The organism is Pseudomonas sp. DF11, from assembly GCF_058148565.1.
In genome coordinates this window covers 1-57,671 of the sequence record NZ_JBYVYN010000005.1, presented here as the reverse complement: position 1 = coordinate 57,671, position 57,671 = coordinate 1, and the positions used below count along the sequence as shown (strand labels likewise).

At 61.3% G+C, this 57,671-nt stretch carries 52 protein-coding genes (1 of these 52 running past the window's edge); 12 read left to right on the top strand and 40 right to left on the bottom strand.

What is annotated here, in order from left to right:
* From fliP to AC30D9_RS16185, 32 genes are all read right to left on the bottom strand, one after another.
* Positions 1-700, bottom strand: the 5' portion of a protein-coding gene (gene fliP / locus AC30D9_RS16340; protein ID WP_060738641.1) for a flagellar type III secretion system pore protein FliP. The gene continues 50 nt to the left of window position 1, outside the view; only the first 700 of its 750 coding nucleotides appear in the window; the start codon lies at positions 698-700; the stop codon falls past the left edge of the window.
* Positions 700-1,137 carry a flagellar biosynthetic protein FliO gene (gene fliO, locus AC30D9_RS16335; RefSeq protein WP_134923303.1) on the bottom strand — a complete coding sequence of 146 codons (438 nt, stop codon included), beginning with the start codon at positions 1,135-1,137 and terminating at the stop codon, positions 700-702. Before fliO ends, fliP begins: the two co-directional genes overlap by 1 nt.
* A complete protein-coding gene (fliN, locus tag AC30D9_RS16330) occupies positions 1,138-1,596 on the bottom strand; it encodes a flagellar motor switch protein FliN (protein WP_134923302.1) in 459 nt (152 codons plus the stop codon).
* A gap of 70 nt (positions 1,597-1,666) precedes the next feature.
* Positions 1,667-2,635 (bottom strand): flagellar motor switch protein FliM, encoded by a 969-nt coding sequence (gene fliM / locus AC30D9_RS16325; RefSeq protein WP_003184019.1) that lies wholly within the window; start codon positions 2,633-2,635, stop codon positions 1,667-1,669.
* A gap of 9 nt (positions 2,636-2,644) precedes the next feature.
* Positions 2,645-3,148, bottom strand: a complete 504-nt coding sequence (gene fliL, locus AC30D9_RS16320) for a flagellar basal body-associated protein FliL (protein WP_134923301.1) — start codon at positions 3,146-3,148, stop codon at positions 2,645-2,647.
* A 224-nt stretch (positions 3,149-3,372) separates the two neighbouring features.
* Complete coding sequence (locus tag AC30D9_RS16315; protein WP_490144406.1) at positions 3,373-4,755, bottom strand: flagellar hook-length control protein FliK; 1,383 nt, start codon at positions 4,753-4,755, stop codon at positions 3,373-3,375.
* An 88-nt stretch (positions 4,756-4,843) separates the two neighbouring features.
* Positions 4,844-5,188, bottom strand: a complete 345-nt coding sequence (locus tag AC30D9_RS16310) for an Hpt domain-containing protein (RefSeq protein WP_014337166.1) — start codon at positions 5,186-5,188, stop codon at positions 4,844-4,846.
* Positions 5,189-5,219: 31 nt separating this feature from the next.
* Positions 5,220-6,926: an ATP-binding SpoIIE family protein phosphatase gene (locus tag AC30D9_RS16305; RefSeq protein WP_307571523.1), complete on the bottom strand. Its 1,707-nt coding sequence runs from the start codon at positions 6,924-6,926 to the stop codon at positions 5,220-5,222.
* Between the two features lie 5 nt (positions 6,927-6,931).
* Positions 6,932-7,237 carry an STAS domain-containing protein gene (locus AC30D9_RS16300; RefSeq protein WP_014337164.1) on the bottom strand — a complete coding sequence of 102 codons (306 nt, stop codon included), beginning with the start codon at positions 7,235-7,237 and terminating at the stop codon, positions 6,932-6,934.
* Positions 7,238-7,339: 102 nt separating this feature from the next.
* Positions 7,340-7,789, bottom strand: a complete 450-nt coding sequence (gene fliJ / locus AC30D9_RS16295) for a flagellar export protein FliJ (RefSeq protein ID WP_003199091.1) — start codon at positions 7,787-7,789, stop codon at positions 7,340-7,342.
* A gap of 6 nt (positions 7,790-7,795) precedes the next feature.
* Entirely contained in the window at positions 7,796-9,154 is a 1,359-nt protein-coding gene (fliI, locus tag AC30D9_RS16290) for a flagellar protein export ATPase FliI (protein WP_134923297.1), read from the bottom strand.
* Positions 9,144-9,995 carry a flagellar assembly protein FliH gene (fliH, locus tag AC30D9_RS16285; protein WP_134923296.1) on the bottom strand — a complete coding sequence of 284 codons (852 nt, stop codon included), beginning with the start codon at positions 9,993-9,995 and terminating at the stop codon, positions 9,144-9,146. The genes fliI and fliH overlap by 11 nt, the downstream gene beginning before the upstream one ends.
* 7 nt (positions 9,996-10,002) lie before the next feature.
* Positions 10,003-11,022 (bottom strand): flagellar motor switch protein FliG, encoded by a 1,020-nt coding sequence (gene fliG / locus AC30D9_RS16280; protein ID WP_003199086.1) that lies wholly within the window; start codon positions 11,020-11,022, stop codon positions 10,003-10,005.
* Positions 11,015-12,799 (bottom strand): flagellar basal-body MS-ring/collar protein FliF, encoded by a 1,785-nt coding sequence (gene fliF, locus AC30D9_RS16275; protein WP_307571524.1) that lies wholly within the window; start codon positions 12,797-12,799, stop codon positions 11,015-11,017. Before fliF ends, fliG begins: the two co-directional genes overlap by 8 nt.
* 15 nt (positions 12,800-12,814) lie before the next feature.
* Positions 12,815-13,141 (bottom strand): flagellar hook-basal body complex protein FliE, encoded by a 327-nt coding sequence (gene fliE, locus AC30D9_RS16270; RefSeq protein WP_003199082.1) that lies wholly within the window; start codon positions 13,139-13,141, stop codon positions 12,815-12,817.
* Positions 13,142-13,356: 215 nt separating this feature from the next.
* Positions 13,357-14,751: a sigma-54-dependent transcriptional regulator gene (locus tag AC30D9_RS16265; RefSeq protein WP_490144405.1), complete on the bottom strand. Its 1,395-nt coding sequence runs from the start codon at positions 14,749-14,751 to the stop codon at positions 13,357-13,359.
* 5 nt (positions 14,752-14,756) lie between these two features.
* On the bottom strand, positions 14,757-15,965 hold the full coding sequence (locus AC30D9_RS16260; RefSeq protein ID WP_134923293.1) for a sensor histidine kinase: 1,209 nt from the start codon (positions 15,963-15,965) through the stop codon (positions 14,757-14,759).
* 111 nt (positions 15,966-16,076) lie between these two features.
* Positions 16,077-17,552 (bottom strand): sigma-54 dependent transcriptional regulator, encoded by a 1,476-nt coding sequence (locus tag AC30D9_RS16255; RefSeq protein ID WP_003199076.1) that lies wholly within the window; start codon positions 17,550-17,552, stop codon positions 16,077-16,079.
* 167 nt (positions 17,553-17,719) lie between these two features.
* Positions 17,720-18,016, bottom strand: coding sequence for a flagellar protein FliT (fliT, locus tag AC30D9_RS16250; RefSeq protein ID WP_490144404.1), 297 nt, complete (start codon positions 18,014-18,016; stop codon positions 17,720-17,722).
* A 24-nt stretch (positions 18,017-18,040) separates the two neighbouring features.
* Complete coding sequence (fliS, locus tag AC30D9_RS16245) at positions 18,041-18,445, bottom strand: flagellar export chaperone FliS (RefSeq protein WP_134923291.1); 405 nt, start codon at positions 18,443-18,445, stop codon at positions 18,041-18,043.
* A 152-nt stretch (positions 18,446-18,597) separates the two neighbouring features.
* Positions 18,598-19,983: a flagellar filament capping protein FliD gene (gene fliD / locus AC30D9_RS16240; protein ID WP_490144403.1), complete on the bottom strand. Its 1,386-nt coding sequence runs from the start codon at positions 19,981-19,983 to the stop codon at positions 18,598-18,600.
* An 81-nt stretch (positions 19,984-20,064) separates the two neighbouring features.
* Positions 20,065-20,421, bottom strand: coding sequence for a flagellar protein FlaG (locus AC30D9_RS16235; protein WP_307571528.1), 357 nt, complete (start codon positions 20,419-20,421; stop codon positions 20,065-20,067).
* Between the two features lie 74 nt (positions 20,422-20,495).
* Positions 20,496-21,941, bottom strand: a complete 1,446-nt coding sequence (locus AC30D9_RS16230) for a flagellin N-terminal helical domain-containing protein (protein ID WP_134923288.1) — start codon at positions 21,939-21,941, stop codon at positions 20,496-20,498.
* 251 nt (positions 21,942-22,192) lie between these two features.
* Entirely contained in the window at positions 22,193-23,122 is a 930-nt protein-coding gene (locus AC30D9_RS16225; RefSeq protein WP_307571529.1) for a ketoacyl-ACP synthase III, read from the bottom strand.
* Between the two features lie 297 nt (positions 23,123-23,419).
* The gene (locus tag AC30D9_RS16220) at positions 23,420-25,006 is read right to left on the bottom strand and encodes a flagellar hook-associated protein 3 (RefSeq protein ID WP_307571530.1); all 1,587 of its coding nucleotides are present in this window, start codon (positions 25,004-25,006) and stop codon (positions 23,420-23,422) included.
* Positions 25,007-25,019: 13 nt separating this feature from the next.
* Positions 25,020-27,035 (bottom strand): flagellar hook-associated protein FlgK, encoded by a 2,016-nt coding sequence (gene flgK / locus AC30D9_RS16215; protein ID WP_134923285.1) that lies wholly within the window; start codon positions 27,033-27,035, stop codon positions 25,020-25,022.
* 10 nt (positions 27,036-27,045) lie between these two features.
* Positions 27,046-28,350, bottom strand: coding sequence for a flagellar assembly peptidoglycan hydrolase FlgJ (flgJ, locus tag AC30D9_RS16210; protein WP_134923284.1), 1,305 nt, complete (start codon positions 28,348-28,350; stop codon positions 27,046-27,048).
* A 10-nt stretch (positions 28,351-28,360) separates the two neighbouring features.
* Positions 28,361-29,431, bottom strand: coding sequence for a flagellar basal body P-ring protein FlgI (locus tag AC30D9_RS16205; protein WP_162488974.1), 1,071 nt, complete (start codon positions 29,429-29,431; stop codon positions 28,361-28,363).
* 45 nt (positions 29,432-29,476) lie between these two features.
* On the bottom strand, positions 29,477-30,172 hold the full coding sequence (gene flgH / locus AC30D9_RS16200) for a flagellar basal body L-ring protein FlgH (RefSeq protein ID WP_134923283.1): 696 nt from the start codon (positions 30,170-30,172) through the stop codon (positions 29,477-29,479).
* 72 nt (positions 30,173-30,244) lie between these two features.
* On the bottom strand, positions 30,245-31,030 hold the full coding sequence (gene flgG, locus AC30D9_RS16195) for a flagellar basal-body rod protein FlgG (RefSeq protein WP_053146447.1): 786 nt from the start codon (positions 31,028-31,030) through the stop codon (positions 30,245-30,247).
* A 49-nt stretch (positions 31,031-31,079) separates the two neighbouring features.
* Positions 31,080-31,817, bottom strand: a complete 738-nt coding sequence (locus AC30D9_RS16190; RefSeq protein WP_003199043.1) for a flagellar basal body rod protein FlgF — start codon at positions 31,815-31,817, stop codon at positions 31,080-31,082.
* Between the two features lie 337 nt (positions 31,818-32,154).
* Positions 32,155-33,714, bottom strand: coding sequence for a sigma-54-dependent transcriptional regulator (locus tag AC30D9_RS16185; RefSeq protein WP_490144402.1), 1,560 nt, complete (start codon positions 33,712-33,714; stop codon positions 32,155-32,157).
* Here AC30D9_RS16185 and AC30D9_RS16180 point away from each other — a divergent pair.
* From AC30D9_RS16180 to AC30D9_RS16165, 4 genes are all read left to right on the top strand, one after another.
* Complete coding sequence (locus AC30D9_RS16180; RefSeq protein ID WP_490144401.1) at positions 33,713-33,901, top strand: hypothetical protein; 189 nt, start codon at positions 33,713-33,715, stop codon at positions 33,899-33,901. The two genes, AC30D9_RS16185 and AC30D9_RS16180, sit on opposite strands and share 2 nt — an antisense overlap.
* 146 nt (positions 33,902-34,047) lie before the next feature.
* Positions 34,048-34,833: a phenylalanine 4-monooxygenase gene (phhA, locus tag AC30D9_RS16175; protein ID WP_134923281.1), complete on the top strand. Its 786-nt coding sequence runs from the start codon at positions 34,048-34,050 to the stop codon at positions 34,831-34,833.
* 99 nt (positions 34,834-34,932) lie between these two features.
* A complete protein-coding gene (locus tag AC30D9_RS16170) occupies positions 34,933-35,289 on the top strand; it encodes a 4a-hydroxytetrahydrobiopterin dehydratase (protein ID WP_003184087.1) in 357 nt (118 codons plus the stop codon).
* Positions 35,289-36,482: an amino acid aminotransferase gene (locus AC30D9_RS16165; protein ID WP_490144400.1), complete on the top strand. Its 1,194-nt coding sequence runs from the start codon at positions 35,289-35,291 to the stop codon at positions 36,480-36,482. The genes AC30D9_RS16170 and AC30D9_RS16165 overlap by 1 nt, the downstream gene beginning before the upstream one ends.
* An 85-nt stretch (positions 36,483-36,567) precedes the next feature.
* Here the strand turns inward: AC30D9_RS16165 and AC30D9_RS16160 are convergent, their stop codons facing one another.
* Positions 36,568-37,137 (bottom strand): NAD(P)H nitroreductase, encoded by a 570-nt coding sequence (locus tag AC30D9_RS16160; protein WP_307571534.1) that lies wholly within the window; start codon positions 37,135-37,137, stop codon positions 36,568-36,570.
* Between the two features lie 161 nt (positions 37,138-37,298).
* Between AC30D9_RS16160 and AC30D9_RS16155 the strand changes: the two genes are divergently transcribed.
* Positions 37,299-38,753, top strand: a complete 1,455-nt coding sequence (locus AC30D9_RS16155; RefSeq protein WP_134923278.1) for a TrkH family potassium uptake protein — start codon at positions 37,299-37,301, stop codon at positions 38,751-38,753.
* On the opposite strand, the gene AC30D9_RS16150 is transcribed toward AC30D9_RS16155, so the two are convergent.
* Positions 38,710-39,771, bottom strand: a complete 1,062-nt coding sequence (locus AC30D9_RS16150) for an AraC family transcriptional regulator (RefSeq protein WP_490144399.1) — start codon at positions 39,769-39,771, stop codon at positions 38,710-38,712. The genes AC30D9_RS16155 and AC30D9_RS16150 overlap by 44 nt on opposite strands.
* Positions 39,772-39,956: 185 nt before the next feature.
* Here AC30D9_RS16150 and AC30D9_RS16145 point away from each other — a divergent pair, with 185 nt between their 5' ends.
* Both AC30D9_RS16145 and AC30D9_RS16140 read left to right on the top strand, forming a co-directional pair.
* On the top strand, positions 39,957-40,268 hold the full coding sequence (locus tag AC30D9_RS16145) for an Mpo1-like protein (RefSeq protein WP_307571640.1): 312 nt from the start codon (positions 39,957-39,959) through the stop codon (positions 40,266-40,268).
* 32 nt (positions 40,269-40,300) lie between these two features.
* Positions 40,301-40,891 (top strand): HD domain-containing protein, encoded by a 591-nt coding sequence (locus AC30D9_RS16140; protein WP_490144398.1) that lies wholly within the window; start codon positions 40,301-40,303, stop codon positions 40,889-40,891.
* A gap of 157 nt (positions 40,892-41,048) precedes the next feature.
* Here the strand turns inward: AC30D9_RS16140 and AC30D9_RS16135 are convergent, their stop codons facing one another.
* Positions 41,049-41,864 carry a UDP-2,3-diacylglucosamine diphosphatase gene (locus AC30D9_RS16135; protein ID WP_057448539.1) on the bottom strand — a complete coding sequence of 272 codons (816 nt, stop codon included), beginning with the start codon at positions 41,862-41,864 and terminating at the stop codon, positions 41,049-41,051.
* 135 nt (positions 41,865-41,999) lie between these two features.
* Between AC30D9_RS16135 and AC30D9_RS16130 the strand changes: the two genes are divergently transcribed.
* Both AC30D9_RS16130 and AC30D9_RS16125 read left to right on the top strand, forming a co-directional pair.
* Positions 42,000-42,752 (top strand): helix-turn-helix transcriptional regulator, encoded by a 753-nt coding sequence (locus tag AC30D9_RS16130; protein WP_490144397.1) that lies wholly within the window; start codon positions 42,000-42,002, stop codon positions 42,750-42,752.
* A 92-nt stretch (positions 42,753-42,844) separates the two neighbouring features.
* On the top strand, positions 42,845-43,735 hold the full coding sequence (locus AC30D9_RS16125; RefSeq protein WP_163854887.1) for a DMT family transporter: 891 nt from the start codon (positions 42,845-42,847) through the stop codon (positions 43,733-43,735).
* On the opposite strand, the gene AC30D9_RS16120 is transcribed toward AC30D9_RS16125, so the two are convergent.
* On the bottom strand, positions 43,729-44,016 hold the full coding sequence (locus AC30D9_RS16120; protein WP_109751316.1) for an Rdx family protein: 288 nt from the start codon (positions 44,014-44,016) through the stop codon (positions 43,729-43,731). The two genes, AC30D9_RS16125 and AC30D9_RS16120, sit on opposite strands and share 7 nt — an antisense overlap.
* Before the next feature lie 72 nt (positions 44,017-44,088).
* On the opposite strand from AC30D9_RS16120, the gene AC30D9_RS16115 reads away from it, so the two are divergent.
* The gene (locus AC30D9_RS16115; RefSeq protein WP_307571540.1) at positions 44,089-46,290 is read left to right on the top strand and encodes a patatin-like phospholipase family protein; all 2,202 of its coding nucleotides are present in this window, start codon (positions 44,089-44,091) and stop codon (positions 46,288-46,290) included.
* Between the two features lie 172 nt (positions 46,291-46,462).
* Here the strand turns inward: AC30D9_RS16115 and AC30D9_RS16110 are convergent, their stop codons facing one another.
* The 3 genes from AC30D9_RS16110 to recQ all read right to left on the bottom strand — a co-directional run bounded on the left by AC30D9_RS16110 (position 46,463) and on the right by recQ (position 51,213).
* Positions 46,463-48,415, bottom strand: coding sequence for a FimV/HubP family polar landmark protein (locus tag AC30D9_RS16110; RefSeq protein WP_490144396.1), 1,953 nt, complete (start codon positions 48,413-48,415; stop codon positions 46,463-46,465).
* A 119-nt stretch (positions 48,416-48,534) separates the two neighbouring features.
* On the bottom strand, positions 48,535-48,969 hold the full coding sequence (locus AC30D9_RS16105; protein WP_003199001.1) for a MarR family transcriptional regulator: 435 nt from the start codon (positions 48,967-48,969) through the stop codon (positions 48,535-48,537).
* 117 nt (positions 48,970-49,086) lie between these two features.
* Positions 49,087-51,213, bottom strand: coding sequence for a DNA helicase RecQ (gene recQ / locus AC30D9_RS16100; protein WP_307571542.1), 2,127 nt, complete (start codon positions 51,211-51,213; stop codon positions 49,087-49,089).
* Positions 51,214-51,689: 476 nt separating this feature from the next.
* Between recQ and AC30D9_RS16095 the strand changes: the two genes are divergently transcribed.
* Together AC30D9_RS16095 and AC30D9_RS16090 are read left to right on the top strand one after the other, a co-directional pair.
* Complete coding sequence (locus AC30D9_RS16095; RefSeq protein WP_109751312.1) at positions 51,690-52,277, top strand: UPF0149 family protein; 588 nt, start codon at positions 51,690-51,692, stop codon at positions 52,275-52,277.
* Positions 52,278-52,285: 8 nt separating this feature from the next.
* Positions 52,286-52,681, top strand: a complete 396-nt coding sequence (locus AC30D9_RS16090) for a YbaN family protein (protein ID WP_307571543.1) — start codon at positions 52,286-52,288, stop codon at positions 52,679-52,681.
* Positions 52,682-52,842: 161 nt separating this feature from the next.
* On the opposite strand, the gene AC30D9_RS16085 is transcribed toward AC30D9_RS16090, so the two are convergent.
* Positions 52,843-57,671, bottom strand: a 4,829-nt coding sequence (locus tag AC30D9_RS16085; RefSeq protein WP_490144395.1) for a beta strand repeat-containing protein, incomplete at its 5' end; no start/stop codon positions are given.

The following is a 57,671-nucleotide window of genomic DNA, read 5'->3' as shown; positions in this document are numbered from 1 at the left end:
CATCCACCAGCACAAACAGCATGATCTTGAACGGCAGGGAAATGATCAGCGGCGAGAGCATCATCATACCCATGGCCATCAGTACACTGGCGACCACCAGGTCAATGATCAGGAACGGGATGAAAATCATGAAGCCGATCTGGAAAGCGGTCTTGAGCTCGGACGTCACGAACGCCGGCACCAGGATGGTCAATGGCGCCTGATCGGCACTGGGGATATCGGTGCGCTTGGACAGGCGCATGAACAGCTCCAGGTCGCTGCTGCGAGTCTGAGCCAGCATGAAATCCTTGATCGGCACTTGCGCCTTGGCCACGGCATCCTGGGCGGTGATTTTCTCTGCCAGGTAAGGTTGCAATGCATCCTGGTTCACCCGGTCGAACACCGGCGCCATGATGAACATCGTCAGGAACAGCGCCATGCCGGTGAGGATCTGGTTCGAGGGTGTCTGCTGCAGGCCCAGGGCCTGGCGCAGGATCGAAAAGACAATGATGATCCGGGTGAAACTGGTCATCAGCATGACGAACGCCGGGATGAAACTCAGCGCGGTCATGATCAGCAGGATCTGCAGGCTGACCGAGTATTCCTGGGCCCCTTCGGCGTTGGTTCCGAGGGTGATCGCCGGAATCGACAGTGGATCGGCGGCGAACGCCAACGGTGCGGCCAGCATCAGGGCCAATGCCAACAGAATGCGCAACGGCATTACTTTTTATCCTTCTGGTCTTTACCCAACAGTTCCATCAGGCGCTGGGCAAACTCGGGGCTGGCCTGCTCGGTGGAAGGCACCTGCACCGGTTCCTTGAGGACGTGCAAGGCGGTAATGGTGCCCGGGCTCAGGCCCAGCAGGATCTGCTCATTGCCGACCTGCACCAGCACCAGCCGGTCCCGCGGACCGAGCGCGCGGGAACCGATGATGTCGATGACCTGTCCCTTGCCGGCTGGCCCGGCCTGCTGCACCCGGCGCAGCATCCAGGCGAGGAAGAAGATCAAGCCCAGCACCAGCAGCAAACCAAGCACCAGTTGCGCCAATTGCCCGGCCACGCCGCTGCCGGCAGCCGGCGCAGCGGCGGCCGTGGCAACCGGTTCGGCCGCCAGCACACTCAATGGCAGCATCGCGGCTGCCGCGAAGAAACCTTTCACTCAGCGCAGCTTCTTGATGCGTTCGCTCGGGCTGATCACGTCCGTCAGGCGAATGCCGAACTTCTCGTTGACCACCACCACTTCGCCATGGGCGATCAGCGTGCCGTTGACCAGCACGTCGAGTGGCTCGCCGGCCAGGCGGTCCAGCTCGATCACCGACCCCTGGTTGAGCTGCAGCAAGTTGCGGATGTTGATATCGGTGCTGCCCACTTCCATGGAAATCGACACCGGGATATCAAGAATCACGTCCAGGTTCGGACCATCCAGCGTGACCGGCTCATGGCTCTTGGGCACGCTGCCGAACTCTTCCATTGGCAGGCGGCTGGAGGTGTGAGCGCCGGTATCAGCGGCCAGCAAGGCGTCGATGTCAGCCTGCCCGGCGTCACCGGTTTCCTCCAGTGCTGCGGCCCATTCGTCGGCCAGCGCCTGGTCATCCTGGGTATTCATATCGTTAGCCATCATGTGTCCTCGGCGGGCAAATCAGTTAAAAACTTAAAAACCGTTACAAACTTAAGGCGTTCGACACCGCTCAGCGGCGTTCGATCGGCTCGATCACCTGCAACGCCAGGTTGCCTTTGTGAGAGCCCATCTTGACCTTGAAGGCCGGTACGCCATTGGCGCGCATGATCATGTCTTCCGGCATCTCGACGGGGATGATGTCCCCCGGTTGCATGTGCAGGATGTCCCGCAGACGCAGTTGGCGCCGGGCAACCGTCGCGCCGATTGGCACGTCGACATCCAGCACGTCCTGGCGCAGCGCGTTGATCCAGCGCTCGTCCTGATCGTCGAGGTCCGACTGGAAACCGGCGTCGAGCATTTCGCGCACCGGCTCGATCATCGAGTACGGCATGGTCACGTGCAGGTCGCCGCCACCACCATCGAGTTCGATGTGGAAGGTCGAGACCACGATGGCCTCGCTCGGGCCGACGATGTTGGCCATGGCCGGGTTCACTTCCGAGTTGATGTACTCGAAGTTCACTTCCATGATCGCCTGCCAGGCTTCCTTCAAATCGACGAAGGCCTGCTCCAGCACCATGCGCACGACCCGCAGCTCGGTCGGAGTGAATTCACGACCTTCGATCTTGGCGTGACGACCGTCGCCACCGAAGAAGTTGTCCACCAGCTTGAACACCAGCTTGGCGTCAAGGATGAACAACGCGGTACCGCGCAACGGCTTGATCTTCACCAGGTTAAGGCTGGTAGGCACGTACAGCGAGTGCACGTACTCACCGAATTTCATCACCTGCACACCACCAACGGCCACATCGGCCGAGCGGCGCAGCATGTTGAACATGCTGATGCGGGTATAGCGGGCGAAACGCTCGTTGATCATTTCCAGGGTCGGCATGCGTCCGCGAACGATGCGATCCTGGCTGGTCAGGTCGTAGCTTTTGACGCTGCCCGGTTCAGCAGCGTTTTCGGTTTGCACCAGGCCATCGTCGACACCATGTAGCAGCGCGTCGATTTCGTCCTGGGACAACAGGTCCTGCACGGCCATGTCGTGTTCCTACTGCAATACGAAGTTAGTGAAAAGCAACTGTTCGATCACCACTTTGCCGAGCTCTTTCTGAGCCACTTCCTGCACGCTGGCCGTCGCTTTCTGACGCAGCATTTCCTGGCCAACCGGGGTGGCCAGGGTGTCGAAATTCTGTCCGGAAAACAGCATCACCAGGTTATTGCGGATCAGTGGCATGTGCACCCGCAGTGCTTCCAGGTCAGCCTGGTTGCGACCCAGCAGGGTGATGCTGACCTGCATGTAGCGTTGACGACCATTCTGGGTGTAGTTGGCCACGAAGGCTGGCGCCATCGGCTCGAAAATCGCCGGTTGCTTGCCCACAGGCGCGGCTTCGACCGCCGCTGCCGGCTTGCTCTGAGCGCTGTGCATGAAATACCAGGTCGCCCCCACGGATACGCCGATCGCCAGGAGCAAACCCACCACGATCATGATGATCAGCTTGAGTTTGCCTTTGGTTGCAGGGTCTTTTACAGCTGCTGCTTCACTCTTCGCCATGCCAATAATCCGTCACTAATCGGGGTTTTCACTGTTGCACGGCAAGGCTGGAGCAAGTGTTATGCCAGAAGTGTCGGAGGGAAAGAGACGGCGATTGATCGGACTAACGCCAATCAATGTGGGAGCGGGCTTGCTCGCGAATACGGTCTGACAGCCAACACAAGTGTTGAATGTTAAATCGCATTCGCGAGCAAGCCCGCTCCCACAGGATTTGCAGCGCCTGATCAGGCGTAGTAGTCGACCGCACTGGAGCCGATGACGCTGGTCGTGCTGGCGGCCACTTCAGCAATGCTGGCCGTGCCAGCGTCGTCCGCTGAATCCACTCGCCCACCGGACGACGTGGTGCGCCCGGCCTGGGCTTGCTGTTGGGCCTGCTGCCCCTGATTCTGCGAGCCACGGGATTGGTCCGATACGCTGACGTCGACCTGGCCCATGCCCTGCTGGGCAAAACTGTCCCGCAGGCGATGCAACTGGCCTTCGAGGGCTTCGCGAACACCGGTGTGGGCGCTCATGAACGTGACCTGGGTCTGCTGGTCCGGAACCATGTTCACCCGGATATCCAGGCGCCCGAGCTCGGCGGGCTGCAATTGGATATCGGCCGCCTTGAGATTGACGCTGGACAGGTACATCACCCGGTTGACCACCTCTTCGGTCCAACCGTTCTGATTCATTGCGATAGGCTGGTTGACCGGCACCGCATTGGCGGTTTTGGGCGTAGCGGCCTGGGTCAGCGCGGCCAAGCGGTTGGCGAAATCGTCCACGCGAGTGTCACTGGAAGCGGCACCCAGGTCCTTGAGGCCTTCGCTGATCAAGCCACCGAATGCCTTGTCGCCCCCCTGGCTGCCGGACTCGGTACTGTTCTGGTCGGCTTGCACAGTAAGCATGCTTGCCATGCCGGCGGCAAAGGTCTGTGCCGAAGTCGGCTCAGCGTCGAGCGATGCCGGAGCCGCGCTCTTGGGTTGGGCCTGGCTGGTGGCGGAAACATGACCACTCTGCTCCATCGCCAAGCGCAAGGCTGGCAACGCGTCGAGTGGGTCGGCTTCAGGATCGAACGCAGGGTCATCCACCGGGACCGCCGCCTGGGTCACCTGGACCGGCGCGGCCAAGGGGGCAACCGGCGCCGCAACGGCCGTGCCCAGCTGGGTGTCATTCGCGACTACCACAGGTGCAGGTTCCACCGTGGCTGTCGCCACCGGCACCGTCATATCCGGCAGCAGCCCTGGATCAAGGCTCGGATCGACAGGCGCAGCATCCGCTACCGGCGTTTGCGCCGAGTCGGCGTTGTCATCACTGGCGGCCTTATCGTCGGCGTTAACAGGTTTTTCCGTGGGCAAGGGTTTGCCGCTATCGGCAACCGTCGGCTCCGGGGCGGCAGGGGTTTCGTTGCCAGTGTCTTTTTTGACGGTGTTGTCGGCAGCCTTGTCGCGTACCGATTTCACCGATGGCTCAGGGGCCGCTGCCGATTTGGCAGGCGCCTGCTTGGCGAAGACTTGAGCGAAGCTGGAGGCTCTATCCCCGAGTTCCGGGGCCGCTGCCGGTGAATTGACGGCGACCTGGGGCTTGGCCTGGACAGAGGCCTGAAGCAGTGTGTTGGGGGTAACGGGCATAAAAAGGTCTCCGCTGCACTGGAATCATAGGTACAGTCGAGACTAGGCAATGCAAGGCACGGGCCAACGTTTGCCCGGACGTCGAATCTCAGCAGTGAAAGCCTTCACGCTCTTCCCTGCAAAGCTTGCGGACATGAGCAAATTCACTGTCGATTTCGCTGACCAGCTTTTCGATACCGCCCAATGACGGTTGCTTGGCACGCTGTTCCAGTTCGCCGCACAGCTCGGCCAGGCGGATGGCGCCCATGTTGCTGCTGCTGCCCTTGAAGCTGTGGGCCGTGGCGCTCAGCTTTTCGGCATCCCGTGCTTCATGCAGCACCCGCAGGCGAGCCTCGGAGTCGTTGAGAAACGTATCCAGCAACTCCAGATACCCCTCCTCCATGACTTCCTTCAACGTGCTGAGCACGTCGCGGTCCAGATGAATCTCGTTCACTTGTTCGCTCCCTGATCAAGAATGGCCCCGATTATGCCAGAGCCTCCCAGAAAAACTCCACGCGCGCATTACGACCATCGTCTGACCAACTGGCCTGGTGGCTCAACTGACGTACCAGGCTCACACCGCGCCCCGACAACCGATCACTGTCCACGGGCCGCGCCAGCACCCTGGCAACATCGAAACCCTCGCCACTGTCTTCGACTTCGATGGCCAGGCGACCACCCTCGCCATCAGGCGTGACATGCAAGTGCACCCGCACGTAACCGTCGCTCAGTTCATCCAGGCGTGTATTGCGCTCCCGGTAGTAGCGGGCAAAACCCGCCGCGTCGCGCTTGAGGCTCGAGTCGAGCCCCAGTACCCCATGATCCAGGGCATTGGAATAGAGCTCTGACATGACGCTGTAAAGGGCGCCACTCTGCGCCCTGAGCCCATGAACCTCGAGCAACAACTGCAACAGGTAAGGCATCGGGTTGAAGCGCTTGAGCGTCTGCGCCCGGAACTCGAAGCTCACCGACCAATCCAGTGGGCTGGACTGGCCGCTATCGGAATAGACCGGCGGCGGCGGATTGAGTTGCGTCGGTGCGACCAGCCGTACCTCGACCATACTGAAGTCGTCCCGGGCCTCGCCGCGAAAGTCCCGCAGGGCCTGCTGGATATCTTCGAAAAGAAGATCGGGATCACGGTTGGCAGCAAACACCTGCTGCAACCCCTCCACGCCAAACGGCCGGTCATGGTCGTCACTGGTTTCGATTACGCCGTCAGACAACAGGAACACCCGGTCCCCCAGCGACATGGCGTGCACTTCGGTGCGGTCATCGAATAGCTGGGGCGAGAGCACACCCAACGGCAGGTGCCGCGCCGGCAATGGCGTGCGCACGCCGCTGAGGCTGTCATGCAGGTAACCCTCGGGCATGCCGCCATTCCAGACTTCCACCGTGCACCGCTGGAAGCTCAGGCAGAGCAACGTCGCGCAACAGAACATGTCTACTGGCAGGATGCGTTTAAGCTTGGCATTCATCTCCCGCAGGATCTGCGCCAGGCCGTAGCCCTTGGCGGTCATCCCGTAGAACACTTCCGCCAGCGGCATCGCACCGACCGCCGCCGGCAAACCGTGCCCGGTGAAATCCCCCAACAGGACGTGCATGTCGCCGGCCGGATTGAACGCCGCCAGCAGCAGGTCACCATTGAACAGGGCATAAGGCGATTGCAAGTAGCGGATGTTCGGCGCGCTCAGGCAGCCGGAGTGGGCGATCTTGTCGAATACAGCCTTGGCGACCCGTTGTTCGTTGAGCAGGTAGTCATGGTGCCTGGCGATCTGGTCGCGCTGCTCCACCACCGTGGCCTGCAACCGACGCAAGCGGTCCATGGCCTTGATCTTGGCCGCCAGGATCACCTGGTTGTAGGGTTTGGCCAGGAAATCGTCGCCACCCGCTTCCAGGCAACGGGCCAGGGCTTCGCTCTCGGTCAACGAGGTGAGGAAAATGATCGGAACCAACTGGTCCCCGGCCAACTGCTTGATTTTCTGCGCGGCTTCGAAGCCGTCCATCACCGGCATCATCGCATCCATCAGCACCAGGTGCGGACGTTGCTCCAGATAGACATCGACCGCTTCGGCGCCATCGGCCGCAGTGAGCACGTGATGCCCCTGGCGGCGGACAATGGTCGACAACAGCAGTCGATCAGCGGCACTGTCTTCGGCAATCAGGACCGTCAGCGGCTCCGACGACGATTGCATGGCGGTCAACTGATGTCGAACAGCTTGTCGAAATTGGAGATCGCGAGGATTTTCTTGACGTCATTGCTGCTGTTGACGACACGGATATCCGACTGGTCGCCACCGGCATGATCGCGCAACAACAAAAGCATGCCCAAGGCGGAACTGTCGAGATAAGTGGCTTCTTTCAAATCCACCACGATGGAGTCAGGTTTCTGATTGAGCCGTTCATAGGACTCACGAAACTCCTGATGCCGCCCGAAATCGAATCGACCTTTGATCGAGATCGTCAGCTTGTGCCCATCGGGGGATACTTCGGTAACGACTGACATGATCGGCTTCCTTGTCATGGACATACGTGTACAAGGTGTAGCATCTGGTAAAGGTCTGAGCAAGGTTTTGTCAGAATCTGCCGACAAAATCCCGGTTTCGCATCAATAGGGATTCTGCCGCGGCAGGCGCTGGGACAACTCATCGAGCAGCTTCTGTTCGCGCTTGTCTTCCAGTTGCCGGGCCTCATCGATATAGCGCTGCACCAGCTTGCGCAACCCTTCGACCCGGGCAAACGCCTCTTGCCAGCTCTGGCGAGCCTTCTCCAGATTGTTCTGATGCCAGACCAGGCTCTGGCGCTGCTGGTCGATAGCGGTGCCCAACTGCGCAAGAAAGCCTTGGTAACCCAACAACCACTGCCCGGAAACCCCGTGGGCACCACGGGCGATCCACTGCTCCTGATATTCGAGTCGAAAGTTTTCGAGGTCTGCCAGCTTGCTTTCGGCGACTTTGACCTGGCCCTGGAAATACGCCAGTCGCTGGACGGCAGTCTTCTCGGCCTTTTCCGCCATGTCCACCACGGGCGCCAGGCGCGCAGCACGACTCGTGGCCATGGCCGGTTACGTGCCTGAGACCGGAGCGAAAATGGTCTGCAAGTGTGCCTCGCTGGCGCCCATGCCGATGTTGTCGTTGAGGCCCTGACGCAGGTAAACGGCCATTGACGGGTACAGGCTGATCGCGGTGTCGGTCTCACGGTCACCGCCAGGCACATAGGCACCGACGCTGATCAAGTCACGGCTTTGCTGGTAGCGCGACCAGTACTGCTTGAACTGCTGGGCCCGCTTCATGTGTTCGGCACTGATGACCGACGGCATGACCCGGCTGATGGAAGCCTCGATATCGATGGCCGGGTAATGCCCTTCTTCGGCCAGGCGCCTGGACAGCACGATGTGGCCGTCGAGTACGCCCCGGGCCGAGTCGGCGATAGGGTCTTGCTGGTCATCGCCTTCGGACAGCACGGTATAGAACGCGGTGATCGAACCACCGCCCTTTTCCGCATTGCCGGCACGTTCCACCAGTTTCGGCAGCTTGGCGAATACCGAAGGCGGATAGCCCTTGGTGGCTGGCGGCTCGCCGATGGCCAGGGCGATTTCCCGCTGGGCCTGGGCGAAACGAGTCAGCGAGTCCATCAAAAGCAGGACGTTCTTGCCCTTGTCGCGGAAATACTCGGCGATGCGCGTGCAATACATGGCCGCCCGCAAGCGCATCAACGGCGCATCATCCGCTGGTGAAGCCACCACCACCGAACGCTTGAGCCCTTCCTCGCCAAGGATGTGCTCGATGAATTCCTTCACCTCACGACCCCGCTCGCCGATCAGCCCCACCACGATGATGTCGGCTTCGGTGAAACGGGTCATCATGCCCAGCAGCACACTCTTGCCCACCCCGGTACCGGCGAACAGGCCCAGGCGCTGGCCGCGTCCGACCGTCAATAAACCGTTGATGCAGCGAATGCCCACGTCCAGCGGTACGCTGATGGGGTCGCGCTTGAGCGGGTTGATCGTCGGGCCGTCCATCGGCACCCAGTCTTCAGCCTTCATGCCGCCCTTGCCGTCCAGGGCCCGTCCGGCCCCGTCCAGCACGCGCCCGAGCATGCTCATGCCCATGGGCAGGCGACCGTTGTCGGCCAGGGGCACCACGCGCGCGCCGGGGGCGATGCCGGCTACGCTGCCCACCGGCATCAAGAAGACCTTGCTGCCAGAGAAACCCATGACTTCGGCTTCGACCTGCACCGGGTGATAACTGTCGTCGTTGATCACCATGCAGCGGCTGCCCATGGCGGCACGCAGGCCTTCGGCTTCGAGGGTCAGGCCGACCATGCGCAGCAGGCGTCCTTCCAGGATCGGTTGGCCGGCCAGTTCGCTGGCCTCGGCGTAGCTGCCCAGGCGCTTGCCGAAGCTGGTCCGCTCAAGGCGCATCGCGGCTGTCCAGTGCAGAAGCGTCCAATTCAGGCACTTCCAACCCGGCGTCGGCCGGCGCGGCATCAGCACTGACCGAGGGCTCGTCCGGCAACTCCAGGCTCAGGTCGGCAGCGGCCGGGTGCAGGGCCTGTTCGTGCAACTGGTCGAACAGCTTGGCCATGATCTGGCTGATACGGGTTTCAATGGTGGCGTCGATGCGGCTGTGTTCGGTTTCCACACGGCAACCGCCCGGCAGCAGCGCCGCGTCCTCGACGATGCGCCAGGTTTCTTCATGGCGCTCGCGCAGGGCCTTGACCAGTTCGAAGTCCTGGGGATTGATGTACAGCCGCACGTTGCCCACGCCCAATGGCAACAACTTGAGCGCTTCACGCATGACGTGTTCGATCTGGCTCGAATCGATGGCCAGCTCGCGCTGGATCACTTGTTTGGCGATGTGTTGCACCAGCCCCACCAGGGCTTTCTCGATCTGGGTGTCCTGCTCGGCGATGGGGTCGAACAGGTTGAGCATCAGCGATTCCAGCGCGCGAAGCTTGGCTGTCAGCGCCACGTCGGCTTCCTGGCGGACCTTGAGCGTGGTGCTGTGGAAGCCTTCCTTCTCACCCACGGCAAAGCCTTCGTTGTAGGCTTCCTGGCGAATACTCTCGACTTCCTCGAGGGTCAGTGGCTGGACTTCTTCCAGCGGCACTTCCTCCATTTCTGGCAGCTCTTCCTCCGGTTCCGGTTCCGGCTCAGGCTCGGGCACGTGGGGATCGAAGCTGGGCAGCGACCAGACGTCGAAACCACCGACATCACGGGCGCGGATCAGGTCGCTGGGTGCTTCATCACTCTTGGCAGACATAACGACCTTAGATCATCTCTTCGCCGCCCTTGCCACCGAGAACGATCTCCCCGGCTTCGGCCATGCGGCGGGCGATGGTGAGGATTTCCTTCTGTGCGGTTTCCACGTCGCTGACGCGCACCGGGCCCTTGGCCTCGAGGTCGTCGCGCAACAGTTCGGCCGCCCGTTTGGACATGTTCTTGAAGATCTTTTCCTTGACGCCTTCGTCCGAGCCCTTGAGGGCCAGTACCAGCACGTCGGACGACACTTCGCGCAACAGGGCCTGGATGCCACGATCGTCGACATCGGACAGGTTGTTGAACACGAACATGAGGTCTTCGATCTGACCGGACAGGTCTTCGTCGAACTCGCGGATCGAGTCCATCAACTGACCTTCGATCGAACTGTCGAGGAAGTTCATGATATCCGCCGCACGCTTGATACCACCCAAGGTGGTGCGCGAGGCATTGGAGTTGCCCGAGAACTGCTTCTCGAGAATCTGGTTCAATTCCTTCAGGGCCGCCGGCTGCACGGTGTTGAGCGAAGACACCCGCAGGATGATGTCCAGCCGCACTTTATGGTCGAAGTTGCCCAGCACTTCACCGGCCTGGTCCGGGTCGAGGTAAGCCACCACGATCGCCTGGATCTGCGGGTGCTCGTAACGGATCACGTCGGCAACGGCGCGCGGCTCCATCCACTTGAGGCTGTCCAGGCCACTGGTATTGCCACCCAGCAGGATACGGTCGATAAGGCCGTTGGCCTTGTCCTCGCCCAGCGCCTGGGTGAGCATCTTGCGCACGTAGTCGTCGGAACCGACGCCGAGGCTGGTCTGATCGCCGACGATGTCGACGAACTCGCTCATCACCTGCTCGACCTGTTCGCGGTGCACATTACCCATCTGGGCCATGGCCACGCCCACGCGCTGGACCTCCTTGGGCCCCATGTGGCGCAGCACTTGGGCAGCATCGGTGGACCCCAGGGACAGCAGCAGGATCGCGGCTTTGTCGACCCGGGACAATTTGGCAACAGCGGCTCGATTATCACTCATCTGCGTTAATCCACTCTTTCACGACCTGGGCCACACGACCCGGATCTTCTGCCACTAGACTCTTGATGGCGTTCAACTGAGCGTCATAGCCTTCGCTCGGGCTTGGCAGCAGGATGCTCTGCGGCCCGCCGAGGCTGACACGATCATTGGCCAATTCGCCATCCAGGCCGCCCATGCCGCCCAGCTCGACATCACCCAAACCTGCCAATTGCTTGTTCTTGCCACCACCGGTGATGTTGTTGAGCACCGGACGCAGCACGCCAAACACCAGTACCAGGATGAACAGCACACCCAATACTTGCTTGACCACATCCCAGAACCAGGGTTGCGAATAAAACGGAATATCGGCGATCACTTCACCACGCTCCGAGGAGAATGGCACGTTGATCACACTGACGCTGTCGCCGCGGCTGGCGTCGAAACCGACGGCGTCCTGCACCAGGCGAGTGAAGCGCGCCAACTCGTCGGCGCTCCACGGCGCACGGCTGGTTTCGCCATTGGCCGGGTTGACCTTGACCTGATCGTCCACCACCACGGCGACCGACAGGCGATTCAGACGCCCCTGTTGTTGCTTGGTGTGACTGATGGAACGGTCGAGCTCGAAGTTCTTGGTCGACTGCTGGCGCTTGTCGGCCGGGTACGGCGCCAGCATCGGCTGGCCGGTGGCCGGGTCCATGATCTGCTGGCCATTGGCATCGATCAGCGGCTGGCCTGGCTGCACCATGCCAGCGGCTGCGGTGGCGCCCCCGGTGGTCTGCGGCGCGCTGGCCGGCGACGGCGGCTGGTTGCTCAGGGCTCCCGGTACGCCTTGCGGGCCATTGCTGGCGGTGCGTTGTTCATTGACCGATTGCTCGCTGCGCAACGCCGGTTGATCCGGGTTGAACTGCTCGGAGGTCGACTCGACGGCACTGAAGTCGACATCGGCCGACACTTCGGCTTTATAGCGATCATTGCCCAGGATCGGTTGCAGGATATTGTGCACCCGCTGGGTCAGCATGCCTTCCATGCGACGGCTGTAATCGAATTGCTTGCCGGCCATGGTCAGTTCGGAGTTTTCCGCCTGATCGGACAGCAGGTTGCCTTTCTGGTCGACCACGGTGATCTGCGATTTGCTCAGTTCAGGTACGCTGGTCGCCACCAGATTGACGATGGCGACGACCTGGCCTGGCTCCAGGGAGCGGCCCGAATACAGCTCGACCAGTACCGAAGCACTGGGCTTGCGCTCATCGCGCACGAACACCGAGCTTTTCGGAATCGCCAGGTGCACGCGGGCACCCTTGACGTTGTTCAGGCTGGAAATGGTCCGCGCCAGCTCACCTTCCAGGCCACGACGATAACGGGTCGCTTCCATGAATTGGCTGGTGCCCAGGCCCTGGTCCTTGTCGAGGATCTCGAAACCGATGTTGCCATCGGTAGGCGTCACGCCGGCCGCAGCGAGTTTGAGACGCGCACGGGCGACGTCATCAGCCTTGACCAGCAAGGCGCCGGAATTGGGTTCGACGGTATAAGGAATGTCGGCGGAAGCCAGGGTTTCCATCACTTGCTTGGCGTCCATGCCCGCCAGGCTGCCATACAGCGGACGGTAGTCCGGCTGCTGGGACCACAGTACCACGGCAAAACCAATCGCCACGCTGGCAGCCAGGCCGACCAACAGGCCTACCTGACGCAGCATGGTCATCTCGGAGAGATTTTCCAGGAAGGACAGACCGAACAGCGGCGGCTTGCCGTCTACCGGAGTGGCCTTGGCTGGAACGTTATCAACGGCTGCTTCTGCCATGACTCAATAATTTCCTTAGACCGGCATCTGCATGATGTCTTGGTAGGCTTGAACCAGTTTGTTGCGAACCTGGGTCAACGCCTGAAACGAGACACTGGCTTTCTGCGAGGAGATCATTACATCCGTCAGGTCGACGCCACTTTTGCCAATCTCGAAAGCACTGGCCAACTGATTCGATGCCTGCTGGGTATCGTTCACTTTATTGACGGCCTGACCGAGCATGTCGGAAAAGCTGCTGCCACCCACTTGGGGGACCGCGACCGATTTAGGCTGGGCCATGGCGTCCATCTGCATGGCCCGCATGTCCAACATCAACCGATTAAATTCAATACCTTGGCTCATGGTCTACTCTCTCTGGCGGCCCGCATTTTTTTGACACTTACTCAGCGGGTATTCAGGTATTAGCAACAAGGGTGCCAGCTCCATGGCTGCAAAAAACAAATGCGTGTGGGAGCGGGCTTGCTCGCGAAAGCGGTGGTTCAGTCAATGCAACGGTGACTGGTAAATCGCTTTCGCGAGCAGGCTCGCTCCCACAAGGGGTATTCGGTGCACATCACTCAACTGGCGAACAGATAGGCCTCGACATCCATTCCGGCGTCGCGCATCTGCGCCAACTTGTAGCGCAGGGTGCGCGGACTGATCCCCAGGCGTTCGGCCGCCTCTTTGCGACGACCGCGTTCGGCGCGCAGGGTGTCGATGATCATCTGGAACTCACGACGACGCAGGTCGTCTCCCAAGGCGCCGGCCGATTCACCCTCGACTTCCAGTGGCGGGGCGAAGGCCGCAGCGGGTACCGGCGACAATGCGGGCAATGGCGCGCAGGCCACCGGGCCGGCCAGACAGAAATCCTCCGGCTGGATCAAGCCGCCCTGCTGCAGGATCAAGGCCCGCTGAATAGCGTTATCCAGTTCTCGAACATTACCCGGCCACGGATAGGCGATCAGGCAGGCCCGGGCCTCAGCCGAAAACCGTGCAGCCGCATGCTTCATTTTATTGACGTGCTTGTTCAGCAGACGCTCGGCCAGCGGCAGGATATCGGCGGTGCGCTCGCGCAGCGGACGCCAGGCCAGCGGAAAGACCGACAGACGGTAATAGAGGTCCTCACGGAAACGCCCCGCCGCCACTTCGCCGGCCAGGTCGCGGTTGGTGGTTGCCACCACGCGGATATCCAGGCTGATGGGCTTGCGTGCACCGACCCGCTCCACTTCCCGCTCCTGCAATACGCGCAACAGCTTGGCCTGCAGGCCCAGCGGCATTTCGGAAATCTCATCGAGCAGAATCGTGCCGCCGTCGGCCTGCTCGAACTTGCCAGCCTGGGCCGCAATGGCCCCCGTAAACGAACCCTTTTCGTGGCCGAACAGCGTCGCCTCGAGCATGTTGTCGGGAATTGCCGCGCAATTGATGGCAATGAATGGTTCGTTGGCGCGCCGGGACTGTTGATGAATGTAGCGCGCCAGCACTTCCTTGCCCGTACCGGACTCGCCGGAAATCAACACGGTTGAATCGCTGCGAGCCACCCGCGCGGCCAATTCCAGCAATTGCGCACTGGCCGGTTCGATGGCCACCGGGCCTTCGCCCTCGACCGCGGGACTGCCCAGGGCATGGCGGGCGACCAGATCCAGCAGCGCCTTGGGCTCGAACGGTTTGACCAGGTAATCCGCAGCACCTTGGCGCATGGCATCCACCGCTCGCTCGACGGCGCCGTGAGCGGTCATCAGCAAGACCGGCAGTTGCGGCTGACGGGCGCGCAACAATCCGAGCAATTGATGGCCATCCATGCCCGGCATGTTGACGTCACTGACCACCAGATTGAACGCTTCGCGACCCACCGCCAGCAGCGCCTCTTCCGCCGAACCGACGGCGGCATAGTCGTGCCCGGCCAAGACCAGCGTATCGGCCAACGCCTCGCGCAGCGCCCGGTCATCCTCAACCAGCAACACCTTGATCGCCATTGCTTTCACTCCACCCCTGGCGCATTGGAAAACAGCGGCAAGCACACCGTCGCACAAGTGCCACGACCCAGCCGCGAGCGCAGTTGCAATTCTCCCTGATGGGCACGGGCCACAGCCTTGACCACGGTCAGGCCCAGGCCGGTGCCGGTGGTCTTGGTGGTAAAGAATGGCTCACCCAGGCGTGCCAACACGACCGGCGCGATACCACTGCCGCTGTCGCTGACACACAGGCGCAAAGTGTTGTCGCGGGTGTACAAGTGCACTTTCAGCCGGACGTCGCCGCCACTGGCCTGGATCGCGTTTTCGATGAGGTTCAACACCGCACCCACCAATGTGTCGCGGTTACACAATACTTCGCCGACATGGCTGTCGCACTGCCAGCGAATCGGCAGATCCCGCACATGAGTCAACGCCGCGGCCTGCAACGATTGCAGCAAGGCCTTTGGAGTGACACGGTCGGTCAACGGCAGCTCGCCACGAGCGAAGACCAGCATGTCGCGCACCTGGTGCTCCAGTTCGTGCAGACGCTCTTTCAAGCGTCCGGCGAAGCGTTGCTGGGTTTCCATCGGCAATTGCTGTTCAGTCAGGTGACTGGCATAGAGCAGCGCAGCGGAAAGCGGCGTACGAATCTGGTGGGCCAACGACGCCACCATCCGCCCCAGGGAGGACAGGCGCTCATGGCGAGCCAACTGGTCTTGCAGGTGACGGGTTTCAGTCAAGTCATTGAGCAGCACCAACTGCCCAGGTTCGGCATCCAGCGAGCGCGTCGAGATGGACAGGCGCCGACCGTCCTTGAGGGACACTTCATGGCCGTCGTCTTCACGGGGCGCAAAGCAACGGGCGATGACATGCCGCCACAGCTCCCCCTCCAACGGCAGGCCGAGCAATTCGCAAGCCGCCGGGTTGGCTTCGCGCACACGGCCGTGGGCATCGATGACGATAACGCCACCAGGCAACAGATCGAGGAGATTTTGCAGGCGATTGGCCAAGCGTTCCTTTTCCGCCAACTCCTGCATACGCTGGGCGCTGACCACGGCCAGTTCACCCTTGAGCTCGGTGACCCGGGCTTCGAGCAGGCTGTAGGAATCAGTCAGTTGGCTGGACATCTGGTTGAACAGCGAAAAAGCCTGCTCAAGTCCAAGCCGGCTTGCCTGCTCGGCGGACGGCCTGTGTTCCAGCTCGGGGACAGGAGACATCTGGGCGACTTGGGTCATTGGGCTCTCTCGCTTGGCTGACCGTCAGTTAAACGGAACGTTGCGAGGGCTATAGCAATACCCGTGCCGAAAAAAAAACCGCCTGAAAATCAGGCGGTTGGAAAACAGGCGTCAATCATCCGCCTGTTCATCTCCTTCGCGACGGCTCATGCCGTACTTGCGCATCTTCTCCACCAGGGTGGTACGACGGATGCGCAGGCGTTCTGCGGCGCGGGCCACGATACCGTTGGCATCGTCCAGCGCCTGCTGGATCAGCCCCTGCTCCAGGCCTCCCAGGTAATCCTTGAGATCCAGGCCTTCGGGCGGCAACAAGGCATTGGCGGTGAAATCCGGCGTGTGGCCGTTGATTGCCACCCGCTCCTCCAGGTCGCTGCGCAGGCTGTCGACCATTTGCTCGTCTTCGTCGTCGACGTAGCGGAATTTCTTCGGCAGCTCATTCACGCCGATCACCCCGTACGGGTGCATGATCGCCATGCGCTCCACCAGGTTGGCCAGCTCACGGACGTTGCCCGGCCAGCCGTGGCGGCACAGGGACATGATCGCCGCCGAGTTGAAGCGGATCGAACCGCGCTTTTCGTGCTCCATGCGCGAAATCAGTTCGTTCATCAGCAACGGAATGTCTTCGACGCGCTCACGCAGCGGCGCCATTTCGATCGGGAAAACGTTGAGGCGGTAGTAGAGGTCTTCGCGGAAACTGCCGACCTCGATCATGCTTTCGAGGTTCTTATGGGTGGCGGCAATGATGCGCACATCGACGCTCTGGGTCTTGTTGCTGCCCACGCGCTCGAAGGTGCGCTCCTGCAGGACCCGCAACAGCTTGACCTGCATCGGCAACGGCATGTCGCCGATTTCGTCGAGAAACAGCGTACCGCCGTTGGCCAGTTCGAAACGCCCGGCGCGGCTGGTGATCGCACCGGTAAAGGCGCCCTTCTCATGGCCAAACAGTTCGCTTTCCAGCAATTCGGCCGGAATCGCACCACAGTTGACCGGCACGAACGGCGCTTCGCGACGCTTGGAGTGGTAATGCAGGTTGCGCGCGACCACTTCCTTGCCGGTGCCCGACTCGCCCAGGATCAGCACGCTGGCGTCGGTATCGGCAACCTGCTGCATCATCTGGCGCACGTGCTGGATCGCCCGGCTGGTGCCGACAAGACTGCGGAAAAGGTTGGGTTCACGATGCCTGCCGCGTTCGCGGGCCTGGTCGTACATCTCGCGATAGACCTGGGCACGATGCAGCGAATCCAGCAGCTTGCTGTAGCTGGGTGGCATTTCGAGCGTGGAAAGTACCCGTCGGCGCTGGTCTTCAGGCAAGTCAAGGGAAGAATTTTCGCCCATTAACAAAACCGGAAGGAACTCATCCCAGGTTGAGAGTGTCTTTAGCAAGCCCAAAAGCGTTGCGGGAGCATTCACGGTCCCGATAAGGACACAAATGACTTCACGACTGGACGACAAAGAGCCGACGGCCTGCTGCCAGTCATGGCTTCCGCAGGGTAAATTTTCTTCGCCAAGAAAATTTAAGATCACCGCCAGGTCGCGGCGGCGGACGCTATCGTCATCAATCAGGAGAATTTTGGTTTCACGCCACATGCAATAGCAACTTCCCTAGTCAACCCAATGCCCAAAATTAGGGGGCAAGCTAGACGCTTGCAGACTTGTCATGCCTGTAGACGCCTTAAATCTGTAACAGCTACTAGTTAAGTCAAAAAACCGTGCACAGTCAAATTTATGGCGCAACGAGCTCGGATTAACTTAAATTAACCGAACAGATGGTAAACCTTTGCCGCACTCTGTGCTTGATTGATCTGCTGCATCTCGTCGACGATCGCCTGACGCGCCCCCGTCGCCGCCTCCAGCAATTGCCGATAGACCGCCAGCAATTCCTCAAGATTCATCCGCAACGCCGTCTCGTCCACCTGAGCCTCGCTCAAGACGTCTTCCATGCAGGAACGGCACGTCAGGTCCAACTGGCTGATCGCCTCCCAGTCACGCTCGGCCAGGGCATCGACCAAGGCATCACGGGTTTGTTCGATTCGCTGCAGTGCTTGGCTCATTACGTCATCCTCAGGCTTACCGGCCTATTGATTGGCAGTCGCATGATCGGCAATTGCATCCCACCCGCTTTTCAGCGTGCTGAGCAAACCCGAGACTTCGTCGATGATCGCGGCATCATTATTGCGGTTGGCTTCCATCAGGCGCGTCATCATGTAGGCGTACAAATTGTCGAGTTGCTGGAGCGACGCGGGATCTTCGGTCTTTTCCGGGTTCAAGCCGTCCCGCAGGCCGATGATGATGTCGACAGCCTTGCCAAGCATCAACCCCTTGAGTGCGATGTCACCACGCTCCATTGCGCCCTTGCCCTGGGCCATGCGGTCCAGCCCACCCTCCATCAACATTTGCACCAAGCGATGGGGGCTGGCTTCAGATATCTGGGCATGGGAATTGACCTTCTGATATTGGCGAAGGGCTCTCATGGGATTCATGTTTCTACCTCGTAGCAGACAACAAGTGAAAAAGGATTGCTCTAACCATTATGTCGACTGAGCGGTACATAACTTTAGCGTTTACCGCCCTCAATGAAAAAACCCAGGCGCTGTCATCACAGCCCACCTGGGTCTTTTGCAGCCATTCTGAATCAGTCGTCTTTTGACGATTTATTCAGCGCATTGAGCGTGGCCATGATGCTGTCACCCTGCGCTCGCAGCTTGGCAACCAGGGAGTCCATGGCCGTGTACTTGGCCGACAGGCTGGTTTGCAGGCTGGCCATCCGCGCATCCAGGGTGTCCTGCTGCTTTTTCAGATCGGCCAGGCTTTCACTCAGACTCGCCGAGCGTGCGGCAAAAACACCGGTCTTGCTCACCGCAAAGCTGTCAGTGGCAGACTTCATGCGCGCCAGCAAACCGTTATCGCCGGCGAAGATGCCATTGATATCGGCCGCATTGGTCAATGCCGCAGCATCAAACTGCTTGTCGTTGATCGACAGCATGCCGGTTTTCTGGTCGGTCTGAACGCCGAACTGGGAAAGCGCTTTCAACTGGCCGGTGCCCGACATTGCGTTCAGCTCAGTACGCACCGCCGACAACATCGAACGCAACGAGGCATCGCCAGTCAGCGCACCGGAGGTCACGGTACCGTCAGCACTGGTCGTGACTTGCGTCTCGGCGTTGGCCGCCTTGATCAGGGCGTTGTAGGTATCGACAAACCCCTTGACCGACGACTTCAAGGTCGCACTGCTGGCCGCGACCGTGATGGTGGTCGGCGTTGCGGTACCGCCGGACGGAACCACGGAAGCCCCCACCAGCTTGAGGGTCACACCACTCACAGCATCGGCGATGGTATTGGTCTTGGACTCCATTGCCAGCCCATCAAGTTTGTACAGGGCATTCTGCGGTGTAGCCAGGACCGAAGTCCCGGTTTCCAGGCCGGAATCCCCCGTCAAGGTCAGGTCAGAACCGACACCGGTGGTGGTCGACGTCAGCACCATACGCGAGCCATTGGCATCGGTCAGGATGTTGGCACTCAAGCCCTGGTTGGCATACTGAGAGTTGATCGAATCGCGGACCTGCTGCAACGTCGCGCCAGCAGGAACGCTGACGGCGAATGTGTTGGTGCCCTGCTTGATGTTCAGGGTGGTCGCCGAAGCACCGGCATTGACCACCGCAGAAGCGCCGCCAGCAAAGACCTTGGTCGATATCTTCGACGCGGTGGCCAACTGAGTGACCGTCAGCGCAAAACTGCCGGCTGCCGCGCCGTTCCCCGCGGTCACGGTAGCGACTTTTTCGTCAGCCGAGGAACCGCTCAAGCCGCTGAAGCTGGAGGCGGTTTTCATGTTGTCCAATGCGCCACGAAAAGCATCCAGCGCCGCCTGGATTTTGCCGATAGACGACAGCGAGGTAGTCGCTTTCAGCGTTTGGTTGTTGATCTGCGTCTGCTTCGGTGCCCTTTCAGCGGCCACCAAAGATGCCACGATCGACTGAGTATCGATGTTCGAACCAATACCGCTAACCGTTGTACCTGCCATCATCTCTCTCCTTATCCAGTGGCTGCCGCGTTCTTGACCACGAGCGCCTTAAACAGCGACAACAACAAAATTCATGCCAGCTCAGACCCTGTCGTTGAACAACAAGTTGCTGGCGTCCGACAGGCTTTGCGCCAGTTTTAGTGCAGCTTCCGAAGGGATCTGGCGAATCACGTTACCGGTTTCGGTAGCAATGACTTTTACCACGACCCGACCGCTGGAATCATCAATGGAAAAATCCAGTTTGCGCTGGGCAGCCTGGACGAACTCCTGAATATCGGTTACAGCCTTTTCCAGATCCTCGCGCTTGGGTTCGGGCTCGGGGGCCAATGACGCAACAGCTTCAGCTTTGGGCAGGTCCGGTTTGCCGGTAACCTCCGGTTTTACGCTCTGAGGCGCAACGGCCGGATAAGACAGGTTCAACTTAATGCTCATGTCCATGCTAAATCTCCTCTTCACGGAAAAGACGAAAGGGCACGTAAACGCGCCCTTCCGTCAGTCACCAAGCGCCGGGATTACTGAAGCAGCTTCAGTACAGCGTTTGGCAGCTGGTTAGCCTGGGACAGGATCGCGGTGGAAGCCTGTTGCAGGGTTTGTTGCTTGGTCAGCTGAGCGGTTTCCGACGCGAAGTCAACGTCCTGGACCACACCACGAGCAGCGGTGGAGTTGTCCGAGATGCTGCGCAGGTTAGCCACGGTGCTGTCGAAGCGGTTTTGTACAGCACCGAGGTCAGCACGCTGGGAGTCGATGTTGGCAATGGCCTGGGTGATCACGTCAACAGCGTTTTGCGCGTTGGCGGCAGTGGTCACGTCAGTGTTGCTAACCACGGTTTTGGTCGAGCTGACGGTAGTACCGGCGGCTACGAACAGACCGGTTGCACCAGCGCCGTTCATCGAATAGCTGTTGGTGGAGTTCAGGGAAACGGCACCAGTCACCTGCAGAGCAGCGGCGGTAGCAGCAACACCTGCACCGTAGGCACCTGCACCGTCTTTGGCAGCAACGGTGATACCGGCCTGAGCACTGGCGTCAGCACCGGCGAAGATGATGTTCTCACCCGTGTCGGATTTGATTTCCAGGTTGTTGGTAGTGGCGTTGAAGTTAACGCTGATGCCCAGTTTGGCGGCGTTGGACTTCAGTTGGTCAGCCAGGCCAGCAGTGTCGGTTACGCCGACGAGGTTGACCGCAGTGCCCGAACCTACCTGGATGGTGAAGTTCGCAGTGCCAGGAGCGGCACCGGTGATAGCTGCGGTGTTCACGCCGAAACGTACTTCAGTGCTGGCGGTAGCCGACAGGCCGCCGACTGCGCCGTTCAGTTGGGCAGCGGTAGTCTTGGCGGACTGACCGGCAGCGATAGCGATGTTAGCCGTCTGGCCACCGCCAGTGATAGCGATCGCACCTGCGGCAACACCGGTAGCGTTTGGCGCGATGGCCACGCTTTTCAGTTGCTGGGAGCCGATGTTGTTGGCCGACACGTCGCCCAGGCTCATGTTGATGGTTTCGTTGGCGTTGGCGCCCACTTGGAAAGCGGTAGTACCGAACGAACCGTCGAGGATCTTGCGACCACCGAAGGTAGTGGTGGTAGCGATACGGCTCAGCTCGGCAGTCAGAGCGGCGTATTCGGAGTTGTTCGACTTACGGTCTTCGGCGCTTGGCGAACCGTTCGCGGAAGCCAGAGCCAGAGTACGCATTTTTTGCAGAATGTTGGTGGATTCCTGCATCGCGCCTTCAGCAGTCTGGGCGATGGAGATACCGTCACCGGCGTTCTTGATGGCAGTTTGCAGACCGTTGATCTGGCTGGTCAGACGGTTGGAGATCTGCAGACCGGCGGCATCGTCTTTAGCGCTGTTGATACGCAGGCCGGAAGACAGACGTTGCATGGAGGTTTGCAGCGCGTCGGACGAACGAGTCAGGTTTTTCTGAACGTTCAACGATGCAATGTTGGTGTTTACTGTTAAAGCCATGACGAAATCCTCGTTGGATGGATACTGCGGCTTCCGGCCCTGACATCCGTCGGGTGTGGCCTAGAGAACCTACATACTAGTTATCGTCGTGAAGGTGCTTTGCTTGAGGGGTTTTTTGGAAATTTTTAGTGGCAGCTTGCCAGCCCTTTATTTTCAAGGCGTTAGCACTTCTTTTTGGCGCCAGAAAAACGCAAAACGCCCGGAAATTTTCGTTTCCGGGCGTTTTTTATTTTTAGGACAGCCTGTGGGACTCAGCCGCGATAGAGAATCGCCGAGCCCCAGGACAGGCCCACACCGAATCCACTGATGGCCACGCGCGTCCATTTGGAGTCGACCACGTGGTTCTGCAGCAGCAGCGGGATACTCGACGACACCGTGTTACCGGTCTCGAGCATGTCCTTGACGAACGTGGCCGAGCCACTTTCATCGAAGCGACGCGCCACGGCATCGACGATGGCCGCACTGCCCTGGTGAATGCAAAACGCATCGATATCGCCGGCCTGGAGATTCGACTCCTCCAACAGCTCGTGCAAGTGCGCCGGGACTTTCAACAAAGCGAAATTGAAGACCTGGCGGCCGTTCATGAAGAACACGCCATCGCTGACCTTGAGGTGGGGCGCGCCGGCACCGTCAGTACCGAACTTCGACTTGCCCAACTGCCAGATGGCGTTTTCGCCCATCCAGGTCGCCGTGGCGGCATCGCCAAACAGCATGGTGGTATTGCGGTCTTCCGGATCGACGATCTTGGAGTACGGGTCGGCGGTCACCAGCAGGCCATTTTTCAACCCTGTCGCTTCCATGAAGCCCTTGAGAGCATAGATGCCGTACACGTAGCCGGAACAGCCCAGGGAAATATCGAAAGCGGCGACATGGGTCGGCAAACCCAGCTTCTCCTGAACGATTGCTGCCGTGTGCGGCAAACCTTCCTCATCACCGTTCTGGGTGACAACGATCAAGCAATCAACGGATTCCCGCTTGAGCTCAGGGCTGGCGGCGAACAGCGCATTTACGGCTTCGACACACAGATCGGAAGTTTCCTGCTCTGCCCCCTTGCGCGGCAAGAACGCCGAGCCAATCTTGCCAAGGATAAAGGTTTCGTCCTTGTCGAACTTTGCACCTTGGGCGTAGTTATCAACTCCGGCCGTCGGCACGTAACTCGCTATGTTTTTTATGCCAATCATTATGGCTTCCCAAATAATAAACAGCTGAACACCGCCGCTCGCTGAATCGAGGGGCGTCTACGGTCAGGGATCGGCCCCCGGAAAAGGTAACTATTCAAGAATCGTCTTGAGCGACCCATCACCTTCACCGCCCGCGGACAGGATACAGTGAAGATGCGCGTTTTGACTGACGGGTCACTGGAGATTGGGGGTTTATTCTATTTTCAGAGAGCGAGAATGTCTCCGCCCCCTTTTGAAAAGCCCAAAAAAAAGCCAGCTCCCTATGGAGGGGGCTGGCCGCGAACGGTCAAGACCGACTCAAAGCTTGTTGAACAGGCCCAGCTGGGAAATCTTCGAGAACGCCAACTGCGCCGCTTGCAGCATGGTCTGCTGCAAGGTCAGGCGTGTCAGCACTTCTGCCGGATCGGTGTTCTTGATCCCGTTCTGGGTCGAGTCGTTGATCAGGCTGGTGCTTTGGTTCTGTTCGCTCTGCATGTCCATGACATTACCCCGGGCACCGATGGCGCCACGCGCCAGGTCGACCTGGTTCTTGGCGTTGCCCAGGTTGGCGATGGCCGAAGCGATGGTATCTTCCAGGAAGCGCTGTGCCGCCGGGTTGCCTTGGGCCGGCGTTTCCAGGGTCTGCCGCAACTGGCTGATGGTATCGAGTACGTTCCGGGTCTGGTGAGTGTTGACTGCAATGTCAAACTGGTCACCTGTCGCCGGCGCACCGCCACCAAGGGTGAAGCTGACACCGGCGGCAGTCGCCACGCCCGCCGCCACGGTGCCGGAACTGACCGGTGTACTGGAGCTGGTCAATGGCTGGGCGTACAGGTCGAACGTGGTAGGGCTGGTGAATTTCAGCACCGCCCCACCCTCAGGGAAAAAGCTCTTGTAATCCGCCGCGTTGGTGACGGCCGACTGGTTGATCACCGCCGTCGATCCGTTGCCTGGTGCGCGGTTGGCGACAAAACTGTCAGGCTTGGCTGTCAGCTGGAAACTGTGGCCGGCAATCACCGCGTCGGCACTGGCGGCATCGGCGGGGTTGTCGCCTGGCTGGAATGTGATGTCCAGCTTGAAGATCGTACCGCGGAAGCTGATGTCGGAACCACCTTCCTTCTTCGGATCGAAGACGCCGCCCTGGGTCGCTTCGGCGGTCACGTCATTGCCCAAGGCATCGGTGATGACGAATTGGGTGCTGCTGGTGAACGACAGGGTGTAAGGCTGACCGCTGCGGAAATTCGCATCGAAATGCGCGTCGGAATTGACCAGGCCCTGCGACAAGGCCACACGACCATCGTCGACGGCCGGTGCGGTCATTGTCGTCGTGCTGCGACTGGCGTTGATCGCCTGCTGGAATACATCCCACCCGGTGTCGTTGAGGCCCAGCGACATCGAGTCGCCGATCTTCAGCTGCAGTTGGGTCTGGTCACCCTGGTAGCTGTAGGTGCCATCGCTATTGCGCACAAAAGGCTCGGTGTTGTTGCTGGCACCGGAAAAAATGTACTTGCCGTTGGCATCCTTGCTGTTCATCAGGCTCAGCAACTGATCCTCGGACGCGCCGAGCTCGGCGGCAATGGATTTGCGGTCGTCGTCGTTCAATGAACCGCCACCGGCACGTACCGCCAGCTCACTGACTTTCTGCAGCACGTTGTTGATGCTGTCCAGGACGGCTTCTTCCTGGGCCTGGGCCGTGTTCAGCGCATTGATGTTGGTGGTGTACTGGCCCAACATGGCTTTTTGTTGGTCGAGCTGCAACAGGCGGGCCGCGCCGACCGGATCATCCGCCGCCGTCTCCAGCTTCACGCCACTGCTGGCCTGCTCGGACGTCTTGACCAGATTGTTGAAGTTACGCTGGTAGTTGGCCGCCGTCGTCGCATAGTACTGTGCAGTAGAAATACGCATGTTTTACGGCTCCTTAAAGGGCGCTGATCAGAGTGTTGAACGTTTCCTGCGCAGCCTTGATGATCTGCGAAGACGCCGAATAATACTGCTGGTACTTGACCAGGTTGCCGGTCTCTTCATCGAGATCGACCCCCGACATCGAGTCGCGGGAGTTGCGCGCCTGAGTCAGGATGGTGCCGGTGGCCGTGGCATCGAGCTGGCCTTGCTTGGCCTGGGAGCCGACCGACGAGACCAGGGATCCATAGGCATCGGTGAAGTTCACGCCCGGGCTGGTGGCATTGGCGCCGACCGTGGCCTTGGTTTGCAGACCGAGCAACGCCTGGGCGTTGCGGTTGTCAGTGCTGCTGGCCGCCGTCATGGAGATGTTGAAGCTGTCATCCGCGGCAGGGCTGCCACTGAGAGTCACCGCCATGTTAAATGTCTTGGCGACACCGCCGCCGTCAATATACGGCACCGAAATACTCAGGTCGTTGTTCTGGCCTGGGACGATACTACCGGTGCCGATGCTGTTGCCCTTGGCATCGAAGGCTTCATAGGCGGTCGCACTGGTCATGAGCAGGCGAACCGGCATCGAATTCTTGACTGCGGTCTGTACTTCCAGGCGCTGGACCGGATCGTAGATATCCAGGACCGTGCTCAAGGTCGGTTGGCCGATTGCGCCGGTGCCGTCGTTGCCCGAAGCCTTGGTGGACGTCAGCGGAGCGGCGGTGGCCAAGGTCTTGGCGTCGGTCATGACGACCGTCATGTCCGAGGCGGAACTGCGAGTCGGAGTAATCTTGAAACTGTCGCCGACGTTTACCGGGCCGGCATTGAGGCTCAGGCTGAAGCCATCGATGACCGGAGCCGGTGTCGCGCCCAGGGTGAAAACGCCCATGTCGGTGTTGTCCGACAAACGACGCACACTGTAGCCCGTGGCACTGGTGAAGGTGACCTGGTAGTCGCTGGCCGTCAGTTTGCTGGTATCGGTGATGGTCACGTTCAGGTTGCCAGACGCCGGATTGTTGTTGGCGCTGGCAATGCTGCGTTGACTGATGGCAGTGGCACTGTTGATGTCATTGAACAATGCCGCGCCAAAGTTACCGTTCTGGTCCAGGCCCTGGCCCAATTGCCTGTTGACCTGGTCGGTAACCACCATGGCGATGCGACCCAGGCTGTTGACCGCTGGAGTCAGCACTTCATTGCGGTAGCGCAACAAGCCACCTATCTGGCCACCACTCGTCACGGACGTGATATCGAGCGTCGAACTGCCACGCGTCATGATGATGGCGGAACGGGTCGGGTCGTTTTTGTCAGCCGCTACCTGCAAGGTATTGGCGGTATTGCCGATGACCAGCGGCTGGCCACTGCCCAGGTAGATATCCATCTTGCCGTCGGTTTCGGTGACTTGCGTGCCTACCAGCGCGGACAGTTGACGGACAGCCTCACTGCGCTGATCCAGCAAATCGTTGGGCATGCCACCGGCACCTGATCCCGTGGCCTCACTGATTTTCTGGTTGTACGCCGCAACAGTCGCCGCCAGCTTATTGACCTGTTCGGTCATCGAGCTCAACTGGTCGTTGATGTAGGTGCCCTGTTGGGTCAACTGCTGGGAAATGGCATTGAAGCGGCTGCTCAAGCCTTGGGCGTTGGTCAGCAATGCCTGGCGCGCAGCGGTGTCGTTGGAGTTGCCCGCCAGGGTCTGCAGCGACGAGAAAAATGATTGCAGCGTCTTGGTAACGCCAGTGCCGCTGTCGGACAGCAGCTTGTCCACCTGCGAGGCCTGCCCCAGGTAGATCTGCGCGTCATTGTCCAGGGACGTGGCGGTGCGCAACTGTGCATCGAGGTAGCTGCTGTACACCCGGCGCACATCGGCCAGGGTCGTGCCGGTGCCGATGAACACATTGCCGTACTGGTTCGACGCCTTGGTAGTCTGCACGGTCTGCTGACGCGAATAACCGGCGGTATCGACGTTGGCAATGTTGTTACCGGTGGTCATCAACGAGGACTGGCTTGCGGACAGACCCGACATCCCGATATTGAGCAAACTCATGGTTCAGACCTTATAAAGTCGTGGTGGCGCCTGCAGAAGCGTAGTTTTGGTAACTCGTCATCTGCCGGGCTATGTTCGAAATCTTGCTGGCGTAGTGCGGATCGGTGGCGTAACCGGCTTTCTGCAACTCGCGTACAAACTGTTCCGGGTTATCGGCCGACTTCAACACATCTTGATAGCGACTGTTGCTTTGCAACAGGTTGACCAAGTCGTGGAAGCTGTCGCGATACGAGGCGTAGGAACGGAACTCGGCCGTCTCCTTGACCATCGCGCCATTGCGGAATTCGCTGGTGATCGCCCGCGCCGAATCCCCCTTCCAATTGGCGCTAGCCTTGATGCCGAACAGGTTGTGGCTGCTGCTGCCATCGGGCTGGCGCATGACCGATTTGCCCCAACCGGTTTCCAGGGCGGCCTGGGCCACCAGGTAACGTGGGTCGACACCGATGCGGTCGGCGGCTTCCTTGGCCATTGGCAGCATGGCGTTGACGAATTCATCGGCATCGCGGAAGGCCTTGCGCGCCGGTGCCAGCGGTGGCTGGGCCACGGCGCGACCATAAACCTGCATATCGCCTTTCGGCTCGGCAGCCTTGAGCGCGGCCAGCCAGTCGCCATTGGCCAGTTCGCCAGTGGCCGGCTTGACGGCGGCGACGGCGCGATCCGGCAACAGGTTCTGTGCGGGTACATCGGCATTGGCCGACGCCGAAGGCACCAGGCCGGCGAGCAGACGATCAGCCAGTTTCGGCGGCAAGGCCAGGCGGCGCTGGTTGAGCAACTCCATGTCGTTGCGGTGGACACCTTCAGCCCCCTGCGGCGCATTCACGGCCCGCGACGCCCACAATGGACGTTGGCCGCTGGTACGCGACAACGGACCGTCAGTAGGCAAGGTTCCGGCAGCCACCGGTGTCGGCACCGGCGCCTTGGCGACCTTGTCCAGTGCCTCTTGCTGCTTGGCAGCCGACAACGTGGCCGCCTCGCCGGGCGCCAGCGGTTTGTTCTTGGACATCTGGCGCAGCAACACATCGGCCAGGCCGATACCGCCGCCTTCGCGGGACATGGAAACGGCCAACTGCTGGTCGTACATTTCCTGGTATTGCTTGGCCTCGGGCGTATTCATGGGGTTGTCCTTGCCCAGGGCCTCGGTGGCCGAACGCATGGACTTGAGCATTTCACCGAGAAACAGCGACTCGAATTCCTGTGCCACTTTACGCAGGTTGCCGTCGCTGTTCTTGTCGCCGACCTTGAGCTGGTTCAAGCGGTTCAGGTCCGAGTAGGAACCCGAATCCCCGCTGATCAAAGCGCCCTTGCGCATATCCATGGCTCGCCCCTCAGATCACGATCAGGTCGGCTTGCAACGCGCCGGCCTGTTTCAAGGCTTCGAGGATCGCCATCAAGTCGCCCGGCGCCGCGCCGACCTGGTTCACCGCCCGGACGATTTCATCCAGGGTGGTACCCGGGCCGAACTTGAACATCGGCTTGGCTTCCTGTTCGGCATTGACCCGCGAACGCGGGACCACGGCGGTCTGGCCGTTGGAAAGCGGCCCCGGCTGGCTGACGATCGGGTCTTCGGTGATGGTCACCGTCAGGCTGCCGTGGGTCACGGCAGCCGGAGACACCTTGACGTTCTGGCCGATCACGATGGTGCCGGTACGCGAGTTGATGATGACTTTCGCCACCGCCTGGCCCGGATCGACCTCGAGGTTCTCCAGGATCGACAGGTAGTCGACTCGCTGGCTCGGATCCAGCGGCGCGGTGACGCGGATCGAGCCACCGTCGATGGCCTGGGCCACGCCTGGGCCAAGCATGTCGTTGATCTTGTCGACGATGCGCTTGGCGGTGGTGAAGTCGGAACGGTTAAGGTTCAGCGTCAGGCTGTTGCCCTGGTTGAAACCGCTCGGCACCGCCCGTTCCACCGACGCACCACCGGGGATGCGACCGGCCGACGGAACGTTGACGGTGATCTTCGAACCGTCACGGCCTTCGGCATCGAAACCGCCCACCACCAGGTTGCCCTGGGCAATGGCGTAGACATTGCCGTCGATACCCTTGAGCGGCGTCAGCAGCAAGGTGCCGCCGCGCAGGCTCTTGGAGTTACCGATGGACGAGACGGTGATATCCACCTGTTGGCCAGGCTTGGCGAACGCCGGCAGATCGGCACTGACCGACACCGCCGCGACGTTCTTCAGTTGTACGTTGCCGGAGCCGGCCGGCACCTTGATGCCGAACTGCGACAACATGTTGTTGAAGGTCTGCAGGGTGAACGGGGTCTGGGTGGTCTGGTCACCGGTGCCGTTCAGGCCCACGACCAGGCCGTAGCCGATCAACTGGTTGGAACGCACGCCGGAAATGCTGGCGATGTCCTTCAAACGCTCGGCCTGAGCGGTAAAGGCCGCCGACATCACCAGGGCACCGATCAACAGCTGCTTAAGATTCAACTGGGCCACCTAGAAAGGGAACTTCGGGCTGAGGAAGAAACGGTCGAACCAACCCGGCTGACTCGCATCGGCAAAGGCACCGGTACCCGAGTAAGTGATACGGGCATCGGCCACGCGGGTCGAAGAAACGGTGTTGTCGGTGGCGATGTCGTCGGCGCGAACCATGCCGGCGATGCGCACCAGTTCGTCACCGGTGTTGAGCGTCAGCCACTTCTCGCCGCGCACGACGATGATGCCGTTGGGTAGCACATCGGCGACGGTCACGGTAATCGAGCCGGTCAGGCTGTTGCTCTGGCCGGACTTGCTGTCGCCCTTGGTAGCCCGATCAGAGTTGTACCCGGCGTTGAGGCTCAGGTCGCCGCCACCGATCGGGTTGTTGGTGGTCAGGCTGGAGCCGAACAGCGAGGTCAGGCCGACGCTGGTTTCGCTGGTCTTGTCGATCTGCGAGTTGGCGTTCTTGCTGGCCTGGGTCCGCTCGTTCAGGGTGATGGTGATGATGTCACCGACCCGGAAGGCCTTGCGGTCGCTGTACAGGTTCTGTTCGAAACCGGCCTGGTAGATCGAGCCATTGTTGGCCGCAGCCGGCAATGGCGTGCGCGGCAACACCGGGGCGTAATACGGGTCATTGGGCCTGGGTGTCGGCGCGACACAGCCCGCGAGTGCGGTGATCCCACTCAGTGCCAGAACAGATGCGAAGCGTTTCATGACCCTACCTCTTGGTGTTGCAGGCGACCCTGGGGCCGCCCTGTCTACGTAATGACGGACGTTGCGACGCGATTACAGGTTCTGCGTGACGAACGAGAGCATCTGGTCGGCGGTGGAGATCACCTTGGAGTTCATTTCGTAGGCACGCTGGGTGGTGATCATGTTGACCATCTCCTCGACGGTGCTCACGTTGGAGGTTTCCAGGGTGTTCTGCAGCGTGGTGCCGAAACCGTTCAGGCCCGGGGTGCCGACTTGCGGCGCGCCACTGGCGGCGGTTTCCAGGAACAGGTTGTTGCCCACCGCTTGCAGGCCGGCCGGGTTGATGAAGTCGGCGGTCTGCAGGTTGCCGATCACCTGGGCGGCCGGGTTGCCTGCCACGGTGATAGACACGGTGCCGTCACGGCCCACGGTAAAGGTCTGGGCATCGTTCGGGATGATGATGGCCGGCTCCAGGGCGAAACCGCTGGCGTTGACGATCTGGCCATTGGAGTCGAGGTGGAACGTACCGTCACGGGTGTAGGACGTGGTGCCGTCCGGCTGCAGGATCTGGAAGAAACCGCGACCGTCGATGGCCATGTCCAGCGGCTGCTCGGTGGTCTGCAGGCTGCCGGCGTTGAAGTTTTTCTGGGTGCCGACGATGCGCACACCGGTACCCACTTGCAGGCCAGACGGCAGTTCGCTGTCCTGGGTCGACTGGGCGCCAGGCTGGCGTTTCACCTGATACAGCAGGTCCTGGAACTCGGCGCGATCACGTTTGAAACCCGTGGTCGAGACGTTCGCCAGGTTGTTGGAAATGGTCGTCAGGTTGGTGTCCTGGGCGGACAGACCTGTTTTGGCAACCCATAGAGCCGGAAGCATTCGATTCTCCTCGTACGCCTGTTTTTCGGCGCGACGCTTTAATTAATGGTTAGATCTGCAAGACCCGAGCCATGGCCTCGTCGCCTTCTTTGGCGGTGTTCATCATCTTCACGTGAAGCTCGAACTGCTTGGCCAGGGCCAGCACCGAGGTCATTTCATCCACGGCGTTGACGTTGCTCGCCTCCTGGAAGCCCGACACCAACTGCACGTTGGCATCGATGGGTGCCGGCTGGCCGTCCTTGGTACGGATCGAACCGTCCAGGCCCTTGGTCATGTTCTTGAGGTCCGGGTTGACCAGCTTGATGCGGTCCACTTCAGCCATCACACGCGGGCCTTCGCCCATGGCGCGGATGCTGATGGTGCCGTCCTGGCCGATTTCGATTTTCTGCTCGGGCGGCACGGCGATCGGGCCGCCGTTGCCCATCACCGGCATGCCGTTGCCGGCGCGCAGCACGCCCAGGGCGTCGACGTTGAGGCTTCCTGTGCGCACGTAGCTTTCGCCACCGTCAGGGTTCTGCACAGCCATCCAGCCCGGACCGCTGACCGCCACGTCGAGGTCGCGACCGGTTTCCACCAGCGCCCCCGGCGTGAAGTCAGTGGCAGGCCGCTCGGACATGGCAAACGCCCGCGCCGGAAAGCTGTCGCCGAACACCGGCATCGAGCGGGCCTGCTCCAGGTCTTTCTGAAAACCGTTGGTGGAAATGTTCGCCAGGTTGTTGGCATGGGCCCGTTGCGCCAGTGCATTCTGGCTGGCGCCGGTCATTGCCACATAAAGGTACTTGTCCACTGTCGTTCCTCTGCATGCCGGACGTTTGCCGCCCACTGCTGTGTTGCACAGCCTTAAGCAATTTGCAGACCAACTTTTTTCTGACGCGCCGCACCCCGGCAAACAAGGGGTCCAGGGTTGTGGAAGGGATTTTTGAAATGTGTCGAAGACGAAAAACCGGCGGTGTTGTGCCGGTTGGAGGCAATGCTTGTCCTTGGGTAATGGCCACTGCCGTCATCGCGAGCAGGCTCGCTCCCACATCGGACCTCCAGTGCTCCTGGGATTTGTGAGCAATCAATAACCTTGTGGGAGCGAGCCTGCTCGCGATGAGGCCCGCATGGGCACCGGGAGCAAGCAGCTATGACTCGCTTTTACCGACCTCATACTCACGCAACTTGTTGGCGATGGTGGTATGGGAGACCCCCAGCCGCTTGCCCAGTTGCCGGCTGCTGGGATGATCGGCGTACAGGCGCTTCAGCACGGCTTTCTCAAAACGCCCGACGATCTCGTCCAACCCGCCCTCAAGGGAAAAGTCGCCAAGGGGTTGGCGCACACCGTAGTCCGGCAGGCGAATATGCTCGGCCTTCACCGTGCCGCCGTCGCACAGGGAAACGGCCTGGAACAGCACGTTTTCCAATTGCCGGACGTTGCCCGGCCAGTGGTAGTGGCTCAGACGGTCCATCGCCGCCGGGGCCAGCTTGGGCAGCGCACAGCCGATCTGGCGGCTGGCCTGGTCGAGAAAATGCTCCACCAGCGGCGCCAGGCCATCGAGGCATTCGCGCAGCGGCGGGATGTGCAAGGAAAGGACATTCAAGCGGTGGTACAAGTCCTGACGGAATTCACCCCGGGCACAGAGTTCGGACAAGTCCACTTGGGTGGCGCAGATCACCCGGACGTCCAGGTACACCTCTTCATCGCTGCCGACACGCCGGAAGCAACCGTCCTGCAGAAAGCGCAGCAGTTTCACTTGCAGGCGCGGGCTCATCTCCCCTACCCCGTCGAGGAACAGCGTGCCCCCGGCGGTCAGTTCCAGCAGGCCGAGCTTGCCTTCGGCCCGGGCACCTTCGAAGGCGCCGGGGCCGTAGCCGAACAGTTCGGTCTCGGCCATGGACTCTGGCAGCCCGGCACAGTTGAGCGCCATCAGCGGCGATTGCCCGCGCGGACTGGCCAGGTGACAGGCGCGGGCCAGCAATTCCTTACCGGTGCCCGTTTCGCCTTCTATCAAGAGCGGCGCGTCCAGCGGCGCCATGCGCCGGGCCTCACGCACCACCGCCGCCATCACTTTGGAACTCTGGAAGATGCTGTCGAAACCGCGCAGCTCCTGTTTGCGCACGTTATAGATACGCTCGCCGACCCGGTCGGCCCGATGCAACGTCAGTACCGCGCCGGCCATGGCCTCGCTGTCGTCGTGCTCCGATTGCAACGGGGCGATGTCGGCCAGGAACACATCGCCCTTGACCTTGACCCGCAGCCCGTTGATCCGCGACTGGTTGGCGCGCACCAGTTCAGGCAAATCGAAATCCTCGGCGTAGCGGGACAGTGGAATCCCGGGCACCTCATCCACCCGCACCCCGAGCAACTGCGCCGCTGCCCGGTTGGCCGCGACGATGGAGCCACCCATGTCGATGGACAGCACTGGAAATTCCAAGGCGCCGAGCAAGGCATTGAGCTCCATGTGCCGACGCTCACTGGGCATCAGCCCTACGCGCTTGACGCCAAATACCCCGGCGATGCCTTCGAATTTCGGACGCAGCGCCTGAAACTGGATGTTGATCAGGTTCGGGCAGTGCAGATAAATCGCATTGCCATGTTCGCCACCGACCTCCCCCCGGGCGACGTTGATGCCGTACTCCACCAACAGGTTGAGAATGTCCCGCAGGATGCCGATGCGATTCTGGCAATGGACTTTGATGCGCATGAAAAGGCCCGATATCGATGTGTATGCAAGCATGGGAGTGGAGGCTGCTGCGCGGCCAGCGGGAGCAAGCTTGCTCACCACAGGTTTTCTGCATGGCAGCGCAAATAAACGTCAAGATTATGTGACAGCTGTAGGTCATTTCCCAGCCAAAAATCTCGGCAGCATCGGAGTAACGCTCAATCCGTAACGAAAACTTTACGAATTCACACCCTTATCGCACTTCATCCCTTCGTCTGCCTACTGCACACCTCCCTGCTTCGAGTTATCTCTAATGCATCGCTGGACATAAAAACAAACAGCCTTCCCCCTGAGGGAAATCAGCAGGAGAGCAGCATGAAGCAGACGCAGTACGTGGCCCGCGAGCCCGATGCGCAAGGTTTTATCCACTACCCCGCCGAAGAACATGCGGTGTGGAACACGCTGATCACCCGCCAGCTGAAAGTCATCGAAGGCCGTGCGTGCCAGGAATACCTGGACGGCATCGACAAGCTTGGCCTGCCCCACGACCGTATCCCGCAACTGGGCGAAATCAACAAAGTGCTGGGCGAGACCACGGGCTGGCAAGTCGCCCGGGTGCCGGCGTTGATCCCCTTCCAGACCTTCTTCGAATTGCTCGCCAGCAAGCAGTTTCCGGTGGCGACCTTTATTCGTACCCGCGAAGAACTGGACTACCTGCAAGAACCGGACATTTTCCACGAGATCTTCGGGCACTGTCCGCTGCTGACCAACCCCTGGTTTGCCGAATTCACCCACACCTACGGCAAGCTCGGCCTCCAGGCCTCCAAGGAAGAACGCGTCTATCTGGCGCGCCTGTATTGGATGACCATCGAGTTCGGCCTGGTGGAGACCCCGCAGGGCCGGCGCATCTACGGTGGCGGCATCCTGTCTTCGCCCAAGGAAACCGTTTACTGCCTGTCGGACGAGCCGGAACATCAAGCCTTCGATCCGTTGGAAGCGATGCGCACGCCATACCGCATCGACATCCTGCAGCCGGTGTATTTCGTGCTGCCCGAGCTCAAGCGCCTGTTCGACCTGGCCCACGAAGACATCATGGGCATGGTCAGGCGCGGTCGGGAACTGGGCTTGCACGCCCCGAAATTCCCACCCAAGGCGGCGTGAACCGCGTCTTTTAATCTCAATTGAGTCTGTTGCACAGCGCGGCTTTGCTTTAGCGTGGGTGCATCGACGTTTTTCAAATATTCGATCCAGGAACACACCATGAACACTCTGAACCAAGCCCATTGCGAAGCCTGCCGCGCCGATGCCCCGCAAGTCAGCGACGAAGAACTGCCGGTACTGATCAAGCAGATCCCCGACTGGAACATCGAAGTGCGCGACGGCGTGATGCAGCTGGAAAAAGTTTTCCTGTTCAAGAACTTCAAGCACGCCCTGGCCTTCACCAACGCCGTCGGTGAAATCTCCGAGGCCGAAGGCCACCACCCAGGCCTGCTCACCGAATGGGGCAAAGTCACCGTGACCTGGTGGAGCCACTCCATCAAGGGCCTGCACCGCAACGACTTCATCATGGCCGCCCGCACCGATGACGTGGCCAAGACTGCAGAGGGCCGCAAGTAATGCATTTCGATGCCATCGGCCGGGTACCCGGCGACCCGATCCTCGGCCTGATGGAGGCCTACGGCGCGGACAGCAATCCGAGCAAGTTCGACCTGGGCGTGGGTGTCTATAAAGATGCCCAGGGCCTGACACCGATTCTGCAGTCCGTGAAGCAGGCCGAGCAACGGCTGGTTGATCGCCAGACCACCAAGACCTACATCGGCGGCCACGGCGACGCTGCATTCGGCCAGTTGCTCAATGAACTGGTACTGGGCGCCGACTCGCCACTGATCAGCGCAAAACGCGCTGGCGCCACCCAGACCCCGGGCGGCACCGGCGCCCTGCGCTTGAGCGCCGATTTCATCGCTCAATGCCTGCCGGGCCGTGGCGTCTGGCTGAGCAATCCGACCTGGCCGATTCACGAAACCATCTTCGCCGCGGCCGGAGTCAAGGCCAGTCATTACCCTTATGTGGGTGCCGACAACCGCCTGGATTTCGAGGCGATGCTGGCGACCCTGAACCAGGCGCCCAAAGGCGATGTGGTGTTGCTGCACGCCTGCTGCCACAACCCCACCGGCTTCGACCTATCCCATGAGCAATGGCGCCAGCTGTTGGAAGTGGTACGCAGCCGCGACCTGCTGCCGCTGATCGACTTCGCTTACCAGGGCTTCGGCGATGGGTTGGAGCAGGACGCCTGGGCGGTTCGGCTGTTTGCCGAGGCGCTGCCGGAGGTGCTGGTCACCAGTTCCTGTTCGAAGAACTTCGGCCTGTACCGCGACCGCACCGGTGCGTTGATCGTCTGCGCCCGGGACGGTGAAAAACTGCTGGACGTGCGCAGCCAACTGGCCAACATCGCCCGTAACCTGTGGTCGACGCCGCCGGACCATGGAGCGGCCGTGGTGGCAACCATCCTCGGTAATCCGGAGCTCAAAAGCCTGTGGGCCGACGAAGTCCAGGCCATGCGCCTGCGTATCGCGCAATTGCGCAGCGGTTTGCTGGAAGCCCTCGAACCCCATGGCCTGCGCGAGCGCTTCGCCCACATCGGCGTGCAACGCGGGATGTTCTCCTACACCGGCCTGACGCCGGAACAGGTCAAGCACCTGCGCGAACGCCACAGCGTCTATATGGTCGGCACCGGCCGGGCCAACGTCGCCGGCATCGACGCCACGCGTTTGGACCTGCTGGCCGAGGCGATTGCTGATGCGTGTAAATAACCCGCCTTTTAATAGCTGAACAACCACTTGTAGTCAGGGGATTAGCCACAGTAGGTCTTCTTCACTACAGAAGCTGCGCCAGACGTCAGACCTGCGGGCCCGTCCACTCGCGGACAAACTGCCCGACATCTTCCTGCGGCGCCGTACGCGCTTCTTTCTGTGGTGTGCCGAGGTAGAGGAAACCAATGACCTCTTCCCCGTCTTCAAGGCCAAGCCCCCTGGCTACATGCGGCGAGTACGCCAGCTCACCGGTACGCCACACGCCACCAATCCCTTGGGCATAAGCCGCCAGCAGGATGCCATGGGCCGCACAACCGGCCGCCAGCAATTGCTCGGATTTGGGGATCTTGAAATGGTCCTGCAGACGGGCAATCACCACCACGACCAGAGGCGCGCGCAGTGGGCCGTTGAGGGCCTTTTCCACGACGGCTTCGGGTACCAGCGGGTCATTGAACCGCGCCGCTTCGGCCAGCAGTTCGCCCATGCGATGCCGCGCCTGCCCTTCGACCGTCAGAAAACGCCATGGGCGCAACTGGCCATGATCCGGCGCCCGCATGGCCGCGGCGAACATGAATTCGCGCTGTTCGGACGTGGGGGCCGGGTCTACCAGGCGCGGGACGGAAACACGGTTGAGCAAAGCGTCGAGAGCCTGCATCGGCCACCTCCTGAAAAAATGTCTGGCTATTCTAGTGGCTGTGGGGCGAGGCCGTTAGCTCAAATTCCGCGACCAGGCGCCCAGGCCCCGCCGGCTGCCGGTTTACATGCCGCTTGTCGCGGGTAGAATGGCGCCCTTCCCTTTCAGCCTGAGCGGACTTCATGGCGTTGCCGACCCTACGGATCATTGGTTTCATCATCGGCATCTTCCTGATCACCCTGGCGATCTTCATGGTCGTGCCCATGGCCACCCTGGTGGTCTTCGAGCGCACCCGCGAGCTGCCGTCGTTCCTCTGGTCGAGCATGATCACCTTCGTCGCCGGCCTGGCCCTGGTGCTCCCCGGCCGCCCGGAACACATCCACCTGCGCCCGCGCGACATGTACCTGCTGACCGTCAGCAGTTGGCTGGTGGTGTGTATCTTCGCCGCGCTGCCGTTCCTGCTGACCCAACACATCAGCTATACCGATTCGTTTTTCGAAAGCATGTCCGGCATCACCGCCACCGGCGCCACTGTCCTCAGTGGCCTGGACAACATGTCCCCGGGCATCCTGATGTGGCGCTCGCTGCTGCACTGGCTCGGCGGTATCGGCTTCATCGGCATGGCGGTAGCGATCCTGCCCCTGCTGCGTATCGGTGGCATGCGCCTGTTCCAGACCGAATCGTCGGACCGCTCGGAAAAAGTCATGCCCCGTTCCCACATGGTGGCCCGGCTGATCGTGGCGTCCTACGTGGGCATCACCATTCTTGGCACCCTGGCGCTCTGGTGGGCCGGGATGAGCCTGTTCGACGCCATCAACCATTCGATGTCGGCGATCTCCACCGGCGGTTTCTCCACTTCGGACCTGTCCCTGGCCAAATGGACCCAGCCGGCGGTGCACTGGGTCGCCATCGTCATCATGATTCTCGGCAGCCTGCCGTTTGCCCTGTACGTCTCGACGCTGCGGGGCAACCGCCGGGCGCTGATCAAGGACCAGCAGGTCCAGGGGCTTATCGGCGTGTTGCTGGTGACCTGGCTGGTGCTCGGCACCTGGTATTGGGCAACCACCGACCTGCATTGGCTCGATGCCCTGCGGCACGTGGCGCTGAACGTGACGTCCATCATCACCACCACCGGTTTCGCCCTGGGCGACTACAGCCTGTGGGGAAACTTTTCGCTGATGCTGTTCTTTTATCTGGGATTCGTCGGCGGTTGTTCGGGCTCGACGGCCGGCGGGATCAAGATCTTCCGCTTCCAGGTCGCCTACATCCTGCTGCGGGCCAACCTTAATCAACTGATCCACCCTCGTGCGGTGATCAAGCAGAAATACAACGGTCATCGCCTCGACGAAGAAATCGTCCGCTCGATCCTCACATTCTCGTTCTTCTTCGCCATCACCATCTGCGTGATCGCCCTGCTACTGTCGCTGCTGGGCGTGGAATGGATGACGGCGCTGACCGGCGCGGCCAGTACCGTGTCGGGCGTCGGCCCGGGGCTGGGGGAAACCATCGGGCCGGCGGGCAACTTCGCACCGCTGCCGGACGCCGCCAAGTGGATTCTGTCGGCAGGCATGCTGCTGGGCCGATTGGAGATCATCACAGTGTTCGTGCTGTGTATCCCGGCGTTCTGGCGTCACTGACCGGTGCAGGCTGGCTCGCCAACCGCGCCCGGTATTCGCCAGGCGTGGTGTCGAACCAGCGGCGAAAGGCCCGGAAAAAATTGCTCGGGTCGGCAAACCCCAGCAGGTAGGCGATCTCCAGCAGCGTCATGCCCGGCTGCGCCAGGTACTGCTCGGCCAGTTCGCGACGGGTGTCTTCGAGCAGGTTCTGGAAACTCGTGCCCTCCTCTTGCAAGCGCCGCTGCAAGGTGCGCTGCGACAGGTGCAGCGTCTGCGCCACCACGTCACGCTTGGGCTCCCCTTGGGGCAACAACCGACACAACACCTGTCGCGCCTTGTGGGTCACGCGGCTTTCCGAAAAACGCGCGAGGTACTCACCGGCAAATCGGTCGTGAAGCTGCGCCATGGCTTCGTTGGCCGTCGGCAGCGGCGCCTCCATGTCGGCCTGTTCAAAAATCAGCGCATCATAAGGCGCGCCGAACATCAGCGGCGCGGGAAAGGCCCGGTGATAGGGCGCCAGGTCCAACGGCTCGGCCCCCTGAAACAACACTTTCACCGGGTGCAGGGTGCGCCCGGTCAGCCAACTGCACAGGGCCAGCGCACAGGCCAGGGACGCTTCGGCACTTTGGCGAGTGGGGGGCAGATGGTCGCCATGCACCGTCAGGATCAGCCCGTAGCCTTCGTCCAAGCGACGAAAACTCAAGTCAGCGCTTTCGGCAATGATCCGCTGGTAGCGCACCAGCCGTTGGAAGCCCTCTGCCAAGGTGCGACTGGACATCAAGGCATAGCCAACCACATGGAACGAGGCCGGACGCACCACTTTGCCCATGTTCAAGCCAATGGCAGGGTTACCCGACACTTCCACCGCTCGTTGCCAGAGCCGCGTCATCGAGTCCTGGGGGAAACGTGCATCCGGATCGTCCAGGGCCTCGAAGTCCAGCCCCAACTGCTTGAACAGCGCCCGGCAATCGACGCCGTCCATTTCCAACGCCTTGACAATCCCCATCGCCCAGCTTGAAGAAGTCGTTCGTTCGCTCATGACGTTTTTACTTGCATGACGAGCCGCAGGGTACGGCTGGATTGGCGAAGGATAGCAGTGTCTTTCATTACAAAAACAAGGGGTATTTGTAACACAGGACACTAGAGTGGCGCCCATTGTCACTGGCCGCTGTCCACGATCGCTCTAGACTTCAATAAACAACAATGACCACAGAGCCTGCAGTCGTGGAAAACGCCAGACGATTCAATACGTTCGCTGAGTTCTACCCGTATTACCTCAGCGAACACAGCAACAGCACCTGCCGACGGCTGCACTTCGCCGGCACTTCCCTGCTCTTTGTGATTCTCGCCTTGGCGCTCGTCGCGGGCACCTGGTGGTGGTTGATCGCCCTGCCTGTCGCTGGCTACGGCTTTGCCTGGGTCGGGCATTTTTTCTTCGAAAAGAACCGGCCTGCCACGTTCCAGCATCCGTTCTACAGTCTGCTTGGCGATTTCGTCATGTATCGCGACATGCTGCTGGGCAAGGTGGCGTTCTAAGCGTTGAATGCCCATGAGCCAAAGGACCCTCGATGAATACGCATGCACGCTTTACCCACATGCAGGACGGCACCCAGGAAGACTGGGCAATCATCGCAGCCGATTTCAGCGCCTATGCGCGACAGTTGCCGGGCCGGATCCTGGCCCACTTGAAACTGCTGGACGGTGATTTCGGCGGATTCCCGGTGGATCGCCTGACCCATTCCCTGCAAACCGCCACCCGTGCCTACCGTGACGGGCGCGATGAGGAATACGTGATCTGCGCGCTGCTTCACGACATCGGCGACACCCTGGGCTCGTACAACCACCCGGACATCGCGGCGGCGATCCTCAAGCCATTCGTCAGCGCCGAGAACCTATGGATGGTGGAGAAACACGGGATTTTCCAAGGCTATTACTTCTTCCATCACCTGGGCATGGACCGGCACCTGCGCGAGCAGTTTTGCGAACATCCGCAGTACCAGGCGACGGTCGATTTTTGTGCGAAATATGACGCGGCGGCGTTCGATCCCGAGTACGACACACTGCCGTTGAGTTTCTTCGAGCCGATGCTGGAAAGGGTGTTTGCCGCGCCGAAGCAATCGATCTACAAGGCGGCGATGGCTGAACAGCCCATGCTCTGACAGACACAGAAAATCCCTGTGGCGAGGGGATTTATCCCCGCTGGGCTGCGAAGCAGCCCCAAGAAAATTTGCTTCAGCGCGATCAACTTGGCACACCAATAGGGGGCTGCTTCGCAGCCCAGCGGGGATAAATCCCCTCGCCACAATGGTGTGAGGCTCAGGCGGGTTCGGCGACTTTCAGTGCCTTCAACTGCGCCTCACGCGCCTGGGCCTCCGCCAACCGATACAACTCGATCGACCCATCCCAATGCTCGATCAATGCCGTGCACGACTCGACCCAATCGCCGCAATTGAGGTACTCCACCTCACCCACCATGCGCATCTCGGCATGGTGGATATGCCCGCACACCACGCCATGCAGTTCGCGCTTCACGCATTCATGGGCGATAGCTTCTTCGAAATCGCTGATGAAACTGACAGCGGTCTTGACCTTATGCTTGAGGTACGCCGACAACGACCAATAGCCGTAGCCATAACGGGCTCGCCAATGGTTGAGCCAACGGTTCAGCGTGAGGGTGAACTCGTAGGCCGAATCGCCGAGGAACGCCAGCCAACGGTGGTAGCGGGTGATGACATCGAACTGATCGCCATGGATCACCAACAGGTGCCGACCGTCGGCGGTGACGTGCACCGCTTCGTCCACCAACTGGATATTGCCCAGGATCAGCTTCGAATAGCGCCGCAGGAACTCATCATGATTGCCGGTGACGTAGATCACTTCGGTGCCGCGCTTGCTCATGGTCAGCAAGCGGCGAATGACGTTGGTGTGGGCCTGGGGCCAATACATGCCACCGCGCAGTTTCCAGCCATCGATGATGTCCCCTACCAGGTAGATCTTGTCGGCATGGTAACCCTTGAGGAACTGCGACAAGTGCTCGGCCTGGCAATCCCGGGTGCCCAGGTGCACATCGGAAATCCACAGGGTGCGAACACGCTGTTTGCGGCTGGGTCTGGCGAGCTCGGCGCTGGTCATTGGGCAACCCTCTGATCGTTTTTGCCACTGTGCACGCCAGCGGTTAATGGCCCATGACAAATACAAGTCCATTGCATGACAGCGCCGGGCGTTGCGCCCTCGGTGTATGCTGGCGGCCTGACACGGGAGACCGCGATGAGACCGATCCTCACGCTACGCCACTACAGCCACGACTTGATCGTCCACAGCCATGACCATGCCCAATTGGTGTTCGGGCTGTCTGGCGCGCTGGATTTCGAGGTCGAAGGCCAGGGCAGCCAGGTGGTGCAACAAAGCTTCGTGGTGATACCGGCCGGTGCGCATCACGCCTGCGGCAGTCCCCATGGCAGCCGTTGCCTGGTGTTGGACGTGCCCAGTGATGATTGGCTCGGGCAATGCCTGGGGGATCACGCCGATGCCAGCCGCCGCTTGCTCGACGACACCGCGCGCCTGCCCCTGGATGCGGGGCAAAGCCAGTTGGTCACCTGGTTGGCCGGCAGCCGGGTGGACGACCCGGTGATCGCCCAGCAAGGCGCGGTGCTGCTGCTGGCGAGCCTCAATGGCGCTCGCCAGGAAACCCACGGTGGCCGACGCCTGCCCTATGCCGCACTCAACGCCCATATCGACCAGTACGCGGCCTATCCGCTGCAAGTGGCGGACCTTGCGCGAGTCGCCGGCCTCTCCAGCGCCCGCCTGCACGCGCGCTTCGTCGCCGAGTGCGGGCAAACCCCGATGGATTACATCCGCAGCCGCCGCTTGCACAAGGCCGTGGCGTTGTTGCGTGATTCGCAACTGCCCATCGGCGAGATCGGCCAACGGGTCGGCTACAGCTCCCAGAGTGCCTTCGCCGCGGCGGTGCTGCGCGAATTCGGCGTCTCGCCGGGCAAGCTGCGGCGTCAACAACGCTAGATTCGCGCTAAAAATCGCTAGGATCGCGACAGACAAAAGCGCTCGGCAACAGGTTCAATACCCTGACGCTCAACCGTTGGACAAGGATTGAAATGACGCCCCGTACTGCCCTCGGCGCCCTGCACATTGGCGCACTCATGTTTGGCCTGACCGGTGTATTCGGCAAACTCGCCGCGGCTTCGCCAGCGGTCATCGTGTTCGGTCGCGCCGTCTTCGCCGTGCTCGCCCTGGCGATGTTCGCCCGGTTTGCCAGCAGCAGCCGCTGGCAAAAACTGCGGGCACAGGATGGCCGGCGATTGCTGCTCGGGGGGCTGTTGCTGGCCGGGCACTGGGTGAGTTTCTTCATTGCCGTGAAGGTTGCCGGCGTGGCGATCGCCACATTGGGGTTCGCCAGTTTCCCGGCCTTCACGGTATTGCTCGAGGGGCTGATCTTCCGCGAGCGGATTCGCGCCAATGAAATCTGGCTGGTGGTGTTGGTGAGCATCGGCCTGGTGTTGGTCACACCGAACTTCGACCTGGCCAGCGGCGCCACCACCGGCTTGCTGTGGGCCGTGGCCTCGGGGCTGCTGTTTTCCCTGCTGTCATTGACCAACCGCGCCGGCTCGGCGCACGTGCCCCCCGTACAGGCCGCGCTGTGCCAGAACGTGGTGGTCGGGTTGTGCCTGTTGCCAATGGCCGCGCCACAATTGAGCGACGTGCGCCCCATCGACTGGTTGTGGATCGGCTTGCTCGGCGTGTTCTGCACCGGTCTGGCCCACAGCCTGTTCGTCGCCAGCCTGGCGGTGATCAAGGCCCGCACGGCGGCGGTGGTCTTCGCCATGGAGCCGGTCTACGGCATCGCCATGGCCTGGTGGCTGTTCGATGAAAACCCGACACTGCGCATGCTGCTGGGCGGCGTGGTGATCATCGCGGCCATCGTGATCTCAAGCCAACTGGGCGGTTCGAAGAAACCGGGGGTTGGCGCTCAAGCCGCATCTCACTGAACCCGATCGTTGTGGCCCAGGTCCCGCGCCGGATCGATCTGGTCGCGGACCCGCTGCTTGAGGACCTTGGCTTCGGGAAAACCGCCATCGGCCTTGCGCTCCCAGATCTGCGTACCGTCGCAACTGATATGGAACACACCACCCGTGCCCGGCACCAGGGACACTTTGCCCAAGTCATCGGCGAAGGTGCTGAGCAGTTCCTGGGCCAGCCAGGCGGCGCGCAACAGCCATTGGCACTGGGTGCAATAGGTGATGACCACTTCCGGTTTGTGTTCGGTCATTGCGGGTGGACTCCTGGGTTCGAAGGCGTCGTTATAATACCTGCCTTTGATCGCCCGCCCCCGAGATTGACGATGCGCCGCCTGCTGCCCCTCCTGCTTCTGCTGCTGTTGCCCCTGCTCGGCCATGCCAACGCGCCCGCCGTCGAAACGCCACGCCCGAAAATCGGCCTGGTGCTGTCCGGCGGCGCGGCACGGGGGCTGGCCCACATCGGCGTGCTCAAGGCCCTGGAAGAGCAAGGCATCAAGATCGATGCCATCGCCGGCACCAGCATGGGCGCGGTAATCGGCGGGTTGTATGCCTCGGGCTACAAGATCGACGAACTGGAAAAACTCGCCCTGGGCATCGACTGGCAACAGGCCTTGTCCGACGCGCCGCCACGCAAGGACGTGCCATTCCGGCGCAAGCAGGACGACCGCGACTTCCTGGTCAAACAGAAACTGAGCTTTCGCGACGACGGCAGCCTCGGCCTGCCCTTGGGGGTCATCCAGGGCCAGAACCTGGCCCTGCTGCTCGAAAGCCTGCTGGCCCACGCCAGCGACACCCGGGACTTCGACAAACTGCCGATCCCTTTCCGTGCAGTTGCCACCGACATCGCCAGCGGCGAAAAAGTGGTGTTTCGCAAAGGCCACCTGCCCAAGGTCATCCGCGCCAGCATGTCCATCCCAGCGGTGTTCGCCCCGGTGGAACTGGACGGCCGGCTGCTGGTGGACGGCGGCATGACCGACAACATCCCGCTGGATGTGGCCCGGGAAATGGGCGTGGACGTGGCCATCGTGGTCGACATCGGTACGCCCCTGCGCAACCGCAAACAACTGGTCACAGTGGTCGACGTATTGAACCAGTCGACCACCCTGATGACCCGGCGCAACTCTGAAGAGCAACTGGCAACCCTGAAAAAAGACGACGTCCTGATCCAGCCGGCCCTGGCGAGCTTCGGCTCCACTGACTTCGGCCGGGCCCGGGAGATGATCGATGCCGGCTACCGCGCCACTCGGATACTCGAGGCGCGCCTGGCCCCTCTACGCCCGTCCGAAGCGCCCGACGCCGAACTCATGGCCGCACGGACCCCAAGCGAGCGCACGCCAGTCATCACCGCCATCCGCGTGGAGAACGACTCGAAAGTCGGCGATGACGTGATCCGCTACTACATTCGCCAGCAGATTGGCGAGCCGCTGGACCTGGGGCGCCTGCAGACCGACATGGGCACGCTGTACGGCCTGGATTACTTCGAACAGGTGCAATACCGGGTGGTCCGCAAGGGCCCGGACCACACACTGGTGATCAGCGCCCGGGGTAGACGCACCGGCACCGACTACCTGCGGCTGGGGCTGAGCCTGTCGGACGATATGCGCGGGGACAGCGCGTTCAACCTGGGGGCCAGCTATCGGGTCAACGGCATCAATCGCCTGGGCGCCGAATGGCTGACCCGGGCGCAGATCGGCGACAGGCAGGAGTTATACAGCGAGTTCTACCAGCCGTTGGATGTCGGCTCGCGCTACTTCATCGCCCCTTATGGGCAGTTTGAATCGCGAAACGTGGAATCCATCCTGGACAACGATCCGGTGGCCCAGTATCGCGTCGAGCGCTATGGCTTCGGCCTGAACGTCGGCCGACAGATCGGCAACAGCGGCGAAATCCGCCTGGGTGTCGGCCAGGCCTGGGGCAAGGCGGATGTGCGCATTGGCGATCACGACCAGCCCAGCGAGAACTTCAATGAAGGCTTCTATGACCTGAGGTACTCCTTCGACTCCTTCGACAACGTGTACTTCCCCCATGAAGGGGAGGACATTGGCCTGACCTGGCGCCAATACGAACCAGGGCTGGGTTCCGACCAGCGTTACCGTCAGTGGGAATTCAAACTGGACAAGGCCCTGAGCAGCGGCCCGGACACCTTCATCCTGGGCGGGCGCTACGGCCGGACGCTGGACACTGCCGAGGTCGTGACGTCCAGTTTCGTGCTCGGTGGCGCACGGCAACTGTCGGGCTTTCGCGAAGACGGGGTCTCCGGGCAGAACATCAGCCTGATGCGCGCCGTGTATTACCGCCGGCTGACACCGCGGGCCTACCTGCCGCTGGACTTGCCGCTGTACATCGGCGGCTCGTTGGAACGCGGCCGGGCCTGGAACAACGACAACGAATTCGACAGCGGCTACATCAACGCCGCCAGCATTTTCCTGGGGTTCGATACACCGCTGGGGCCACTGAATTTCAGCTATGGCTTTAACGACGATGATGAACAGGCGGTGTATCTGAATCTGGGGCAGACGTTTTGATGGGGCTAGGCATTTGCCTGGGAAAGATCAGCGGACTGACAGGCCGCCTTCGCGAGCAAGCCCGCTCCCACAAAGGCTCTCAGGCGCTCGCAAACTCGATGCTCACAGCAAATCCCTGTGGGAGCGGGCTTGCTCGCGAAGGGGCCAGTAGCCTCGACATCAATCCATGGCCTCAGCGAATCCCGGCCAACAGCACCCGGGCAGTCTGCTTGAGCGGTTCGTCGCCCTCCTCCAGCAGTTCTTCAAGTAGGGAGACAGCAGTCTTCAAGTCGCCATCATCGATGCAATTCTGCGCCTGCTCCAGTTTGAGCGAGTGTTCCGGGACCTGGGGCTCGAGGGACATGGCGTCCAGGGAAACAGGTTCAAGGGTCAGCGGCTCAAGTTCCAGCGACTGCTCCTCATCGGCAAAACCGTCGAGAAAGGCATCGTCCAATGACTCGGTTTCCAGCGGCGCTTCCCATTGCAAGTCCGGTTCGTCGAAGCCTGAAAGCGACAAGCCATCGGCCACATCGGCGGCATGGGGGGAACCAGCGTCTTTTTCGGCAGTGTTGTCCTGGGCATCGGCGAGGTCCCAACTGGTTTCCATGGACAGTGCATCCAGGTCCAACTCGAATTCGTCACTGGGCATGGGCTCACGTTCGGGAACAGGTGCAGGAACCGATACCTGAGGTTGCGCCGATGCCACTGGCGGTGCAGCGATTGAAGCAACCTTGGGGTAACGCCCACGGATGTCCTCCAACGTCCCGGCATCGATACCCTGTGCCAGTAGATGATGTTCCTGGGCCTGGAAACCAATGACATCGCCCTGCTTGCCCAGTACCTCCAGCAACTTGAGGCCCAGGTCGGTGCGTTCCGGCTCCGCCAGCAACGCGGCGCGCAACAGCCCTGCGGCCTCGGTGAAACGGCCGTAGGTCAGGTAAATCCCAACGCCCTCCAGCACATCACCCAAGGGCGCATCCCCGTTATTGAACGAAGCGGCGGGCTCGGACGGCTCCGTATCGGGAATTGAAGCAAAAGTTTCGTCGCTCTCCTCCAGCATCGGCTCCGGACGCCCGCCTACAGGCTCCAGCTCGGCCTTCTGCTGCCGACGCCGAACGAACAGCAACAGCGCCAGCAACCCCAACAGGCCCAACCCCGCCACCCACGACCAATCAATGCCCTCTGGCTCTGCAACCGGTTCCGTCACGGGCTGTGCGTTCGGTGCCGGTTCCGATGCTGGGAGCTGCGGCTGCACCGTTGCAACGGGGGTTGGGGCAACTTCGGCCAACCGGGTCTGCAGCTCACTGATCTGCTTGCGCTGGCCAGCGATTTCCTCATCCTGGGTCTGGAGCCGGGCTTGCAGTTCATCGATGGTTTTCTGTTGCTGCTGGTTTTGCAGCACGCTGGCGGCCAATTGCTCATCGGACGCAACGGAGGTCTGGCTGGATGTGGGTGCAGCGGATGTCGGCAGCACGGCTGAGTCAGGCAATAACAAGCGCTGGCCGATGGAAAGCCGGTCGCTGCCTGGGTTCAAGGCCTGGATGCCTTGCATCAGTTCATTGACCGACGCATTGCTGCCGGCGTCATGCAGGCGCTTGGCGACGACCCACGGGTTGTCTCCCTGCACCACCGTGTAGCGCTTGCCCTGTACCGCCGGGGGCGGCTTGATGGCCGGCATCGCGGGCTGCGGGGCCTCGGCAGGTTCGTCGCGGACCGGCATGACACCCGGCGTGCCCGGCGGGTCGATCAGCACGGTGTATTCGCGCAACAGGCGCCCGTTGGGCTGATTGAGCTGCACCAGGAAATTGAGAAACGGTTCCTCCACCGGTTTGCTGGAGGTCACCCGAATGAAACTGCGCTCACCACGTAGCACGGGGGTAAAGCGCAGGTTGTTGAGAAAGAACACCCGCTCCACACCCGCACGACTGAAATCGTCCGGGCTCGCCAGGTTGGCCGACAGGTCGCCCTCACCGATCCCGGCCACATCGACCAGGGCGATATCGGCGCGCAACGGCTGGTTCAGGGCAGAATGGAGCGTGATCTCGCCAAGCCCCAGCGCTGACGCCAAGGCCGAATACCCCAGGGCACCCACGACGACCGACACGTTGACCCAACGACGCAACGTGGACTGCAAACTTTCAAGCATGGGCATCCCTTTCGATTACCAGAACCAACCGCAGCGTAAACGCTTCCAATAGGAGCGCTTACTACTGGTTATAGTTCGCTAACCGGTGAATCTCAAAAGTCTGACGCCAGGGATATGCCTCAGGATTTTTCCAGGTTGGCCAGGATCGTACCGTGGACCCGCATGCATACGCGCATGTCCGCCTCGTCGACACCTTCGAACAGCTCACGGCGCAATTGCGTGGCGATGGTTTCGATTTGCTCGATCAACGGTAGGGCCGGTGCGCAGAGCACGATTTTCTTGGCCCGGCGGTCCTCGGCCACGGCCTGGCGCTGCACCAGCCCCTGGGTTTCCAGGCTGTCGAGCAACCGGGCCAGGGTCGGGCCCTCGACGGCGACACTCTGGGCCAGTTCACGCTGGGTCGGCGCCTGTTCGAAACGGGCCAGGTGCAGCAGCACCAGCCAACGCGCCTGGGACAAGCCCAACCCGGCCAGGCGACGGTCCAATTCGGCACGCCAGCCACGAGACATTTGCGCCAACTGCATGCCAAAACGGTGTTGATCGGTTAACGGCATAAAAAACTCATCAGATCTGAAATAGAGAAAAACTAATTATTAGTCAGCTAAGCATGAGCTTTGGATTCAAGCAAGGTGCGCCTTGCACTGAATCGTTAAAGGAACGCAACTGACTGATCAGACTTCAAATTCCGACTGCAACGCAGCCCTGACGCAGTAAAGCACGCCTTCGGGAACTCGTCCGACAAACAATGCAGCGACTTCAGACACTGGCGGTAACTCGCCTTCGCCATCCAGGAACGCGTCCTGTACCTCACCCATCAGCTCTTCGGGCAGATCCAGTGCCTGTTCCAGGGATAACTGCTGTTTGCCGATGGCCTCGGCCAGCATCGTGTAGACGTTCTTTTCCGAGCACTGCAATTGCCCGGCGATCTGCAACGGCGTCATGCCGGCTCGGGCCAGGGTGATGAGCTCGTGGCGCACATCGGCCACCGCTTTCGGCGCTTCGGCCTCGCCTCCCAGTACCTGGAGGAAGGCCTCGCCATAGCGCTCCAGCTTGCGCGCGCCCACGCCACTGACCCGGGCCATTTCCGCCAGGGAGGTGGGCTGGCTGCGGAGCATTTCCAGCAGCGTCGAATCGGGGAAGATAACGTACGGCGGCACGCCGTGTTCTTCGGCCAGCTTGCGACGCAAGGCGCGCAAAGCTTCCCATTGATCGCGCTCTTCGCCGCGCACCAGTTGGCTGGCCTGGCTCTTGCTGCTCTTGATCGCCGTCGCCGGTTTGAGGTCGCGGCGCAGTTCGAGGGTAACCTCCCCCTTGAGCAAGGGCCGGCAGGTTTCAGACAAGCGCAGGCCGCCGTAGCCTTCCAGGTCGATGTCGGCCAGGCCGCGGGCCACGAGTTGTCGGAACAATGAACGCCATTCACTCTCCGTGCGGGCCTTGCCCACCCCGAATACCGAAAGGTGCTGGTGACCAAAGCTGCGGACCTTCTCGTTGTCCTTGCCCAGCAACACGTCCACCAGATGCCCCACCCCATAGCGTTGGCCGGTGCGGAAAATGGCCGACAGGGCCTGGCGGGCCGGCTCGGTGGCATCCCAGGTTTCCACGCCATCGACGCAATTGTCGCAATGCCCGCAAGGCTGGGGCATGTCTTCGTCGAAGTAGGCCAGCAAGGTCTGGCGACGGCAGCGGGTTTCTTCGCACAGCGAGAGCATGGCGTCGAGCTTGTGCTGTTCCAGGCGCTTGTGGCGCTCATCGCCTTCGGAGTTCTGCAGCATCTGCTTGAGCATCACCACGTCTTGCAGGCCGTAGGCCATCCAGGCGTCGGCCGGCAAGCCGTCACGGCCGGCACGCCCGGTTTCCTGGTAATACGCCTCGAGGGACTTGGGCAGGTCCAGGTGGGCGACGAAACGCACGTTGGGCTTGTCGATACCCATGCCGAACGCAATGGTGGCCACCATGATCAGGCCTTCCTCGTTGAGGAAGCGCTTCTGATGGTAGGCGCGCAGGTCGTTGGGCAAGCCCGCGTGGTACGGCAACGCTGGAAAACCCTGCTCACAAAGGAACGCCGCCACTTCATCGACCTTCTTGCGCGACAGGCAATAGACAATGCCGGCATCGCTGCGGCGCTCGGCGAGGAACGCCAGCAACTGCTTGCGGGGCTGCTCCTTGGGCACGATGCGGTAGAAAATATTGGGCCGGTCGAAACTGGACAGGAACCGCTCGGCGTTCTGCAAATGCAGACGCTCGACGATTTCTTCGCGGGTGCGTTTGTCGGCGGTGGCGGTCAGGGCGATGCGCGGCACATCGGGAAACAGTTCGGCCAGTTGCCCCAGTTGCAGGTATTCGCGACGGAAGTCATGGCCCCATTGGGACACGCAGTGGGCTTCGTCGATGGCGAACAGGGCAATTTCCAGGCTCTGCAGGAACGCCAGCATGCGCGGCTGCACCAGGCGTTCCGGTGCCAGGTACAACATCTTCACTTCGCCGCGCTTGATCCGCGTCGCCAGGTCCCGCTGTTGCTCGGCGCTGAGGGTGGAGTTCAGCGAAGCGGCGGCGACACCCAGCTCCTCGAGGGTCGCGACCTGGTCGTCCATCAGCGCGATCAGCGGCGAGACCACCACCGCCAGGCCGTTGCGCAGCAGCGCCGGCACCTGGAAGCACAAGGACTTGCCGCCGCCGGTGGGCATCAGCACCAGGGCATCGCCACCGCTGGCCACGCGCTCAATAATGGCACCCTGGCGGCCACGGAAACTGTCGTAGCCGAAGATGTCCTTGAGGACGCGTTGAGCCTGTTCGAGCATAGAAACTCCAAAAATCACCGAAACATCCCTGCAAGGCTGGTTCAGAATCGCAAAAGCTGCACCGGCGAATCGTAAGTGCGCGTTTCAGACCGGCGGGACGCCGCAGGGCATCACAAAACGCGGCAGTATACCCGAGGCCTTCGTTGCGAAGGGCGTCGCTGACAAGAGGCTCTTTGGACTTTGAAGATAAGGAAGCCGAACACTGCATGTGTGGCGGGTGGATTTATCCCTGCCGGGCTGCGCAGCAGCCCTCTCGGCTTATCAGGTGGGTCGCAAACTCGGGTGGCCATTCTGGGTCTGCTACGCAGCCCAACGGGGATAAATCCCCTCGCCACAGGGACCGAGTTCAGCCCTTCTTTTTCGGTACGCCCCCCCAACCCAGCCCTCATGGGCAAGGCAAATACACCACGCGGCTGGCCTGGGCGCTCAAGAAGGCCTAGAATTCTCGCATTGTTTATTCCCCAAGGTAGCCCGTAATGTCCTTCGCTGAGCAACTGACCCGCCTGCAAGTCTTCCTCGATGCCGATGAGCTGCACGATGAAGCGCTGGACTACGTGGCCGCTCATGGCTACCTGACCGCCCTGTCCATCTGCTCCGAACAGGTGCCGGACCGTGAGTGGATCGACGCCCTGTTCGCCGAAGAGCCCCATTACGCCAGTGAAGCCCAGCGCGCCGAAATCGAATCCACGCTGGTCGGCCTCAAGGCCCATATCGCCCGCCAGCTGGCCTCCGACGAAGAATTCGAGCTGCCGTGCGAACTGGACCTGGGCGATGACCCGGACGATTCGGAACTGCGTGGCTGGTGCATTGGCTTCATGGAAGGCGTGTTCCTGCGCGAAGCCGCCTGGTTCGAAACCGCCGAAGAAGAAGTCAGCGAAATGCTGCTACCGATCATGGTCGGGTCCGGCCTGTTCGACGAGCAACCGGAGTTCTCCGACATAGCCGCCGACGCCAACCTGATGGACGACATGATCGTGCAGATCCCGGAAGCCCTCACTGCGCTGTACCTGCTGTGCAACGCACCGGACGAAAAACCGGCGATCCTCAAGCCTCGTCACCACTGAGTAACCGGGTGTCCGCGCCCATCGGCAACCGCCCGTTGATCCTGCGTTACGCTCTACTGGCCATCGGCTGGTTGAGCGTGGTGCTGGGGGTCATCGGCATCTTCGTCCCCGTACTGCCCACCACGCCTTTCCTGCTGCTGGCCGCTGCCTGCTTCGCCCGCAGCTCGCCGCGCTTTTATCGCTGGCTGGTGGAACATCCCCGCCTTGGCCCGTGGATCCGCGACTACCTCAGCGGCAACGGCATCCCGCTCAAGGGCAAGGTCTACGCCATTGGGCTGATGTGGGCGAGCATCCTCTTTTCCTGCTACCTGGTGCCCCTGCCATGGGCGCGGGGGTTCATGCTCACCAGTGCGGTGTTGGTAACGGTTTATATCCTCAAGCAGAAGACATTGCGAAAACCCTGAGTATGAGTGCGGCGCATTCCCCTGTGGCGAGGGGATTTATCCCCGCTGGGTTGCAAAGCAACCCCAAAACCAGACGCCGCGCAGCGACAGATGGCCCCTACCGACCGGTTTGCGACTGCTGCGCAGCCGAACGGGGATAAATCCCCTCGCCACAGCAGCCCTCACACCGTGTCCACCTTCAACGAATGGTCATTCAACATGCCGTTAATGATGGTCGCCGTGTCCGCTCCACCGATGATTCCCCCCGCGCCCGGCGTGACACCGTAGTGGCTGGCCAGGTTGACGCCGGCCAGGTCGATGGTCTGGTTCGGCGTGGCACCGGCAATAGCGCTGACGTCGATGCTGGTCACAAGCGAGGCACCGCTACCGGTGACGGAGAAGTGCAGGTAATCATCCAGTGACGCCGCACTGCCGTTTTCCCCCTGCAACAGTTGGGACAAGTCGAGTTTATCGAGGCCAGGCGTGAAGTCAGTGATCACGTCATGGCCGCTGTTGCCAGCCTGCCACTGGAAGGTATCGGCACCGCTGCCACCGGTGAGGGTGTTGTTGCCCAGGCCGCCGATCAGCAAGTCGTCGCCGCCACCGCCATTGAGCACGTCATGGCCCAATCCGCCGCTGATGCGGTTGCTGGCGCCGTCGCCGGTGAGGGTGTCATTGAAGTTCGAGCCGATCAGGTTTTCGATACCGGTCAGCGTGTCGGTGCCGGCGCCCAGGGTGTTTTGCGCCGCCAGCAGGCCCAGGTTGACGGTGACCCCGGCGGTCGCGTGGGCATAGCTCACGGTGTCGTTACCCGTACCGCCATCGAGGAGGTCGTTGCCCGTGCCGCTGTAAAGCAAGTCATCGCCTGCCCCGCCATGCAAGGCGTTGTTGCCCGAGCCGGCGCTGAGGATGTCGTTGCCGTCGCCGGCATTGAGGGTGTTGTCGCCGTTGCCGGCCAACAGCACGTCGTCGCCACTGGTGCCCGTCAGGGTATGGCCTGCCTGATAGCTGATGCCCACCGCCGCGCTGTCGCTACCGCCATGGTTGTCGCTGGCGGTGTAGCTGCCGTGGTAATCCGGCGTGCTGTCCTGGGCGCCGGCGTAATTGACGGTCAGGGTCAGTTGATAGTTTTCCGCAGCGTTGGCGTTTCCACCGCCCGCATTGGGGATGTTTGTGACGTGAATCTGGTAGTTGCCATCCGCTGCCGCGGTGAAAGAAGCGCCGTCACTGATCGCGATGAAAGGCCCGCCGTTGAGTGAATACTCCATGGCAATGCGACCGGCCGCCAGGTTGTGGTCCAGGGTGAGGGTTTCACCCTGCTTGAGGCTGATGTTGAGCCGATCCTCATCGTTGGCATTGTTATTGGACACCATCCCCAGTGCACCGCTGACCACCAGCGCCGCCGTCATGCTCGCGGTATTGGCGACAAAGGCGCTGCGGCTGAGGTTGATCGACTGCACGTTGTTTCCGGTGAAACTGACCGTGCCGGTACTGCCGGTAAAGTCCGCGCCTTTGGCGGCCCAGCCAGTATTGAAGCTGGTGGGCGAAGCGGTGAGCGGATCGCCGTTGGCGTCGCTGTCGTTACCCAGTAGCAGCTCACCCGGGATCACAATGTTGCCCGACAGCACGTTGGTGATGATGTTGTCATCGGCAGCGATCGGTGGGCTGTTGGGCACGACATTGATCACCAGGTTGGAGCTCGCCAGGTCGCCGTCATTGTCGCTGACGGTGTAGCCGATGTGCTCGGTGATCAAGGTGCTGGTGGCCGTCTGGGAGGTGTAGCTGAACGCACCGGTATCCAGGTTGACCACCAGGGTACCGTCGTGATCGGTGGCGATGCTCAGCGTGTTGGTGACGGTATTGAAGGAGCCGTGATTGGCCCCACCACTGGCGCTCAGCGCACCCTGGCCACCGTTGGCCGCCGGGTCGTAGCTGTACGTGGTGCCATCGACCACCAGGCTTTTAACAAACCCGCCATCGGCACCGAACGAGCCGCCCTCGCCCAGCAGGTTGCCGGTGACCGGCGCGCCTTGCACGGTGCCAGAAAGCACCGAGTTGAGCTGGTTCAGGTCGGTGACCACTACCGCGTTGGTATTGGTGTGGGTACTGCCGTCGTAGGCCAGCGGGTCGAGGTTGGCGTTGCTGACACCACTGCCCAGGCCGATGGCGTAGTTCTTGATGCCGTTGGCGTCGAGGAAGGCTTTCCACGCGGCTTCGTCCGCCGTGCCGGTTTCCTGGCCCGAGGTGGGTTTGCCATCGGAGAAGAAATAGCCGATGTTCTGCGCCCCGGTCAGTTGCCCGGAGGTGACGAACGCGGTCTTGGCCGCCGCCACCGCCGCGTCGTAGTTGGTCCCGCCGTCCGCCGACAAGCTGGAGAGGAGCGACTTGGCGGTGGTCACGTCAACCCACACCGAAGTCTGGTCGGTGGCACTGCTGCTGAACGTCACGAGCTGGACTTTGACATCCCCCAGGTCGTCGTATTTGTCGAGCAAGGCGCCGATGGCCTGTTTCGCCAGGTCCAGCCGCGAAAGCCCCGGTACACCCGAGTCATCGGCCATGCTGCCGGACACGTCGAGCACGATCAGCAGGTTCGAATCGATCTCCACTGCCGTGACCGAACGCTCGGACGCAACGGCCTTTGGCACATCATCGACAATGCTGACCACCAGGCTGCCCGTCGTGCTGTTGCCCAGGGAGTCCGTGGCTTGATAGGTGAAGGTTTCGCTCAGCACGTTCGGGCCGTCGTTGGCATGGGGCGTGGTGGTGGCTGGCGAGGTCAGAGTGTAGGTGTAGGAACCGTCAGAGTGGAGCAGCAACTGGCCGTAGGCACCGGTGGCGTTACCCACCAAGGTGAAGGTCACGGCGCCAGTGGCACCGCTGACCGAACCGACGAGGCTACCGCTGGCGGTTTCACCGGTGCCGCTCGGGTCGCTGCCGGTGACGGTACCGGGCGCCAGGTCCTGGCCGTCCTGGTTCAGGTCCAAGGCTTTTTCATAGACGGTAACGTCCTGGTCGGTTTCGGCGACCAGGCAGCTGTTATGCACGTCAATGGTGATGGTCGTGGTGCTTTCATCGCCATCGCCATCGCGCACGGTGTAGGTGAACACATCGGTGGCGCCCGGAGCGCCGACGGAGTCCGGATTGCTGTGATAGACGGCGTTGCCATTGGCGTCCAGGGTCAGGTAGCCATAGGTGCCGTTGATCTGGCTGTTGAGGCCGCCGATGGCAGGGTTAGAAGTGTCGTTGCCGGCGCGAACGCCGATCACCATGCCACCGTCGGCACCGAGTACGTCGTTGTCCAGCACATTGCCGCTGACCGTGCCGCCCTCCACCACCGAGGTAACATCGGCATGGGCGTTGGGCACGTCGTCGACGATCTCGATAACGATGGTGCTGGTGACGGTATTGCCCAACGAGTCTGTTGCTTGGTAGGTGAAGCTTTCGCTCAACACGTTCGGGCCATCGTTGGCGTGAGGCGTGGTGGTGGCGGGCGCAGTCAATGTGTAGGTATAGGAACCGTCGGGCTGAAGCGACAGTTGACCGTAGGCACCGGTGGCGTTGCCCACTAGCGCGAACGTGACTGCGCCAACGGCACCGCTGACCGAGCCGACAAGGCTACCGCTGGCGGTCTCGCTGGTGGCGCTCGGGGCGCTGCCGGTGACGGTGCCAGGCGCCAGGTCCTGGCCGTCCTGGTTCAGGTCGAGGGCTTTTTCGTAGACGCTGACTTCCTGGTCTGGTGTAGCGACGAGGCAGACATCGTGGACATCGATGGTGATGGTGGTGGTGCTTTCATCGCCGTCGGCGTCGCGCACGGTGTAGGTGAACACATCGGTGGCACCTGGGGCACTGACGGTGTTCGGGTTGCTGTGGTAGACCGCGTTGCCGTTGGCATCCAGGGTCAGGTAGCCGTAAGTGCCGTTGATCTGGGTGTTCAGGCCGCCGATCGCCGGGTTCGAGGTGTCGTTGCCGGCGCGCACACCAATCACCATGCCGCCGTCCGCGCCAAGTACGTCGTTGTCCAGCACATTGCCGCTGACCGTGCCGCCCTCCAGCACCGAGGCAACATCGGCATGGGCGCTGGGCACGTCGTCGACGATCTCGATAACGATGGTGCTGGTGACGGTATTGCCCAGCGAGTCTGTGGCTTGGTAGGTGAAGCTTTCGCTCAACACGTTCGGGCCATCGTTGGCGTGAGGCGTGGTGGTGGCTGGAGCGGTCAGGGTGTAGGTGTAGGAACCGTCGGGCTGAAGCGCCAATTGACCGTAGGCACCGGTGGCGTTGCCCACTAACGCGAACGTGACTGCGCCAACGGCGCCGCTGACCGAGCCGACAAGGCTACCGCTGGCGGTCTCGCTGGTGGCGCTCGGGGCGCTGCCGGTGACGGTGCCGGGAGCCAGGTCCTGACCGTCCTGGTTCAGGTCGAGGGCTTTTTCGTAGACGCTGACTTCCTGGTCTGGCGTAGCGACGAGACAGACATCGTGGACATCGATAGTGATCGTGGTGGTGCTTTCATCGCCGTCGGCGTCGCGCACGGTGTAGGTGAACACATCGGTGGCACCTGGGGCGCTGACGGTGTTCGGGTTGCTGTGATAGACAGCGTTGCCGTTGGCATCCAGGGTCAGGTAGCCGTAGGTGCCGTTGATCTGAGTATTCAGGCCGCCAAGCGCCGGGGTCGAGGTGTCGTTGCCAGCACGCACGCCAATCACCGCCCCACTCGCGGCCGGCCCGTCGGCACCGCCTTCGTCGTTATTCAGGACGTTGCCACTGACCGTCCCACCCTCATCCACGGAGGCGGAATCAGCATGAGCGGTCGGCAGATCGTCAACGATGTTCACGTCAAGGTTGCCGTTGGCCGTGGTGCCGTTGTCATCGGTGACAACCACGGCAAACTGCTCGCTCAGGCTGTTGGCGCCGTTGGCGTTTGGATGCGCTTCATTGTCCAGCAGCGTGTAGCTGTAGCTCACCACGCCCGTGGTGGCGTTGTAGCCGGTGATGGTCAGGGTGTTGCCCA

Bases quoted from the DNA above. Each gene is read 5' to 3' on its own strand.
- flgK (WP_134923285.1), bottom strand. From the start codon at position 27,035: ATGAGTTTGCTCAATATCGGGATGTCGGGTCTGTCCGCAAGCCAGTCC.
- AC30D9_RS16130 (WP_490144397.1), top strand. From the start codon at position 42,000: ATGAGACCGATCCTCACGCTACGCCACTACAGCCACGACTTGATCGTC.
- AC30D9_RS16185 (WP_490144402.1), bottom strand. From the start codon at position 33,714: ATGCGCATCAAAGTCCATTGCCAGAATCGCATCGGCATCCTGCGGGAC.
- fliL (WP_134923301.1), bottom strand. From the start codon at position 3,148: ATGGCGAAGAGTGAAGCAGCAGCTGTAAAAGACCCTGCAACCAAAGGC.
- AC30D9_RS16140 (WP_490144398.1), top strand. From the start codon at position 40,301: ATGAATACGCATGCACGCTTTACCCACATGCAGGACGGCACCCAGGAA.
- fliE (WP_003199082.1), bottom strand. From the start codon at position 13,141: ATGAGCCAAGGTATTGAATTTAATCGGTTGATGTTGGACATGCGGGCC.
- fliS (WP_134923291.1), bottom strand. From the start codon at position 18,445: ATGAATCCCATGAGAGCCCTTCGCCAATATCAGAAGGTCAATTCCCAT.
- AC30D9_RS16105 (WP_003199001.1), bottom strand. From the start codon at position 48,969: ATGCCGTTAACCGATCAACACCGTTTTGGCATGCAGTTGGCGCAAATG.
- AC30D9_RS16095 (WP_109751312.1), top strand. From the start codon at position 51,690: ATGTCCTTCGCTGAGCAACTGACCCGCCTGCAAGTCTTCCTCGATGCC.
- AC30D9_RS16235 (WP_307571528.1), bottom strand. From the start codon at position 20,421: ATGGACATGAGCATTAAGTTGAACCTGTCTTATCCGGCCGTTGCGCCT.
- fliM (WP_003184019.1), bottom strand. From the start codon at position 2,635: ATGGCCGTGCAGGACCTGTTGTCCCAGGACGAAATCGACGCGCTGCTA.
- AC30D9_RS16180 (WP_490144401.1), top strand. From the start codon at position 33,713: ATGAAAAGGCCCGATATCGATGTGTATGCAAGCATGGGAGTGGAGGCT.
- AC30D9_RS16150 (WP_490144399.1), bottom strand. From the start codon at position 39,771: ATGAGCGAACGAACGACTTCTTCAAGCTGGGCGATGGGGATTGTCAAG.
- fliF (WP_307571524.1), bottom strand. From the start codon at position 12,799: ATGGCAGAAGCAGCCGTTGATAACGTTCCAGCCAAGGCCACTCCGGTA.
- AC30D9_RS16305 (WP_307571523.1), bottom strand. From the start codon at position 6,926: ATGCAATCGTCGTCGGAGCCGCTGACGGTCCTGATTGCCGAAGACAGT.
- fliD (WP_490144403.1), bottom strand. From the start codon at position 19,983: ATGGCAGGTACAACGGTTAGCGGTATTGGTTCGAACATCGATACTCAG.
- AC30D9_RS16135 (WP_057448539.1), bottom strand. From the start codon at position 41,864: ATGACCAGCGCCGAGCTCGCCAGACCCAGCCGCAAACAGCGTGTTCGC.
- AC30D9_RS16255 (WP_003199076.1), bottom strand. From the start codon at position 17,552: ATGTGGCGTGAAACCAAAATTCTCCTGATTGATGACGATAGCGTCCGC.
- flgG (WP_053146447.1), bottom strand. From the start codon at position 31,030: ATGCTTCCGGCTCTATGGGTTGCCAAAACAGGTCTGTCCGCCCAGGAC.
- AC30D9_RS16120 (WP_109751316.1), bottom strand. From the start codon at position 44,016: ATGACCGAACACAAACCGGAAGTGGTCATCACCTATTGCACCCAGTGC.
- AC30D9_RS16315 (WP_490144406.1), bottom strand. From the start codon at position 4,755: ATGCCCGTTACCCCCAACACACTGCTTCAGGCCTCTGTCCAGGCCAAG.
- AC30D9_RS16300 (WP_014337164.1), bottom strand. From the start codon at position 7,237: ATGTCAGTCGTTACCGAAGTATCCCCCGATGGGCACAAGCTGACGATC.
- AC30D9_RS16160 (WP_307571534.1), bottom strand. From the start codon at position 37,137: ATGCAGGCTCTCGACGCTTTGCTCAACCGTGTTTCCGTCCCGCGCCTG.
- AC30D9_RS16165 (WP_490144400.1), top strand. From the start codon at position 35,289: ATGCATTTCGATGCCATCGGCCGGGTACCCGGCGACCCGATCCTCGGC.
- recQ (WP_307571542.1), bottom strand. From the start codon at position 51,213: ATGCTCGAACAGGCTCAACGCGTCCTCAAGGACATCTTCGGCTACGAC.
- AC30D9_RS16265 (WP_490144405.1), bottom strand. From the start codon at position 14,751: ATGGCGATCAAGGTGTTGCTGGTTGAGGATGACCGGGCGCTGCGCGAG.
- fliT (WP_490144404.1), bottom strand. From the start codon at position 18,016: ATGAGCCAAGCACTGCAGCGAATCGAACAAACCCGTGATGCCTTGGTC.
- AC30D9_RS16260 (WP_134923293.1), bottom strand. From the start codon at position 15,965: ATGACCCAAGTCGCCCAGATGTCTCCTGTCCCCGAGCTGGAACACAGG.
- AC30D9_RS16115 (WP_307571540.1), top strand. From the start codon at position 44,089: ATGCGCCGCCTGCTGCCCCTCCTGCTTCTGCTGCTGTTGCCCCTGCTC.
- AC30D9_RS16110 (WP_490144396.1), bottom strand. From the start codon at position 48,415: ATGCTTGAAAGTTTGCAGTCCACGTTGCGTCGTTGGGTCAACGTGTCG.
- AC30D9_RS16125 (WP_163854887.1), top strand. From the start codon at position 42,845: ATGACGCCCCGTACTGCCCTCGGCGCCCTGCACATTGGCGCACTCATG.
- fliG (WP_003199086.1), bottom strand. From the start codon at position 11,022: ATGAGTGATAATCGAGCCGCTGTTGCCAAATTGTCCCGGGTCGACAAA.
- phhA (WP_134923281.1), top strand. From the start codon at position 34,048: ATGAAGCAGACGCAGTACGTGGCCCGCGAGCCCGATGCGCAAGGTTTT.
- AC30D9_RS16170 (WP_003184087.1), top strand. From the start codon at position 34,933: ATGAACACTCTGAACCAAGCCCATTGCGAAGCCTGCCGCGCCGATGCC.
- AC30D9_RS16155 (WP_134923278.1), top strand. From the start codon at position 37,299: ATGGCGTTGCCGACCCTACGGATCATTGGTTTCATCATCGGCATCTTC.
- flgH (WP_134923283.1), bottom strand. From the start codon at position 30,172: ATGAAACGCTTCGCATCTGTTCTGGCACTGAGTGGGATCACCGCACTC.
- AC30D9_RS16220 (WP_307571530.1), bottom strand. From the start codon at position 25,006: ATGCGTATTTCTACTGCACAGTACTATGCGACGACGGCGGCCAACTAC.
- AC30D9_RS16225 (WP_307571529.1), bottom strand. From the start codon at position 23,122: ATGATTGGCATAAAAAACATAGCGAGTTACGTGCCGACGGCCGGAGTT.
- AC30D9_RS16230 (WP_134923288.1), bottom strand. From the start codon at position 21,941: ATGGCTTTAACAGTAAACACCAACATTGCATCGTTGAACGTTCAGAAA.
- AC30D9_RS16205 (WP_162488974.1), bottom strand. From the start codon at position 29,431: ATGTCGGCGGCCTTTACCGCTCAGGCCGAGCGTTTGAAGGACATCGCC.
- fliN (WP_134923302.1), bottom strand. From the start codon at position 1,596: ATGGCTAACGATATGAATACCCAGGATGACCAGGCGCTGGCCGACGAA.
- fliI (WP_134923297.1), bottom strand. From the start codon at position 9,154: ATGCGCCTTGAGCGGACCAGCTTCGGCAAGCGCCTGGGCAGCTACGCC.
- fliH (WP_134923296.1), bottom strand. From the start codon at position 9,995: ATGTCTGCCAAGAGTGATGAAGCACCCAGCGACCTGATCCGCGCCCGT.
- fliJ (WP_003199091.1), bottom strand. From the start codon at position 7,789: ATGGCCACGAGTCGTGCTGCGCGCCTGGCGCCCGTGGTGGACATGGCG.
- flgJ (WP_134923284.1), bottom strand. From the start codon at position 28,350: ATGGATATGCGCAAGGGCGCTTTGATCAGCGGGGATTCGGGTTCCTAC.